At 60.5% G+C, this 56961-nt stretch carries 46 protein-coding genes, 1 tRNA gene and 13 pseudogenes (2 of these 60 cut by a window edge); 24 read left to right on the top strand and 36 right to left on the bottom strand.

Features of this window, described 5'->3' with window-relative positions; genetic code table 11:
• A protein-coding gene (rpoD, locus tag P6U16_RS18925; protein WP_277701780.1) for an RNA polymerase sigma factor RpoD crosses the window boundary here: on the top strand, positions 1–1042 show its 3' portion. Its footprint begins 1013 nt before the window's first position; only the last 1042 of its 2055 coding nucleotides appear in the window; its start codon lies off the left edge, out of view; its stop codon occupies positions 1040–1042.
• Positions 1043–1329: 287 nt separating this feature from the next.
• Positions 1330–2328 (top strand): DUF930 domain-containing protein, encoded by a 999-nt coding sequence (locus tag P6U16_RS18930; RefSeq protein WP_277701781.1) that lies wholly within the window; start codon positions 1330–1332, stop codon positions 2326–2328.
• A 56-nt stretch (positions 2329–2384) separates the two neighbouring features.
• On the opposite strand, the gene P6U16_RS18935 is transcribed toward P6U16_RS18930, so the two are convergent.
• Positions 2385–2621 carry a DUF4189 domain-containing protein gene (locus P6U16_RS18935; protein ID WP_277701782.1) on the bottom strand — a complete coding sequence of 79 codons (237 nt, stop codon included), beginning with the start codon at positions 2619–2621 and terminating at the stop codon, positions 2385–2387.
• 785 nt (positions 2622–3406) lie between these two features.
• Between P6U16_RS18935 and P6U16_RS18940 the strand changes: the two genes are divergently transcribed.
• The 5 genes and pseudogenes from P6U16_RS18940 (at position 3407) to P6U16_RS18960 (ending at position 5957) form a co-directional block, all read left to right on the top strand.
• Entirely contained in the window at positions 3407–3901 is a 495-nt protein-coding gene (locus tag P6U16_RS18940; protein WP_277701783.1) for a hypothetical protein, read from the top strand.
• A 100-nt stretch (positions 3902–4001) separates the two neighbouring features.
• Complete coding sequence (locus tag P6U16_RS18945) at positions 4002–4355, top strand: DUF1428 family protein (protein ID WP_277701784.1); 354 nt, start codon at positions 4002–4004, stop codon at positions 4353–4355.
• A 43-nt stretch (positions 4356–4398) separates the two neighbouring features.
• Complete coding sequence (locus P6U16_RS18950) at positions 4399–4821, top strand: secondary thiamine-phosphate synthase enzyme YjbQ (RefSeq protein WP_277701785.1); 423 nt, start codon at positions 4399–4401, stop codon at positions 4819–4821.
• A 178-nt stretch (positions 4822–4999) separates the two neighbouring features.
• Positions 5000–5403, top strand: a pseudogene (locus tag P6U16_RS18955) (ketosteroid isomerase-related protein).
• 164 nt (positions 5404–5567) lie between these two features.
• On the top strand, positions 5568–5957 hold the full coding sequence (locus P6U16_RS18960; protein WP_277701787.1) for a hypothetical protein: 390 nt from the start codon (positions 5568–5570) through the stop codon (positions 5955–5957).
• A gap of 178 nt (positions 5958–6135) precedes the next feature.
• On the opposite strand, the gene P6U16_RS18965 is transcribed toward P6U16_RS18960, so the two are convergent.
• Positions 6136–6879, bottom strand: coding sequence for an SIMPL domain-containing protein (locus tag P6U16_RS18965; RefSeq protein ID WP_277701788.1), 744 nt, complete (start codon positions 6877–6879; stop codon positions 6136–6138).
• A gap of 154 nt (positions 6880–7033) precedes the next feature.
• Here P6U16_RS18965 and P6U16_RS18970 point away from each other — a divergent pair.
• Together P6U16_RS18970 and P6U16_RS18975 are read left to right on the top strand one after the other, a co-directional pair.
• Positions 7034–7109 (top strand) — tRNA-Ile (locus P6U16_RS18970).
• 256 nt (positions 7110–7365) lie between these two features.
• Positions 7366–7583 (top strand): annotated as a pseudogene (locus P6U16_RS18975) (hypothetical protein).
• Between the two features lie 24 nt (positions 7584–7607).
• Here P6U16_RS18975 and P6U16_RS18980 read toward each other — a convergent pair.
• The 7 genes and pseudogenes from P6U16_RS18980 to P6U16_RS19010 all read right to left on the bottom strand — a co-directional run bounded on the left by P6U16_RS18980 (position 7608) and on the right by P6U16_RS19010 (position 13938).
• Complete coding sequence (locus P6U16_RS18980) at positions 7608–8513, bottom strand: NAD(P)-dependent oxidoreductase (RefSeq protein WP_277701789.1); 906 nt, start codon at positions 8511–8513, stop codon at positions 7608–7610.
• Between the two features lie 112 nt (positions 8514–8625).
• Positions 8626–9069: pseudogene (locus tag P6U16_RS18985) on the bottom strand (GMC oxidoreductase).
• Positions 8964–9962: a GMC family oxidoreductase N-terminal domain-containing protein gene (locus tag P6U16_RS18990; RefSeq protein ID WP_277701790.1), complete on the bottom strand. Its 999-nt coding sequence runs from the start codon at positions 9960–9962 to the stop codon at positions 8964–8966. The pseudogene P6U16_RS18985 and the gene P6U16_RS18990 overlap by 106 nt, the downstream one beginning before the upstream one ends.
• A pseudogene (locus tag P6U16_RS18995) lies at positions 9922–10188 on the bottom strand (NAD(P)-binding protein); the annotation flags it as partial. The gene P6U16_RS18990 and the pseudogene P6U16_RS18995, both read right to left, overlap by 41 nt.
• A 19-nt stretch (positions 10189–10207) precedes the next feature.
• Entirely contained in the window at positions 10208–11425 is a 1218-nt protein-coding gene (locus P6U16_RS19000; RefSeq protein ID WP_277701791.1) for a mandelate racemase/muconate lactonizing enzyme family protein, read from the bottom strand.
• Complete coding sequence (locus tag P6U16_RS19005; RefSeq protein WP_277701792.1) at positions 11422–12873, bottom strand: aldehyde dehydrogenase family protein; 1452 nt, start codon at positions 12871–12873, stop codon at positions 11422–11424. Before P6U16_RS19005 ends, P6U16_RS19000 begins: the two co-directional genes overlap by 4 nt.
• Positions 12874–13008: 135 nt before the next feature.
• Positions 13009–13938 (bottom strand): LysR substrate-binding domain-containing protein, encoded by a 930-nt coding sequence (locus P6U16_RS19010; protein ID WP_277701793.1) that lies wholly within the window; start codon positions 13936–13938, stop codon positions 13009–13011.
• Between the two features lie 396 nt (positions 13939–14334).
• On the opposite strand from P6U16_RS19010, the pseudogene P6U16_RS19015 reads away from it, so the two are divergent.
• Together P6U16_RS19015 and P6U16_RS19020 are read left to right on the top strand one after the other, a co-directional pair.
• Positions 14335–15692 (top strand): annotated as a pseudogene (locus P6U16_RS19015) (Tad domain-containing protein).
• Positions 15693–15950: 258 nt separating this feature from the next.
• Positions 15951–17849: a DEAD/DEAH box helicase gene (locus P6U16_RS19020; RefSeq protein WP_277701794.1), complete on the top strand. Its 1899-nt coding sequence runs from the start codon at positions 15951–15953 to the stop codon at positions 17847–17849.
• Between the two features lie 93 nt (positions 17850–17942).
• Here the strand turns inward: P6U16_RS19020 and P6U16_RS19025 are convergent, their stop codons facing one another.
• From P6U16_RS19025 to P6U16_RS19035, 3 genes and pseudogenes are all read right to left on the bottom strand, one after another.
• Positions 17943–19412 (bottom strand): M81 family metallopeptidase, encoded by a 1470-nt coding sequence (locus tag P6U16_RS19025; RefSeq protein WP_277701795.1) that lies wholly within the window; start codon positions 19410–19412, stop codon positions 17943–17945.
• Positions 19413–19414: 2 nt separating this feature from the next.
• Positions 19415–19906, bottom strand: a complete 492-nt coding sequence (locus tag P6U16_RS19030) for a hypothetical protein (RefSeq protein WP_277701796.1) — start codon at positions 19904–19906, stop codon at positions 19415–19417.
• A 340-nt stretch (positions 19907–20246) separates the two neighbouring features.
• Positions 20247–22033 (bottom strand): annotated as a pseudogene (locus P6U16_RS19035) (APC family permease).
• Positions 22034–22346: 313 nt separating this feature from the next.
• Between P6U16_RS19035 and P6U16_RS19040 the strand changes: the two are divergent.
• Entirely contained in the window at positions 22347–24686 is a 2340-nt protein-coding gene (locus tag P6U16_RS19040; protein ID WP_277703906.1) for an aminomethyltransferase family protein, read from the top strand.
• 78 nt (positions 24687–24764) lie between these two features.
• Here P6U16_RS19040 and P6U16_RS19045 read toward each other — a convergent pair whose 3' ends face one another.
• The 10 genes and pseudogenes from P6U16_RS19045 to P6U16_RS19090 form a co-directional block, all read right to left on the bottom strand.
• Positions 24765–24932 (bottom strand): hypothetical protein, encoded by a 168-nt coding sequence (locus P6U16_RS19045; RefSeq protein WP_275786321.1) that lies wholly within the window; start codon positions 24930–24932, stop codon positions 24765–24767.
• A gap of 98 nt (positions 24933–25030) precedes the next feature.
• A complete protein-coding gene (locus P6U16_RS19050; protein ID WP_277703907.1) occupies positions 25031–25513 on the bottom strand; it encodes a hypothetical protein in 483 nt (160 codons plus the stop codon).
• Complete coding sequence (locus P6U16_RS19055) at positions 25411–26064, bottom strand: hypothetical protein (protein WP_277701797.1); 654 nt, start codon at positions 26062–26064, stop codon at positions 25411–25413. Before P6U16_RS19055 ends, P6U16_RS19050 begins: the two co-directional genes overlap by 103 nt.
• Complete coding sequence (locus tag P6U16_RS19060; RefSeq protein WP_277701798.1) at positions 26049–26306, bottom strand: hypothetical protein; 258 nt, start codon at positions 26304–26306, stop codon at positions 26049–26051. The genes P6U16_RS19055 and P6U16_RS19060 overlap by 16 nt, the downstream gene beginning before the upstream one ends.
• A gap of 501 nt (positions 26307–26807) precedes the next feature.
• The gene (locus P6U16_RS19065) at positions 26808–28145 is read right to left on the bottom strand and encodes an NAD(P)/FAD-dependent oxidoreductase (RefSeq protein WP_277701799.1); all 1338 of its coding nucleotides are present in this window, start codon (positions 28143–28145) and stop codon (positions 26808–26810) included.
• Between the two features lie 198 nt (positions 28146–28343).
• A pseudogene (locus tag P6U16_RS19070) lies at positions 28344–29382 on the bottom strand (DUF3445 domain-containing protein).
• A 33-nt stretch (positions 29383–29415) separates the two neighbouring features.
• On the bottom strand, positions 29416–30381 hold the full coding sequence (locus P6U16_RS19075; protein WP_277701800.1) for a PDR/VanB family oxidoreductase: 966 nt from the start codon (positions 30379–30381) through the stop codon (positions 29416–29418).
• Positions 30378–30983 (bottom strand): dimethylamine monooxygenase subunit DmmA family protein, encoded by a 606-nt coding sequence (locus tag P6U16_RS19080; RefSeq protein ID WP_277701801.1) that lies wholly within the window; start codon positions 30981–30983, stop codon positions 30378–30380. The genes P6U16_RS19075 and P6U16_RS19080 overlap by 4 nt, the downstream gene beginning before the upstream one ends.
• 10 nt (positions 30984–30993) lie before the next feature.
• The gene (locus P6U16_RS19085; protein ID WP_277701802.1) at positions 30994–32127 is read right to left on the bottom strand and encodes an aminomethyltransferase family protein; all 1134 of its coding nucleotides are present in this window, start codon (positions 32125–32127) and stop codon (positions 30994–30996) included.
• Positions 32128–32361: 234 nt separating this feature from the next.
• Positions 32362–32598: a DUF982 domain-containing protein gene (locus P6U16_RS19090; protein ID WP_277701803.1), complete on the bottom strand. Its 237-nt coding sequence runs from the start codon at positions 32596–32598 to the stop codon at positions 32362–32364.
• 187 nt (positions 32599–32785) lie between these two features.
• Between P6U16_RS19090 and P6U16_RS19095 the strand changes: the two genes are divergently transcribed.
• On the top strand, positions 32786–33022 hold the full coding sequence (locus tag P6U16_RS19095; RefSeq protein WP_277701804.1) for a hypothetical protein: 237 nt from the start codon (positions 32786–32788) through the stop codon (positions 33020–33022).
• 8 nt (positions 33023–33030) lie between these two features.
• Here P6U16_RS19095 and P6U16_RS19100 read toward each other — a convergent pair.
• A pseudogene (locus tag P6U16_RS19100) lies at positions 33031–33740 on the bottom strand (GntR family transcriptional regulator).
• A 271-nt stretch (positions 33741–34011) separates the two neighbouring features.
• On the opposite strand from P6U16_RS19100, the gene P6U16_RS19105 reads away from it, so the two are divergent.
• The 5 genes from P6U16_RS19105 to P6U16_RS19125 all read left to right on the top strand — a co-directional run bounded on the left by P6U16_RS19105 (position 34012) and on the right by P6U16_RS19125 (position 39082).
• On the top strand, positions 34012–35100 hold the full coding sequence (locus tag P6U16_RS19105) for an ABC transporter ATP-binding protein (protein WP_277701805.1): 1089 nt from the start codon (positions 34012–34014) through the stop codon (positions 35098–35100).
• Between the two features lie 24 nt (positions 35101–35124).
• Entirely contained in the window at positions 35125–36423 is a 1299-nt protein-coding gene (locus P6U16_RS19110; protein WP_277701806.1) for a PotD/PotF family extracellular solute-binding protein, read from the top strand.
• A gap of 253 nt (positions 36424–36676) precedes the next feature.
• Entirely contained in the window at positions 36677–37525 is an 849-nt protein-coding gene (locus tag P6U16_RS19115; RefSeq protein WP_277703908.1) for an ABC transporter permease, read from the top strand.
• A 1-nt stretch (position 37526) separates the two neighbouring features.
• Entirely contained in the window at positions 37527–38348 is an 822-nt protein-coding gene (locus P6U16_RS19120) for an ABC transporter permease (RefSeq protein WP_277701807.1), read from the top strand.
• A 5-nt stretch (positions 38349–38353) separates the two neighbouring features.
• Positions 38354–39082: an aspartate/glutamate racemase family protein gene (locus P6U16_RS19125; RefSeq protein WP_277701808.1), complete on the top strand. Its 729-nt coding sequence runs from the start codon at positions 38354–38356 to the stop codon at positions 39080–39082.
• A gap of 80 nt (positions 39083–39162) precedes the next feature.
• Here the strand turns inward: P6U16_RS19125 and P6U16_RS19130 are convergent, their stop codons facing one another.
• Positions 39163–39684, bottom strand: a complete 522-nt coding sequence (locus P6U16_RS19130) for a GrpB family protein (RefSeq protein WP_277701809.1) — start codon at positions 39682–39684, stop codon at positions 39163–39165.
• Between P6U16_RS19130 and P6U16_RS19135 the strand changes: the two genes are divergently transcribed.
• Entirely contained in the window at positions 39574–39921 is a 348-nt protein-coding gene (locus tag P6U16_RS19135; RefSeq protein ID WP_277704028.1) for a hypothetical protein, read from the top strand. The two genes, P6U16_RS19130 and P6U16_RS19135, sit on opposite strands and share 111 nt — an antisense overlap.
• Positions 39922–39992: 71 nt before the next feature.
• Here P6U16_RS19135 and P6U16_RS19140 read toward each other — a convergent pair.
• Positions 39993–40993 (bottom strand): annotated as a pseudogene (locus P6U16_RS19140) (NADP-dependent oxidoreductase).
• Positions 40994–41171: 178 nt separating this feature from the next.
• Between P6U16_RS19140 and P6U16_RS19145 the strand changes: the two are divergent.
• A complete protein-coding gene (locus P6U16_RS19145) occupies positions 41172–41603 on the top strand; it encodes a helix-turn-helix domain-containing protein (protein WP_277701810.1) in 432 nt (143 codons plus the stop codon).
• A 209-nt stretch (positions 41604–41812) separates the two neighbouring features.
• On the opposite strand, the gene P6U16_RS19150 is transcribed toward P6U16_RS19145, so the two are convergent.
• Positions 41813–42595, bottom strand: coding sequence for a DUF1194 domain-containing protein (locus tag P6U16_RS19150; RefSeq protein ID WP_277701811.1), 783 nt, complete (start codon positions 42593–42595; stop codon positions 41813–41815).
• A gap of 157 nt (positions 42596–42752) precedes the next feature.
• Here P6U16_RS19150 and P6U16_RS19155 point away from each other — a divergent pair.
• Positions 42753–44039 (top strand): annotated as a pseudogene (locus tag P6U16_RS19155) (glucoamylase family protein).
• Between the two features lie 17 nt (positions 44040–44056).
• Here the strand turns inward: P6U16_RS19155 and P6U16_RS19160 are convergent.
• Entirely contained in the window at positions 44057–44905 is an 849-nt protein-coding gene (locus P6U16_RS19160) for a LysR family transcriptional regulator (RefSeq protein WP_277701812.1), read from the bottom strand.
• A 266-nt stretch (positions 44906–45171) separates the two neighbouring features.
• Between P6U16_RS19160 and P6U16_RS19165 the strand changes: the two genes are divergently transcribed.
• The 3 genes from P6U16_RS19165 (at position 45172) to P6U16_RS19175 (ending at position 51542) form a co-directional block, all read left to right on the top strand.
• Positions 45172–47619 (top strand): FAD-dependent oxidoreductase, encoded by a 2448-nt coding sequence (locus P6U16_RS19165; RefSeq protein WP_277701813.1) that lies wholly within the window; start codon positions 45172–45174, stop codon positions 47617–47619.
• Positions 47616–50063 (top strand): FAD-dependent oxidoreductase, encoded by a 2448-nt coding sequence (locus P6U16_RS19170; RefSeq protein WP_277701814.1) that lies wholly within the window; start codon positions 47616–47618, stop codon positions 50061–50063. Before P6U16_RS19165 ends, P6U16_RS19170 begins: the two co-directional genes overlap by 4 nt.
• Positions 50064–50306: 243 nt before the next feature.
• Positions 50307–51542, top strand: coding sequence for an aromatic ring-hydroxylating dioxygenase subunit alpha (locus tag P6U16_RS19175; protein WP_277701815.1), 1236 nt, complete (start codon positions 50307–50309; stop codon positions 51540–51542).
• 35 nt (positions 51543–51577) lie between these two features.
• Here the strand turns inward: P6U16_RS19175 and P6U16_RS19180 are convergent, their stop codons facing one another.
• The 9 genes and pseudogenes from P6U16_RS19180 to P6U16_RS19220 all read right to left on the bottom strand — a co-directional run.
• A complete protein-coding gene (locus tag P6U16_RS19180) occupies positions 51578–51976 on the bottom strand; it encodes a DoxX family protein (protein ID WP_277701816.1) in 399 nt (132 codons plus the stop codon).
• Positions 51977–51993: 17 nt separating this feature from the next.
• A complete protein-coding gene (locus P6U16_RS19185) occupies positions 51994–52470 on the bottom strand; it encodes an SRPBCC family protein (RefSeq protein ID WP_277701817.1) in 477 nt (158 codons plus the stop codon).
• 70 nt (positions 52471–52540) lie between these two features.
• The gene (locus P6U16_RS19190) at positions 52541–53809 is read right to left on the bottom strand and encodes an RNA polymerase sigma factor (protein ID WP_277701818.1); all 1269 of its coding nucleotides are present in this window, start codon (positions 53807–53809) and stop codon (positions 52541–52543) included.
• Positions 53810–53819: 10 nt separating this feature from the next.
• Positions 53820–54178: pseudogene (locus tag P6U16_RS19195) on the bottom strand (YciI family protein); the annotation flags it as partial.
• 83 nt (positions 54179–54261) lie between these two features.
• On the bottom strand, positions 54262–54780 hold the full coding sequence (locus P6U16_RS19200) for a hypothetical protein (RefSeq protein ID WP_277701819.1): 519 nt from the start codon (positions 54778–54780) through the stop codon (positions 54262–54264).
• Between the two features lie 215 nt (positions 54781–54995).
• On the bottom strand, positions 54996–55169 hold the full coding sequence (locus P6U16_RS19205) for a DUF1328 domain-containing protein (RefSeq protein ID WP_158473128.1): 174 nt from the start codon (positions 55167–55169) through the stop codon (positions 54996–54998).
• Between the two features lie 127 nt (positions 55170–55296).
• A pseudogene (locus P6U16_RS19210) lies at positions 55297–55650 on the bottom strand (aldehyde dehydrogenase family protein); the annotation flags it as partial.
• Positions 55566–56849 (bottom strand): aldehyde dehydrogenase family protein, encoded by a 1284-nt coding sequence (locus tag P6U16_RS19215; protein ID WP_349017664.1) that lies wholly within the window; start codon positions 56847–56849, stop codon positions 55566–55568. The pseudogene P6U16_RS19210 and the gene P6U16_RS19215, both read right to left, overlap by 85 nt.
• Positions 56749–56961: pseudogene (locus P6U16_RS19220) on the bottom strand (ABC transporter permease) (it continues 602 nt past the right edge of the window). Before P6U16_RS19220 ends, P6U16_RS19215 begins: the two are co-directional and overlap by 101 nt.

Raw genomic sequence — 56961 nt, forward strand, 5'->3', positions numbered from 1 at the left:
TAGCCTCGTGGAGCAGCTCTACGACATCAACAAGCGCCTCGTGCAGAATGAGGGCCGACTGCTGCGCCTGGCCGAATCCTACGGCGTCAAACGTGACTCGTTCCTGGAGCAGTATTCCGGCGCCGAACTCGATCCGAACTGGATGAAGTCGATCGGCAATCTGTCCGCCCGCGGCTGGAAGGAATTCGCCCGCAGCGAAAACACGATGATTCGCGATATCCGCGCCGAGATCCAGAACCTGGCGACCGAAACCGGCATCTCGATCTCCGAGTTTCGCCGCATCGTGCATATGGTCCAGAAGGGTGAGCGCGAAGCTCGCATCGCCAAGAAGGAAATGGTCGAAGCGAACCTGCGTCTCGTCATCTCTATCGCCAAGAAATACACCAATCGCGGTCTGCAGTTCCTCGACCTGATCCAGGAAGGCAACATCGGCCTGATGAAGGCGGTCGACAAGTTCGAATATCGCCGCGGCTACAAGTTCTCGACCTATGCGACCTGGTGGATCCGTCAGGCGATCACCCGCTCGATCGCCGACCAGGCCCGCACGATCCGCATCCCGGTGCACATGATCGAAACGATCAACAAGATCGTACGTACCTCGCGCCAGATGCTGCACGAGATCGGCCGCGAGCCGACGCCGGAAGAACTGGCTGAAAAGCTTGCCATGCCGCTCGAAAAGGTCCGCAAGGTCCTGAAGATCGCCAAGGAGCCGATCTCGCTCGAAACCCCGGTCGGTGACGAAGAGGATAGCCATCTCGGCGATTTCATCGAGGACAAGAACGCGCTCCTGCCGATCGACGCCGCCATCCAGGCGAACCTGCGCGAAACGACGACCCGCGTTCTCGCCTCGCTCACGCCGCGCGAAGAACGCGTGCTGCGCATGCGCTTCGGCATCGGCATGAACACCGATCACACGCTGGAAGAAGTCGGCCAGCAGTTCTCGGTTACGCGCGAACGCATCCGTCAGATCGAGGCCAAGGCGCTGCGCAAGCTCAAGCATCCGAGCCGCAGCCGCAAACTCCGGTCCTTCCTCGACAGCTGATCGAACTACATCGTTGCAAAAGAACGCCGGGCTCAATGCCCGGCGTTTCTGTTCAGGGGTGACCTCGGCTACGGCTTCTGGGGCAGGTACCCTCTTGATGTTGACGCGCGATCTCGCTCATCTTGCGGCGCTGCCGCCGCGGCCAGAGGATTTTCCATGAGCTCCAGCGGTACTCTGGCGTTCAAATAAACGGTATCGCCCTTGATATTCTGGTCGTGCGGGCCGAAGTGCAGATAGGATTTTAAACTCCGCCAACCCGCAACTTCAAGATGGCGGGCATAAAGGCAATGATGCAGCAGGATGCAAACCGTTACTGGCAGTGGCTGAGCTTGGGCACGATCGTCTCGGTTGCGCTCCATCTTGTCCTGGGTGCCGTCCTGTTGGTCCAACTGCCGATGCCGGATCTCACGCCGCCAGAAGAAGAAAGCATCAGCGTCGAAATCGTGCCGCCGCCACCCGAAGAGGTCGAGAAGCCTGTGCCGGAAGAGACGGCGAAGGAGGGAGAGGCGAAGAAAGAAGAGCCGCCGCCCGCAGAGGAACAGCAGCAGGCGCAGCCACCTGCCGCGCAACAGGAGCAGCCAGCGACCGAGCAGCAGACCGTGAAAGCCCCGATCCCGGTTTTGCGCCCGGTCTTCGAGTTTGGCGAGAAGGATACAGGCGCCAAGGATACGGATGACGGCAACGCCGCGCGTCAAGCTGCCAAGCCCCCGCCGGACGAGGCCACTCCATCCAAGGAGCAGGCAATCAAACCCGCAGAAACGGCCAAGCTCGATAACAAGCCGGACATCGAGACACCGACGGCCGTGTCCGAGACCGACACGGCCAATGCCGTCGATCCCTTGCCGAGCGTGACCGAGACAGAACTGGAAACCTCCGATGCTATCGAGCCGGAGCCCGACCCCGAAACGGAAACGGCGGCGGTTGACATCCCCGAGGCAAAAAAGCTGTTTTCGGAAAAGGCCAATGACGACCCGGTCGCGCGCGCGGCGATGGGAAACCTGTCCCGCGGCCAACGTGTCGCCCGCCTCTGCACCAGCGAGCTCTACGCCCAGCTGAAAAATGGCTCACCATCCTACAATCCGGACCTCGTGCCTTCCTACGAACTGGCCAAGGGAAACGAACTCACCGTGCCAAAGGCTGCTTTTCGCGTCAAAAATCGCTGGTACGATTTCGCGTTCCGCTGCGAGGTGGACGATGACGCCATGCGGGTCCAGTCCTTCGGCGTCGATGTCGGGAAAGAAGTTCCGAAAAGCCAGTGGCGGAGCCGAAAGTTTCCGAATTCCTGAACGTGACGGATGCCGGATGAGATCCCTGAAATCAGCGACCTCATCCGGGGACGTGATCAGCTGTCTTCGTCGCATTCCGTAATTTCGCAGGTTGATTCCGTCGTTGTGTGCTTGGCGCATTCGTTCAGCGCCTTGTCCGTGGCGCCGCTTTCGCTGTCATAGCTGTAGCTGTATCCATAACTTCCTTCTTCCGAAACGGCGATGCAGCCCCAGGCGAAGGCCGGGCTGGTGGACGGCAGCATCGCTCCGGCAAGAACGAGAAGGGAAAGGCAGGCTCTGAGTTTGATCGACATTGTATTCTCCAGGGTATGTTTCACGACGCATCGTTTCCCGTGCCACCGATACTCGTTTTAGAGATTTGGCAAACACACCTCAACGGACCAGGCTGACCCATTCTTGGTGAGATGGAGACGGTCTTGCAGGCGCTGGAGTGAGCGCGCCATGAGGGGAAGGTTCGCGGCTGGATCCTCTGGTCAAGCCCGAGGATGACGACCTGAAAGGGTGGAAAAAGGGCCTCTCACCCTGCAGAGCCAATTGTTTTCGCCAAATTATCATCCCCTCCGTCATCCTCGGGCCTGACCCGAGGATCCAAGACCAAGCCGTCAAAAGCCGCCCTCTCCCGGCGAGAGCCCCGGCCAATCGACCGTTTCCTCAAAAATATCATCCCCGCAAATCCCCGCCCTTGTCGCCTGGCCTACAATGGCCTCGTCCTGCCATCGGATACACCGGATGAGCGTTGCCGGCGAGGCGAGACCGGTGCCCTGGGGGACGGCGGAACGCCCGCTTGAGACCGGGGGCCGCCTGAAAGGCGGTTCTCCTCCGGACATATTCGATGTCGGGCTGGGGCATTGGAGGCTTTCGTCTTAACAGGACGAAAGCGCAGAAGAACCTGAGAAGCGCGGCAAAAGACACCGAAACGGGGCACGGCGCGTGTCACCTTACTACTTCTACCTGAGGCATGTGTCGTGCCCCGGCCGAACCAGCCGTGTTTTCTCGAAAACCGGCATTTGAAGAAATGTCACAACACGGGCGAATAGGCCGCGTGAACGCGAAATCATGTCCGTTAAGGGAGAACATCATGCCGGTTTGTGCACCCGAAAAATCGCCCCCTGATCCCGAGCTTTTCGAAGTGCTGTGCCGGGCAGCTACAACGCGTATGGAGGTGCCGTCCTTTTGCCGCCTGCGCCGTTGCAGGCGCGGTGCATTCTGTGAAGGAAAGCTAGAGCTGCGTACGGTTGTTCCGCCTTGGTTTCGCGGGCTTAAGGATGTCGATGTGCTCCTGCCGTTCTGCATGGCGCGTGCGGATGACGCCTGGTTCGGACAGTTCGTGCAGCAATGGATCCCGTGCCACGAGGATTATTTCTGTCTGGTCCGTCCGCCACGGGCCGCCCGTAGCCTGCTTTCTCTCGATGAACACTGGCCGGTCATCGACCCGGTCGATGACGAAGTTTGCACACCGGAGGAAGGCGATGCAACACGCAGCCACGCCGAGGCGGGTCTCGCCCAGGCCAGGGAGCTCATCGCGGCTATCAGCAGCAGCCTTGCGGCCCGAGACCGTGGCGTCATTCCCTGAATAAGACGCATTCTTCTGGATGATCCGACCCTTAGGGTTTGAACGGCCGTTTCGAGCCGGTCATATATGAGAGAACGACGAATGCTTAAGGGAGACTGAAATGACCTATGTCGATGGATTTGTCCTGGCCGTGCCGAAAGCCAATATCGAGGCCTACAAGCAGATGGCGCAAACCGCAGGGGCCGTCTGGAAGGAACATGGCGCGCTGTCCTATGTCGAGTGCATCGCCGACGACGTTCCCTATGGCGAACTGACCTCGTTTCCCCGTGCGGTTCTTGCGAAGGAGGACGAAGTCGTGGTCTTTTCCTGGATCACATATCCCTCCCGCACAGAGCGCGATGCCATCAACGCCAAGGTCATGGCTGACCCGCGGCTTGCGCTGGAGAAATGGGACATGCCGTTTGATGGCAAGCGGATGATCTATGGCGGCTTCGAAAGCTTCCTTGAACTCTGACGTCAATGGCCGGATCGATCGGCCGATCGCAACGGGAAATTTCATGCCGCAGACAATCCTGACCGTGGAGACCGACGGCCCCGGTCTCTACGAAATCACCGCGCAGGCCGCGTCCTTTCTGCGCAAGTCCGCCATGGGGCAGGGGCTTCTCACGGTCTTCGTGCGGCACACCTCCTGTTCTCTGCTGGTTCAGGAAAATGCCGATCCGGATGTCCGTCGTGACCTTGATACCTTTTTCAGCCGGCTCGTGCCGCCGTCCGACGACTCCTCGATGCGTTGGATCATCCATACCGCCGAGGGGCCGGACGACATGCCGGCACATATCAAGGCGGCGCTGACGGCCGTCTCCATCGGCATCCCCGTCACAGCCGGGCGGCTGGCGCTCGGGACATGGCAGGGGCTTTATCTCTTCGAACATCGGCAGCGCCCGCACCGGCGGGAGATTGTCCTGCATCTGTCTGCCTGATGTCACAGGGGCCTCTCCGTCTTTCGACTGGACAAGCAAACCGCGCCGGTGCAGGTTTGGACAGGCAATATGGATCGCGAAACGTCTATCTGGATTTTTGGAACAAGATCAGTCGTTTGGCGTTATTTGGCATCGGCGTTGACCGGTGTTTTGCAAACAGCCCTGGGGAGGCAAGTCCTTGACGGATGCCCAAACGATCGCCAGCCGTTTCATGCAGGCTCTAAACGAGCGCGACTTCGATACAATCGGCCAGTTTCTCGACGAGGACGTGGCGCTCGATTCGATGACCGGCCAGCGCACGATTGGTGCCGGCCCTCTGCGCACCGCAGTGATGAGCTATCTCAGGCATTTCGATGAAACCTTCGGCGATATCGTCCTGATGCACGATGCCTTCGGCCAGCGGGTGGCGGTGGATGTGACCGCCCGCGGCACCTATCGCGAAAGCATGGCCGGTTTCCCCAAGCCAGCAACCAGACCTATTCTATCCCCAGCGTCTTCGTCTTCGAATTCGAGGATGGTTCCGTGACACGGCTCAGTCACTATCGAAACTACCGGGTTTTCGAGCAGATGCTTTCCCGCTAGCGTAAAACAAACATACCGTCGTGCTGAACGGCCGATGAACGGATAATTCCGTTTCCGTTCAGCCGCGCTGTTCTAGTGTCAGATCAGTCGCTCGGGAAGGACCCGCAAGCTGATTGCCGGACGAGAACCCCGGCTGTTGAGCCAACTGATTTTGGAGAGAGACCATGAGACAGAATTTTGTGAAATTGGCGGCGATTGCCTTCATCGGGCTTTCCTGCATCGGCGCGACGGCTGCCCCTGCATCGGCAGAAACGCTGACCTTCGGCTTGAACTCCAGCGGTAACGTCGATGTCGAGATTGGCGACAATGAGCGTCGTGGCGACGAGCGTGATTGGGCTCGGGACCGCCGCCACCGTCCGGACCGGGATCGGAGCGAACGCCGTGGTCGCTGCGATCCGCGGCTTGCCCAGGAGAAAGCGCGTGATTTCGGCCTGCGCCGGGCTCAGGTCGTCGATGTCAGTCCGCGTCGCGTCGTCGTTGAAGGCCGCCGCCGCGGTGAGTATCGCACGGTGGTATTCGCCAACGTTCGCGGTTGCCCCATCATCGGTCGATAAGCCGATCGCCCGCTAGATCCCGCAATCCTTTCCGCCTTGTCTCCCCCGGCCGGCGGAAAGTCCCGAGCCCCTCGCAGTCTGAAGCTGCGGGGGCTTTTTGCGCTTCCAAAATGCGAAAGGCCGCCCCGCAGGATTGCGGGACGGCCTTGCAAGCCAATCTCCGGGTTCAGCTGCCGCGTTACGGCTTGATCGCGAAGGTGACGTTCACCGAGACGGTGTAGCTGTTTTCACCGGTTGCGATCGGCACAGCTTCCGCGCCGGCGTCCTTCGCCATGCTGCGCATCATCGGCAATGGTTCCGGACGGCCGGAGTTTTCGGAAATTTCGACGATGCGACCGATCGCAACGCCGGCAGCTTCCGCCAGCACTTTCGCCTTGGCGACGGCATCGACGACGGCTGCCTTGCGGGCTTCGGTGATGACCGGCTCCGGTTTGTCGTTGGTAAACTGGATGCTGCCGCCCTGGTTGACGCCGAGCGTGACGGAGCTGTCGATGATCTCGCCGAGCTTGGCCAGATCGCGCACCCGGATCGTCAGCGTATTGGCGACCTGATAGCCGGTCAGTTCCGGCTGCCGGGTGCCGCCATCGCTGTTGTCGGGATAGACATATTGAGGGTTGATGGCAAAGCCCGAGGTCTGCAGATCGCGCTCGGCAATGCCGGCGGTCTTGAGCGCAGCCAGCACGTCGGCCATCGCCCTGTTGTTGGCATCGAGCGCCTCGCGCGCCGTCTTGGCGTCCTTGACGACGCTGAACGAGAGGATCGCCATATCCGGCGCTGTAGCAGAATGTCCCTCGCCGGAAACGACGATCACCGCCTCGCGCGGACCGGTTTCGGCTGCAAGCGACGGCGTTGCCGCCAGACCCGCCAGCGTAGCGGCGAAAACAGCGCTTGTGAAACGACGAGGAAAACGTGTGGTGATCATGATGGGTTCTCTCCGGTTGCTTTTGTCCCTGCCGTCTTCTTGGCTTTTGATTGTGTAGGGATTGCGGCAATGTCTTGTGGGAAAAACCGTTTTCGTTTAGACGAAAGCTCCGCGGTCGACCATTGGACCGCGATCTGCCGGGCAAGCCCGGCGCGGGCCTGTAGCTCAATGGTTAGAGCCGGCGGCTCATAACCGCTTGGTTGGGGGTTCGAGTCCCTCCGGGCCCACCAAATTTCCTTTCGTTCAAGGCTGGTAGTCGATGAGCCGTCAGTCGGTTTTAGGGTACAACGAAGTGTGCAGCTGTAAAGTTTGATATGATTTCGGCTGGGCAAAAGCCACGATTGTCCTGAAATGGCACGCCTCACCCGTTGCTGTGGATCGAAACGGGACGGGCGCATCTGGTGATTAACCTCCGCCGGCGTTCGGCTTTGCAAAATCGGGGAGATCATCTCAATCTGGGGCATATCCAGTTTTACAGGAGGTTTCATGTCCCAGATCGCTACATCCCGTTTCGATGACGTCGATGCTCTGGCCGGTGCGCTCTTCTCCTGGTGCGCCGAACGCAGCATTCGCCTTCGCAGCCAGGAGGGCGTCAGCGCCGCCGGCGCGGTCATCGACCTTTTCTCTCCGGCCACCAGACGCAGGATGATCTCCTGGCCGCGTTGAACAGGCGTGATGGTGGCGATATCGCTTTTGCATCCTGAGCGGGGCCCCCGCGTTCCCTGCCGTCAGAGTTCGGCGGGGAAGCCGGGCGCGCGCAGGTCGGTTCCGACCGCGTCTTCCAAGAGCTTGACGACCTGGGATGACCAGGCACCGCCGCCATAGGTGGAGCGGGCGCGGATAAAGGTCTGCAGCGCATGCGAGGCGAGATCGAGCGGCACGCCGAATTCCTTGCCGAAGCCAAGGGCAAAGCCGAGGTCCTTCACCGCAAGGTCCATGGTGAAGTTGATATTGTAGCTGCCGTTGAGGATCACCTGGCCCTCCGTCTCGTGGACGAAGCTGTTGCCGGAACTGGCCTTGATGATGTTGAAGGCATCGGTGAGGTCGATGCCACCCTGCTTGGCCAGCATCAGCGCTTCCCCTGTCGCGATGAGGTGGATGAAGGCCAGCATGTTGGTGATCACCTTGATCACCGCCGCCTTGCCGAGCGGCCCTGCATGGAAGATCTCGCCGCCCATCGCCTGAAGCGCCGGCAGGTGCAAGTCGAACAGGTCGCGGTCGCCACCGGCGATTACGGTGATTTCTCCCGATGCCGCCTTGTGCACCCCGCCGGTCACCGGTGCTTCCATCATGCGGACGCCTTTCTGGGTGGCGATTGCCGCAAGACGCTCGATGTCGGCCTGGTCGAGCGTGCTCATCTCGATCCAGGTGCCGCCCGGCTTCAATCCTTCAAGGATGCCGTCTGGCCCGGCCAGCACTTTTTCTGAAATAGACGGCGAGGGCAGGCAGGTGATGACGGCATCGACGCTTGCGGCGAGCGCAGCCGGTGTATCGGCCCAGCCGGCGCCAGATTCAATGAGCGCTCTGGCCTTGCCGCGATCGACATCGTTGACGGTGAGGTCGAATCCGGCCTTCAGCAGGCTGCCTGCCAGATTGGCTCCGAGATGTCCCAGTCCGATAAAGCCGTATCGCATGCCGTTCTCCCGTTTTTGCCTGCCAGTGTGAATTGGACGGCAGGCACTTGTTTTCGTGAATACGTTCAGCCGGCATCCTCAAGGATCATGGCCGCACCTTTTTCGGCCACCATCATCGTCGGGGCGTTGATGTTGCCGGCGGTGACATTGGGGAAGATCGAGGCATCGACTATGCGCAGGCCCTCCAGCCCATGAACCCGCAGACGAGTATCGACCACAGACGTTGCTGCATCCGGGCCCATCATCGCGGTGCCGCAGAGATGGTAGATCGAACCGCTGTTTTCGCGGAAATAGTCGATCAGGGCCGCGTCACTGTCGATCGCGGGCGAGGGGAGATTTCGGCCTGCGTGACGGCTGCGAGCGCCGGCGCACCGGCGATGCGCCGCACCAGCCGGCTGCCCTGGATGACCTCGTCCAGATCGCGTTCGGTCGAAAGATAGTTCGGCCGGATCAAGGGGGCATCGGTCGGGTCGTTCGAGGCGATGGCGACATGGCCGCGGCTCGTCGGGCGGCAGGAATTGAAGGCAATGAGAAATCCCGGATAGGGCTCCGGCAAAAGCCCGGCCTTCGGGTTGTTGGGAATGCGATAGGAGAGGGGTTGAAATAGAGCTGGATGTTCGGTCGCTCTTCCTCTGGCCGACCGCGAAAGAAGCCGCCTGCTTGGTTGACGCTCATGGCGAACGGGCCCTTGCGGGTCAGGAGATATTGCAGGCCGAGCGCACCTTGCCCGAAGAGGCTCGCAAATGTGCCGTTCAGCGTCGGCCGGTTGGCGCGGTAATAGAAACTGGCGCAGAGGTGATCCTGCAGGTTTGCTCCGACGGCCGGCAGATGATGGTGGGTTTGAATGCCCAATGCCGACAGGGCCGCCCCGTCGCCAAGGCCGGAAAGCTGCAGGAGCTTTGGCGTGCCGACGGCACCCGTTGCGACGATGACCTCGCGGCGGGCGGAAAAGGTCTTGAGCGCACCGTTCTGGCGGGCTTCGACGCCGGTGACGCGACCGTCTTGCGCAAAGATCAGCCGCTCGGCATGGACGTTGCGCTCGATCAAGAGATTGGGCCGTTTGAGCGCAGGGCGCAGATATTCGGCGCTGGAATGGGAGCGCTGGCCCCTGCGGGTGTTGATGTCGTAGACGCCGGCGCCTTCGATCGCGGCGCCGTTGAAATCCGGATTGAGCGGCAGCTGCAGTTCGCGGCAGGCATCGAGAAAGGCATCTGTCACCGGATGCGTCATGCCGCGCATCGGCGTTACGTGGATCGGCCCGTCGCCGCCATGCCAGTCGGAAGCGCCTTTCGCGTGGGTTTCGAGCTTGCGGAAAAAGGCAGAACGTCGTCGGCGCCCCAGTCGGGGTTGCCGGCTTTTTCCAGTCGTCGAAATCGTCGCGGGCGCCGCGGACGAAGACCATGGCGTTGATCGAGCCGGAGCCGCCCTGCACCTTGCCGCGCGGCACATAGATCCGACGGTTGAGCAATTCCTTTTCCGGCTCGGTCGAATACATCCAGTTGACCGCGGGATTGTAATAGCTCTTGGCATAACCGACCGGGATCTTGAACCAGAAGCCGTCATCGCTGCCGCCCGCCTCGAGCAAAAGCACGCTGTAGCGGCCGCTTTCGCTGAGGCGGCTGGCCAGAATGCAGCCGGCCGAGCCCGCGCCGATGATGACGAAATCGTGGATCATGTTCGGTTCCTGTCAGCCATCAGCCTCTGGCCGGCGCGAGCGCTTTGACGTCGGCGTGTTCGGAGGCCATCTGCAGGTGCAGGCGATCGCCGGTATAGGGCGAATTGGCCGCGATCACGTCCATGTCGAGTTCAATGCCGAGACCGGGCTCGCGGGACGGGATGAGGTAGCCGTCATCGAATTGCAGTTTGTTTTTCAGCACCTGCCCGTGAAAGCCGCCGAAATCCATGATCGCTTCATGGATCAGGAAGTTGGGCGAGGCGGCGGACAGTTGGATGCTGGCGGCAGCACCCACCGGGCCGTTGTAGAGATGCGGCGCGATCTGGGCATAGAAGGCTTCCGCCATGCCGGCGATCTTCTTGGCTTCCAGAATGCCGCCGACGCGGGCGACGTTCATCTGCAGGATCGATGCCGCACCCGTTTCCAGCACGCGCTGGAACTCGTATTTGGTCGTCAAACGCTCGCCTGTGGAAACAGGAATGGATGTGGCGCGGGCCACCTGCGCCATCGCCGCTTCCTGTCCTGGAGGGACCGGTTCTTCGAACCAGAGCGGATCATATTTTTCGAGGCGTTTGGCAAGGCGGATTGCGGATGCCGGCACCATCTGGCCATGGGTGCCGAACAGGATATCGGCGCTGTCGCCGACGGCTTCGCGGATCTTTTTGCAGAAGGTTTCGCAGCGGGCCATGACACCGAGCGAGAGGTGATGGCCGGAATAATTGGTGTAGGGGCCGGCGGGATCGAATTTGAGCGCGGTAAAGCCCATCTCAACCATGCGGATGGCTTCTTCGGCGGCGAGGTCCGGATCGGCGTAGTCATAGTCGCCGGCGGCATTCTTCGGGTAGAGATAGGTATAGGCGCGCAGCTTGTCGTGAACGGGGCCGCCGATCAGGTCGGCCACCGGCCTGCCGGCCGCCTTGCCGATAATGTCCCAACAGGCGATTTCGAGGCCGGAGACGATGCCGATCATCGTCGGGTCGGGGCGTTGCGTGAAGCCGCTCGAATAGGCGGCCCGCCAGAAGCGTTCGACCTGGTGCGGGTCATGGTCGAGCAGGTAGCGCTGGAACACGTCATCGATCAGCGGCGTGAGCGCCGTCGGGTGGAAGGACGTCGCGTAGATTTCGCCGGCGCCCTTGATGCCGCAGGCCGTTTCGAGCTCCACGAAGATCCAGTACATGCCGCCGACATGCGGTGGCGGAACGGCAACGACATAGGTCTTGAGCGATACGATCTTCATGGTGGTCTCCGATGGTTCTGGAGGTCAATGTTTGAAAATGACGAGGCGCGTTTGCGTAAATTCCAGCATGCCGTGTTTGCCGTCGTCGCCGCCGAGGCCGGATTTTTCCAGCCGGCATGGTAACCCTGATAGGGGTCGGCCGGGAAACGGTTGATGTAGAGTTCGCCGGCCTCGATCTCGCTCGCCGCCCTCATGGCCTTGCGGTAATTTTCGGTGAACAGCACGGAGGCGAGGCCGAACTGGTGGTCGCTGGCGAGCGCAAGCGCCTCGTCAAACGTGTCGTAGGGGATGACGGCCAGCACCGGTCCGAACACCTCTTCGCGGACGATTTCCATATCGTGGCGGCAGGCGGATAAAAGCGTCGGCGGGTAGAAATAGCCGTCACCATCGGGGATGGTTCCGCCGGCTTGGACGATGGCGCCTTCCGCCACGGCGCGTTCGACCATGGCATGGATGCGCTCGCGTGCGGCAAGGTTTGCGAGCGGGCCCATGCTGTCGGGGTTTGCCGAGCGATCGGCGAAGCTGCGCGCGGAAAATCCCGCGCGCAGCTTTTCCAAGACGGCGTCATGCGTGGAGCGATGGACATAGAGCCGTTCGACCGAGGTGCAGACCTGTCCGCAATGGGCGGTCTTGGCATTGAGCACCATGCGGGCAACGACATCAAGATCGGCATCCGGCTCGACGATGACAGGCGTCTTGCCGCCGAGTTCGAGTGAAGGCTTGGCGATGTTGGTCTTGCAATAGTCGAGCACGATCTGGCCGGCGGCGACGCTGCCGGTCAGCGTGATCATGCCGACGGCGGGTGCCGTGCACATGACGCGCGCGGTGTCGTGCGTCATGGTCATGATACTGATGAGGCCTTCCGGCAGGCCGGCCTCCAATACCGCTTCGGCGAAAGCAAAGGCGGAGGTCGGCGTCGTGTTGCTCGGGCGCACGACAACGGCATTGCCTGTTATCAGGGCCGGTGCGATCTTCCGCACCAGCGTGTAGATCGGGAAATTGAAGGGGATGAGGCAGGCGACGACGCCGATCGGCTCGCGTTTGAGCATCAGCGTCTCGTCCGGCGTATCGCTCTCGATCACTTCGCCTTCGATGCGACGCGCCCATTCGGCGTGATAGCGCATCAGCTCGACGCCGTAGATGGCTTCCGACGTCGCGTCCGACAGGCTTTTGCCGGATTCGCGGGCAAGCGCCGCGCCGATCTCGCCAGCACGGCGTTCGATAGCATCAGCCAGCCTGCGTAGGGCATTGCCGCGCTCGATTGCCGGCAGCTTTCGCCACGATTTCTGCGCCTTGGTCGCAAGATCGACGGCCATCAGGACATCGGCGTCGTCTGCTGCCGGAACTGCTGCAAAAACCTTGCCGGTGGCCGGATTGTACACATCGATCGTGGAAAGAGCCGGCTTCTCGGTAAAGCGGCCGCCGATGAAGTTGCGATAGTCGGTCATGTGCAGTCGCCTCCTCAACCGATGAAGTTCGCCCTTGCTCGGTCGGCGGTCTTCACCTGATGGCGATTAGGGACGCGATGGGTCGTGCTTCGCAAGCGACTTATTGTCGGGCCAAGCATTCCAAAAGGGAATGTTTCACTGGGCGGCGTCAGTGATCGCCTGTTGCCCGGTCGCGTCCGCGACTTCGGCGAGGAGCCAGCGGCGGAAGGCTTGCACATTGGCGCTTTCCGGCTGGTCGGCGCGGGTCACCAGCCAGTAGGATTCATGGCCCTCGACCTCGACGTCGAGCACCTGCACGAGTTGTCCGCTCTCCAATTGGCGACCAACCATGAAACGATCGACGACGGCAACGCCCAGACCATCGCAGGCAGCCTCTATGGCCAGATCGAGCAGGTCGAACTCCAGGCCGCCGCGCGTATCCGTTTCGCTTAAGTTTGCAGCGTCCAGCCAATGTTGCCAAGTGAGGTAGCGACGATCACCGGAGGACAGCACATGCAAGAAGGTGAATTGCGAGAGATCGACCGGCTCTTCGGGCTGGGTCCTGTCCAGCAATCCGGCGGCGCAGACGGCGATATGTCGTTCCGTCATCAGGAGGCGCGATTTCAGCATGGGCCATTCGCCGTTACCGAAGCGAATGGCGCAATCGAGCAGCCCGCGCTCCGATAGGCTGTCTTCAAGGTCGGTGCTGATGCTGATCTCTATCGCGGGCAGGGCAGCGCGCAGGCTCGCCAATCGCGGCATCAGCCAGCGCTTGGCAAAAGTCGGCGGGACGTTGATGCGCAACCGGTTTCGGTTTGCCTTCTCCATGATGCCGCGCACGGTGAGCTCGACCGTATGGAAGGCCTGCTGCAGCGTCGCCAGCAATTCCGCGCCTGAAGGCGTCAGTTCCAGATGATGGTGGTGGCGGATGAGCAGCGGTTCGCCGAGCTGCTCCTCCAGATTGCGCACCTGGCGGGATACCGCGCTCTGGGTCAGGTTCAGCCGGTCGGCCGCGCGCGTGAAGCTGCGGGTCTGGCCAACAACCTCGAACACCTTCATCGCCGAAAGTGCCGGCAGTTTGCGCATGTCCCGTCCTCTTGGCAGATGATGTGCCCCCATGCACTATCGTCTGCTGGCAAGGCTGCGGGCAAGCCCCTCTCCATCGCTTTTCCACTGCGTGACCTTCATCGGAGTAGGGTCGCGCAAGGTGTTCGCGAGTGTGCCGAGGCGACGGGTCATACACGGAAAGCAGCCAAGAAATGGCGGAGTTTCTCGATGGAATCGTCTAAATTCCTCAAATCAGATTTTTCGAATTGAGAACCATAGCTTGAAGATTGCGAATGCCGCTGCCCCGTTTCGGGGATTCGCACCTTGTTAACCCTCGTAATTTACCGGCGGTTATTGCGTCGCGGCTAATGTGTCCCTCAAGAAAAACCTGCTGTCCGCAGCAAGGTTCCCATGGATTCGGGGATGATCAGGCTTATGCTGAAGAAACTTCTGAAAGACAAATCCGGCAATTTCGGCATTCTCGCTGCCGTGGCTATCGTTCCAATCCTTGGCATGGCGGGCATGGCTATTGATTTCACCCGTGCCATGCAGTTGCGCTCCGAGTTGCAGAACGCCGCGGATGCGGCTGTCGTCGGTGCGCTGTCGGAAAAGTCGGCGGGCATGCTCGAAGCGATCAACATGTCCGGCAACGGCGTCGTCAAATTGAGCGAAGAGGAAGGACTGAGCCTTTTCAACGCTCAAATTTCCAAGAGTACGGACGATCCCGATGAGCAGGCTCAGAAGAAAGGTTCCGAGCCCGATATCAACGAGAAGAACGTGACGATCTCCGTGACGAAAACCGGAAAGAACCTGAGGGCGGAACTGACCTATGAAATGTCGATCAAGACCAGCCTTCTCCAGGCAATAGGCAAGAAGAGTATCAAGGTTTCGGGCAAGGCCGTCGCCGTCTACCAAACCCAGTCCTTCATGGACTTCTATATGCTGCTCGACAACACACCCTCAATGGGTGTGGGCGCTACGCCAGCGGATGTTGAAAAATTGATTGACGCAACAAAGAACGTTGCGGATTCCGGCTCGCGCAACTGTGCCTTCGCCTGCCATATCGTTTCTGACAAAGGTGTCGAGGACAAGACCAGCAACTACTTTGTCGCCCGCAATGTTGGCGCGACGATCCGCATCGACGTCGTCGCACAGGCAGTCGCTGCCCTGACCGAGGAAGCGGAAAAGACGCAGAGCTATTCCAACCAGTTCCGGATGGCCGCTTACACGTTCGGCAAAACCGCGATGGATGTGAAGCTTTTGGAGGTCGCAAAATTGACCGACAATCTCAAGAAAATCAAGAAGGCGACGGACAAGATCGAGCTGATGAGCATTCCATACCAGGGCTACAACAATGACCAGCAGACAAGCTTCGACAATGTGCTGACAAAAATCGGCGAGGAAATTACCGCGCCGGGCAACGGCAACAGTTCGGCCACCCCGGAAAAGATCGTCTTCTTCGTCTCCGACGGCGTGGGCGACAGCTACAAGCCGACGGGTTGCACAAAAAACTGAATGGCAGCCGCTGCCAGGAGCCGATCGATCTGAAATACTGCACCGCGCTCAAGGATCGCGGTATCAAGATCGCAGCGCTCTACACAACTTATCTGCCTTTGCCGAACAACGGCTGGTACAATAGCTGGATCAAGCCCTTCCAGTCGGAGATCAGTGCGCGCATGCAGTCTTGCGCATCGCCGGGTTTGTTCTTCGAGGTCAGCCCGACCGAGGGTATCGAGGCGGCGATGAAGACGCTTTTCAACAAGGTCGTCAGAAGCCCGCGTCTGGCAAGCTGATCGCTTCCGAATATTGATTCACGACCATCGTCCGGACGCAAATTGCGGCCCGGGCGATTTGTTTTGACCACCTACACCGTGCACATCGCCGGTAAATAACGCGCGCGTTAACCGCCATGCGGGCAGCCCCTGTACAATTGCACTGAGGGGCAGTATGTACCGCCTCAATGTATTGGCCCGCAACGTGTGGGCCGCGGCTTCCTGCGCCACCTTGACTCCCATAGGGCGCACGAAACCAGAATTCCGAGAGACAGACACATGACAGATTTCGAAGGCATCGTTCCGGCGATTGCCCAGGCGTTGACCAAACGCGGTTATTCCGAGCTGACCCCGGTGCAGAAAGCCGTAATCGCTCCCGAGCTTGATGGTGCCGACGCGCTGGTTTCGGCGCAGACCGGATCGGGCAAGACCGTGGCATTCGGCCTGGCACTTGCCCCGACGCTGCTGGATGGTGCCGAACGCTTCGGGGCTGCCGGTGCGCCGCTGGCGCTCTGCGTTGCCCCGACGCGCGAACTGGCACTTCAGGTGACGCGTGAGCTGGAATGGCTTTACGAGTTGACCGGTGCGGTCGTCGTCTCCTGCGTCGGCGGCATGGACATGCGCAACGAGCGGCGCGCGCTTGATCGCGGCGCCCATATCGTTGTCGGGACGCCCGGTCGCCTCTGCGATCATGTGCGCCGCAATGCGCTCGATATGTCGCAGCTGCGCGCAGTCGTGCTGGACGAAGCCGACGAGATGCTGGACCTGGGATTCCGCGAGGACCTGGAATTCCTGCTGGACGCCGCCCCGTCCGAACGCCGCACGCTGATGTTTTCGGCGACCGTGCCGAAGTCGATCGCCGCCCTTGCCAAGAGCTACCAGCGCAACGCCGTCCGTGTCTCGACTTCGGCCGAGCAGAAGCAGCATGTCGATATTGAATATCGGGCGCTGACCGTCGCGCCTGCTGACCGCGAAAACGCCATCATCAACGTCCTGCGCTTCTATGAGGCCAAGAACGCGCTGGTATTCTGCTCGACGCGCGCCGCCGTCAACCACCTGACGGCCCGGTTCAACAATCGCGGCTTCTCCGTTGTCGCCATGTCCGGCGAGCTCAGCCAGAACGAGCGCACCCATGCGCTGCAGGCCATGCGTGATGGCCGCGCCCGCGTCTGCATCGCAACTGACGTCGCTGCCCGCGGCATCGATCTGCCAGGCCTCGAACTCGTCATCCATGCCGATCTGCCGACCAATCCGGAAACGCTGCTGCATCGCAGCGGGCGCACCGGGCGTGCCGGCCAGAAGGGCGTCAGCGCGCTCATCGTTCCGAACAGCGCCCGGCGCAAGGCCGAACGCCTGCTGCTGAATGCCAAGATCACCGCGACCTGGGCAAAGCCGCCGTCTGCCGACGAAGTAACGCGCCGCGACGACGAGCGGATCCTGGCAGACCCTGCCTTTACCGAGCCGTTGCGCGAAGAGGAACAGGATTTCGTGCGCGAACTGCTGCAACGTCACGGCCCCGAGCAGGTCGCTGCCGCCTTTTTGCGCCTTTATCGCGTCGGCCGCTCTGCGCCTGAAGACCTGATGGACACGCCGGCGTTCACGCCATCCGACAATCGTTTCCCGCCGCGCGACGATGCCCGTGGCCCGCGGGAAGAATTCGGCGACAGCGTCTGGTTCTCGCTTTCGGCCGGCCGCAAGCAGAGCGCCGAGCCGCGCTGGCTGATCCCGATGCTGTGCCGCATCGGCAAGATCAGCAAGCAGGAGATCGGCGCGATCAAGATGCAGCAGGACGAAACCTACGTCCAGATCGCCGCCGACTGGGCCGAACGTTTCGTTTCGGCGATCGGTCCGAAGCGGGCGCTGGAAAAGGGCATCACCGTCACCCAGCTCGATGGCACCCCGGACCTCGGCGGCGGGGCGCGCAAGCCCTATGCCGGCAAGAGCGCCAATGCCGGCCCGAAGCCGGACTGGAAGGCTGACGGCAAGCCGAAGCGCAAGTTCGATGCAAAGCCGGCAACCGGCGGCTTTGGCGGCGAAAAGACCGAGACCAAGCCCTGGGCCAAGAAGGCAGGAAAACCCGCATTCGACAAGCCGGCGTTTGACAAGCCGAAGTTCGACAAGGCTGGTCCTGACGCCGGCAAGCCGAAGCGCAAGACTTTCCGCGACAAGACGAACTGATCGCCGCCGCGACGCATTCTGTCTTCGTTCAGGACGTTGTCATTCCAAACAAGGCGGTCGGGTTTTCCGGCCGTTTTTTTATGCAGGATTGCATCAGGAAATGCCCTGCCCATGCGGATCGGCAACCCTTGGCCAGATATTCTCAGGCGCGCGGCGATAGTCGGTTTTCGCCGGATCATTCGGATAGGGCGTGCCGGCGGCGCAGTAGAGAATGTCCGACGCAATCTTCGAAAACGCAGCGTGAAAATGGTTGGTGGATTTGATCACCAGGATTTTTCGCGACGCCGGGTCGATACCCATCACCGAGAACAGGCTGGGATCAAAGCCCTGGGCGCGGGTCGAATTCAATATAATGTCGATGCCGCTGAGCCGGATATGAGCCGAATCGCCGAATGGCACGAGGCTTTCACCGAACCGCATCTGCGCATCGCGGACGAGCCGGATGATTTCGACCCGACCATCGACGGGATTGCCCGTTCCGGGTGCGGATTTTGCCCCGAAGCGCAGCGGGATCGTGGCACCTTCGCCGGCTGCCATGCAAATCTGCACGGCGACCGGGTCCCAGATCGTGCCGACGGCTGCATCGGTAACGCCTCGGTCCAGCAACTCCCGTAAAAGTATGGTCGCATCGCCGGCGGTGCCGCCACCGGGATTGTCCCAGACATCGGCTATGACGACCGGGCCGGTTTCGCTGGCGAGAGCCTTTGTGACTGCCGATTTCTCATCCATTTGCGGCGCCATGAATGTGCCCCGCTTGGCAAAGAGTTCGAGGCCGAGGTCACGCGCGAGGCGATCGCCCTTGTCCGGCTGGTTGTTGGTGACTGCGAGGACTTTCGTTCCCATTTCCGGGACGTCGCCGGCCATGAAGCCATGAATGACCGAGAGCGACAGGATGTCCGGATCGGTTGCCTCGATCTCGAACATTTGGTCCACGAAGCTGCGCATCGGCTCGCGCGACGTCGGGAAGACGTCGATCATCCGGCAGTCGAATACCGACATTGAGGGCCGGACCCTGCCTTCCAGCGTCTCGATGGCGATGCGCCAGAGATCCTCGGCACGATCGACGAAGTCTGAGTGGGGAAATTCCTTGAAGGCGACGAGAAAGTCGGTGGATTTGACCCGCTTTTCCGTCAGGTGGCTGTGTGGGTCGAGCGAGGCACAAACGAGCACGTCCGGCCCCACCATATCCCTGATCCGGGCGAGCAGGTCGCCCTCGGGATCCTCGTAGCCATCTGCGACCATGGCGCCATGCAGGCCCAGCACCACGCCGTTGACGGGTAGCGCTGCGGTGAGCTGGTCGAGAATTTCGTCGCGCAGCGTCTCGTAGGTCTTGCGGTTGATCAACCCCGCCGGGTCCGCCCAGGCGGCGGTGCCTTCGATCAGATCCCAGCCGCGTTCGCGCGCCACCCTGCGGCCGACGGTTAGAGGAGCCGAGCAGAGGGTCGGGGTGGCGGGATGCTGGCCGGGTGTGGCATAGAGCGAGGCCTCGAAGGCCCTGATATCGATGCAGATCGGCGAGAACGTATTGGTTTCCGTTGCTAAAACGGCGGTGAAAAGGCGCATGTTCAAGGGGTGCCCATCGGATTGGGTAGATAGCCGGTAAAGCCTGATATCTTCCAGGCGCCGCGGTGGTAGCGGCAGGTATAGAGCGTCTGCCACTGCATGATATCGCGTGTGCCGTCCGGCCGCAGGATGCTGCCGTCGAATTTCTTGCGCACCAATGCGGTTTCACCTGCTATCTCGATCTCGCGCAGCGTTGTCGTGCGGAAGATCGCAGTGCGGGCATCCTCGCCGAAGGTCTGGCTGGCAAAATCCTGAGCCTGCCGCAGCCACTCCTTGCGATAGGCGGCAAGATTGGGGAAGGCAAGCGTCCAGCGATCCGGATTGTCGGCCTTGTTGCCGTGGATGCCGATGAAGCCTTCCTCGATAAAGTCATCGGCAACAAGGCTCCAGTCGGCCGCCAGGAAAGCGTCGATATCGCGCGGCACGAGCATCTCCCAGATGGCGTGGCGCGCCGCATCCGGGGCCGGGAAGGGGTTTGTAAAATGGTCAGTCATTTCAATCATCGTCATCCTGTCTTGATCGCTGCGCAAAACTCTTCGCAGTTCCGATGATTGTCAATCATGCGGAGACGTGGCCTGGGGCTGCGTGATTGAAATCTGGCTTTGACGAAAGGTCGAGTCGTTCAGCCGGACGCCTTGCCGAGGCGGGTGATGTTTCGGACGAGTGTCAGGTTTAGAGCTTGCCTTGACCGGTGGCGCTACTCGCTTTCGATGATGTGCATCGGCGTCGGCCGGGGATTGCGGTGGCACTCGAGCGCGTTTGAGATATGCTCACTTGAAAATGCAGAAGGCCGGGCGCTGCAAAGCGCCCGGCCTTCCTTGTTTCTGCTTTTTGTCAAGCTGGAAGCTGGAACACCACATTGGCGATCAGCACCACTGCGAGACCGCCGGCAAGCGCAACATAGGGCAGGATGCCGGCCTTCTTGACGCCGAGGTCCTGGCCGGTAAGGCCGAGGTCTTCCATGGCGCCGGCCGGGAACTTGCCGCCGTCACGGACATAATGGCGATAGGCAAAGACGGGCAGGATGAGGGCGGCAAAGATGAAGCCGACCCAGAGTGCGTTGGAATAGCCCCAGACCTTGGCGCCGGCACCAAGGAACAGCGCGTTGACGAAAGCGAGAACGGTGTTGACACCGATCAGCCAGGTCGGTGCCTTCCAGGGCCGCGCGATGTGGCTGGAATCCATGCGGTGGATCCAGCCGGCATTGAGGTTGAGGAAGTTGAAGATGATGTAGCCGACATTGGAGACGGCCAAAACGAAGAAGTAGCCGGCGACGTCGGAGGCGATGGCAAGCAGGATCAGGTTGAAGCCGAAATCCGTCCACATGGCGCGGGTCGGTGCGCCGTGTTCGTTGGTGTGATCCAGATATTTCGGCAGCCAGCCGTCTTTCGCACCCTGATAGAGCGTGCGCGAGGAACCGGCCATCGCCGTCATGATGGCGAGGAACAGGGCCATGATCATCAGGATGACGAGGATCTGCGTGACGATGCGGCCGCCATGGATGAGGTTGGCGAGCGCTTCGGCAACGCCCGTGCCATCGACGATGCCAGGTGCCAGCATGCCGGCATGGCCGAGCACGCCCTGGAAAGTAAAGGGGATGAGGAAGAAGAACAGGCAGCACAGAAGGCCGGAATAGAAGATCGCCCGGAACGTGTCGGCTTTCGGGTTCTTCAGTTCGCGGGTGTAGCAGACCGCCGTTTCAAAGCCGTAGGTTGACCAGGCGGCGATGTAGAGACCGCCGAGGAACAGTGTCCATCCGCCATTGCTCCAGGTGCCGTCGACGCCGGAATAGGCGGCCGTCGGCGGCAGCAGGCCGGTGATGTTGCCGCCATCGATCTGCCCGGAAAAATCGGATAGAGGCCGATCAGCAGCAGCGGCAGGAGAACGATGATCGCCAGCCATTTCTGGACGTTCGCCGTGCCGAGAATGCCGCGATGCTGGATGGCGAAGATGACCAGCATCAGGATCGCGCCGATGAAGAAGGTCGCGTTCAGATTGGCATTGGCAAGATAAGGAATTTCGAAGGACGTCAGCGACCAGCTTCGGATGGCCGGCGTCACGGCAGAAATGCCGTCGGTCGAGAGAAGGGCTGCGATGGCCTCGGCCTGTGTCTTGCCGGCATTGGCGGCGATCCATTCGGCAACGCGCGGGCTTTCGGCCGTCAGCGAGGCGGCGTTGGCGCTGATCCATTCCATGACGGCAGGTGAGTCTGCACCGGGGATCGGGAAGAGCGCGTTCAGAATGTAGCCGGCGGCGATGGCGCAGCCGAGCGAGAGCACCGGCGACCAGGCGAACCAGTTGCACCAGACCGAGAGCGGCGCGATGAACTTGGAATAGCGGACCCAGGCAGTGGCGCCGTAGATCGAGGCGCCGCCGGACTTGTTGCCGAACATGCCGGCGATTTCCGCATAGGTGAAGGACTGCAGGAAGCCCATGGTCATCGAGATCATCCAGACGACAAAGGCGAGCTTGCCCGTCGTGCCTGCAATGCCCCCGATGGAAAACAGCACGAGCGGCGGAACGCCGGCGGCAAGCCAGAAGGCGCCTTTCCAGTCCAGCGCGCGGATCAGCCCGCCGCTTTGCGCGGCAGTCGATCCTTCGGTTTCAACGATAGATGCCATAAGCAGTCTCCTCGACCAGTTTGTCGTGTCGCGCGTTGCGCGTGTTCCCGTGTTTTTTGATAATCGCTGAGGCCCTGATTTCGGTCGGCGCTGCTCTGACAGCGTCCGCCCGGTTCCCGTCGTTGATTTTGAGGCCGCAGCTTATCCTCATAGTGAATTTTTTCTTCTCAGTCAAGTCTGACTTTACTTTTGCCGCAGTCCCATAGGATAGTTTCGTTGGATTGACCGGGTGGGTTCCAGCCTTGCATAAAGGTTGAGAGGCTCGGATCAGAAGGAGGACAGCATGGACAGGTCGGCAGGCTTTTCCGGCATCATGGCACCGCCACGACCGAGCACCATATTGCGGCCGGGCATTCCTGCGCTTGCGCCGGGGGTCGAGCGCTACCGGGTGCGGGGACGCGGCACGACGGTAATCAAAGTCGCGGCTGGCGACCGGGTTTCCTTTGCCGATGTCGAGGGCGGGCAGCGTTGTGAAGTCAGCTTTGTCGATGACAGAGGCAAGTTCAATGCGGCCGGTCTAGGGGCTGCATTCTCCGGACCCGCGGAGGGTTTGAAGGATATCCTGTCGCTCGACAATGACAGCGCGCGCCGGACGCTCGGCGCCTTGAAGCGTCGGGGTGTCGACCTTTCCGAGGCAAACGCGCTGGTGTTCTTTGGCGAGCAGACGCCCGCGGGTACGACGGAGACATTGACGATTGCGCTCGACGGGTTGCTGATCGTTGCGGCACCCGGTGCTGCCATGGACGCGGAAAAGCAGGACACGGCCACCGCAATCGAGCTTCGCGTGACACGTGCTCGGGTTCTCCGCAGTTATGAGGAGCGTCTGCCCGAACCGATGGCGGACCCGGTGCAGGACCTGCGCATTCCGGCGGCCAGGGCATCGGCCTATTTCGTCCGGGCAGGGGAATTTATCCAGATCATCGACGTTGCGGGCCGACAATGCACGGATTTTCAGGCCTTTGCCGCACGCAAGGTCGACAAGGGGCTGGATCTGGCTCTGGATGCGACGGTGACGCGCACGCTTTTGGGCCGCAGCTACCCGACGCCGGGGCTGCCGTCGAAGGCGTTTGACCGCGATTTCGAGCCTTTGGTGGAGATCGTGCAGGATACGGTCGGGCGACATGATGCTTTCGCCACCGCCTGCAACTCACGCTATTACGACGACATGGGCTATCCGGGTCATGTCAATTGCACGGACAATTTCAACCATGCCTTGGCGCCCTACGGCATTGCGCCGCGCAAAGGCTGGGAAGCGATAAACTATTTCTACAACACCAATATCGACCATCACAACCAGCTCTATCTCGACGAGCCGTGGTCTAGACCTGGCGACTATGTGCTGATGCGGGCGATGACCGATCTCGTCTGCGTCTCATCCTCCTGTCCCGACGATATCGATGCCGCCAATGGCTGGGATCCGACCGACATCCACGTCCGCACCTATTCCGCCGCGGAAAAATTCACCCGAGCAGTGGCCACACGCATGACCCCCGACGCAGAACCGGAACTGACCCAGGAAACCGCCTTCCATCCGCGCCTTTCGGCGATGACCCGGAATTTCAGTGAGTATCGCGGTTATTGGCTGCCGAATCGTTTCAACAATGACGGGCCGACCGAGGAATACTGGGCCTGCCGCGAAAAGGCTGTCGTCATGGATCTGTCGCCGCTGCGAAAGTTCGAGGTGACGGGGCCGGATGCGGAAGCCTTATTGCAATATTGCCTGACACGCGACATCCGCAAGCTCTCGCCGGGGCAGGTGGTCTATACGGCCATGTGCTATGAAAACGGTGGCATGATCGACGACGGCACGGTTTTCCGGCTGGCGCAGAACAATTTCCGTTGGATTGGCGGCGACGATTTTTCCGGCATCTGGCTGCGTCAGCAGGCCGAAAAGATGGGCTTCAAGGCCTGGGTGCGCTCATCGACGGACCAGATGCACAATCTGGCTGTCCAGGGCCCCGCGAGCCGCGAGATCATCAAGGAGATCATCTGGACATCTCCAGCGCAGCCGTCGATCGGCGAACTCGACTGGTTCCGCTTTGCCGTTGGCCGAATCGGCCATTTCGAAGGGGCGCCGGTGGTCGTCTCAAGGACGGGCTATACCGGCGAATTGGGATACGAAATCTTCTGTCATCCGAAGGACGGGGTGGCCGTGTTCGACGCTGTCTGGGAAGCCGGGCAGAAGCATGGAATAAAGCCGATGGGGCTCGAAGCGCTCGATATGGTGCGCATCGAAGCGGGGCTGATCTTTGCGCATTATGAATTCACCGATCAGACCGATCCCTTCGAAGCCGGCATCGGCTTCACCGTGCCGCTGAAATCGAAAACCGAGGATTTCATCGGCCGCGAGGCGCTGATCAAGCGCAAGGAGAACCCGCGCTACAAGCTCGTCGGCCTCGATATCGACAGCAACGACGCGGTCGGCCACGGCGATACGGTGCATGTCGGTCGCGCCCAGGTCGGCGTCGTGACCAGTTCGACACGCTCGCCCTTGCTGAAGAAGACGATTGCTCTGGCACGCATGGACGTGCTGCATTCTGAGATTGGTACGGATGTGGAGATCGGCAAGCTCGATGGCCAGCAAAAGCGCTTTCCGGCGCGGATCGTGCCGTTTGCGCATTACGATCCGCAGAAGCTCAAGCCGCGCTCTTGAGACGGTAACTCGATAAAAAGCGCATGCAATCACGGAAGCAAAGGCCGGGATGTCACCATCCCGGCCTTTGTCGTTAGGCTATTCCAGTTGGCTGCGTTCGTAGGCTTCGGTTTCGTGCTTCGATCCGTAGGCGATGGCGCCGATGGTGAAGGCGATGGCGGCGATCAGGAAGAAGGTGGTGGAAAAGCTGCCAAAGCCGGTGAAATAGGCTTCAGCGCCTTCCCAGGAAGCGATTGGAGAACCCATGAAAATCCTTTCAGGTCTTGCCCCCTGCGGTCAGCGCATCGAGGCGATGAGGGATAATTTTAAGGGTGCCGCAGTTTCCTGTGCGGCACCCGCTTGTCTTATTCGCCGGGGAAGGGGACTTCGGTAATGCCCCGCGGCGGCGTGCCGAAATGGCCTTCCGGATAGGCGCGAACCGGGACCTTGGCCTTGTCCATGCCCATTATCTCGATCTTCTCGGGAATGCGCAGTTTGCCGATGGACTTGAGCAGCATCGATACGAGGAAGCCCGGAACGAAGCCGACGAGCGCCATGGTGACGGCACCGATCAACTGTGCGAGGAAGTTGGTATCCGGCGCACCTGCGACAGTCTGCGGATAGCCGGAGGCGAAGATGCCGAAGGCCAGAATACCCCACAAGCCGCCAATGCCATGAACCGAGACGGCGCCGACGGCATCATCAATTCCCATTTTCTGCAGGAAGCGATCTGCCAGCGGCGTGATCAGGCCACCACCGACGCCGAGCAGGAAGGCGAGAGGCGGGTAGTAGACATCAAGGCCGGGGCTGCCGCAAAGATACCGGCAAGAGCGCCGGACATCATCCAGAACGGATCGCGCGTCATCAGCCATGCGCCGATGATGCCGCCTGCAAAGCCCATGAGAACGTTGAAGGATACGGCAGACAAGGTCGTCGGATTGCCGAAGATGCTCGTCCACTGGCCATCGCCGATGTAGATCATGCAACCGCCGAGGAAGCCGAAGAAGCCGACGATGATCAGCATCAGGCCGAAGATGGCGAAGGGCAGGTTGTGGGGGCTGAGATCATTGATCTTGCCGCCGGGGCCGAATTTGCCAAGGCGCGGTCCCAGATTGATCAGAACACCGAGCGCGAAGAAGCCGGCGACCATGTGCACGCAGCCGGCAGCACCGAAATCGTGCCAGCCGAATTTCGTCAGCAGCCAGCCACCGCCGTGCCAGGACCAGGACGCCGCCAGAATCCATGCGAAGCAACCGAGGACGATGGCGAGGATGATGAAGGCCGAGAGGCGGATACGCTCGATGACGGCGCCGGACAGGATGGACGCTGTCGTTGCCGCGAAAAGCGCAAAGGCGCCCCAGAAGATGCCCGACGCGCTGTCCGTCAGATTGGGCCCCATGGAGGCTGACCAGGGAGACCGGCAGCGCCGGTTTCCAGATTGGGCGTGATGCCGGCGGGGAACGCCAGATAAATCCACCAGCCGACGAAATAGAAGACAGGGATGATGAAGGCGACGGCGAGGATGTTCTTGATGCCCGAGGCGAGCACGTTCTTGGCCCTGGACGCACCCATTTCATAGGCGAGAAAGCCGGCGTGAATCGCAAACATCAGTGCGATGCACCACCAGTAGAATATCTCCATGTCGATTTTTTCATCCAGCCCGCGCTGGCTTCGAGCGTTGCCACCTTGGCGGCAAGCTCGGTTATCTGCTGTTCCATATCGTCCCCTTTCTTGAGCCGTTGTCTGCCGCTGCAAATGTCTGGCAGCAGGGAAGAAATCGGAAAAATGGACGCAACGATCCATCCCGGAACCCAGGTGATGGCATGGTTTTAAGTATCGTTTTCGTCCGCCCCGGTTTTTATTCCTTGCAGTTCAGAAAATTCGAAATTCGGGAGGCTGATGTGGAGTTTATATTCATCAGTAATAGTTTCAAGGCTTTATGTTGTTGAAATTAAACTAATTTATGACTATATTTTTTGCATTATATTCTAAAAAATAAGCAAACTGAATATTTTTTCATCGGATTGGGATGGTCTATTCGTGCAGGCCTGAAACGCAAACAACGCGGCGAGAAATCGCCGCGTTGTCGAAAAGCCCGATGGTTTTGAAGTCGCCGCCGTTTCGCGGCAAGCAAGGCCAGTTTCAGTTCTTCAGGTAGACCTCAAGCGTGTCGTCCATCGCCTCCAGCCAGGGCGTGTGGTGCTTCGGGGCCATGTTGCCGGTCATCAGCGAACGGTAGGCGTTATCGCGGAAGCCCATGATGTTTTCGGCCTTGTGGTGTTCCCATTCCATGAATGTCTTGTTGGTGCCTTCGATGTCGAACTTCGGATAGTCGGTGTCCTCAAGGAGTTCGATGACGTAGTCGCCCTGGAACCAGATCATCTGTTCGGCATCCTCAAGCGTTTCCTCGCGGGTGCGCCAGGTTTCGAAATGGGTCTTCATTTCCGCCTTCGATGGCAGGGTGATGCGGCCCATGATGACGTCGCGGGCGTACCAGGCCTGCGCGTCGAACATGTTGAACGTGTAGAACTGGTCCTGCATGCCGATATACATCAGCTGCGGATTGTCCTCGTAAACGACGCCCTTGTAGAGGCTGTCGGACCACAGGCGGTTGGCGGTCTTCAGGCGCAGGTCGTCGGGCAGGAACGGGAAGTGGTGCAGATAGCCGGTGCACAGGATCAGTGCATCGACCTCCTTGGTCGAGCCGTCGGCGAAATAGGCCGTCTTGTTGACGAGCTTCTGCAGCAGAGGCCGTTCCTCGAAGCGCTCCGGCCATTTGAAACCCATCGGCTTGGAACGGTAGCTGGTGGTGACCGACTTGGCGCCATACTTCCAGCATTGCGAGCCGATGTCCTCGGCCGAATAGCTGCGGCCGACGATCAGCACGTCCTTGTCCTTGAATTCCAGCGCATCGCGGAAATCATGGGCGTGCAACACGCGGCCGCCAAAGGTCTTGACGCCTTCGAAATAGGGGACGTGGGGCGTCGAGAAATGGCCGGAGGCGACGACGACATAGTCGAATATCTCGTCATACATGACGTCGTTGACGCGGTCGTGAGCGGTCACGGTAAAGGTTTTGGATTCCTCATCGAAGCGCACCATGCGGACGGGCGTGGAAAAGCGCACCCAGTCGCGGACATTGGCTTTTTCGACGCGGCCCTTGATGTAGTCCCAGAGAACCGCACGGGGCGGATAGGAGCCGATCGGCTTGCCGAAATGTTCCTCGAAGGAATAGTCGGCGAATTCCAGGCATTCCTTCGGGCCGTTCGACCAGAGATAGCGGTACATGCTGCCATGGACCGGCTCGCCATATTCATCGAGGCCGGTGCGCCAGGTGTAGTTCCACAGTCCACCCCAGTCGGCCTGCTTTTCGAAGCACACAACCTCGGGGATTTCCGCGCCCTTCTGGGCTGCCGATTGGAAGGCTCTCAGTTGGGCAAGGCCCGAAGGCCCCGCGCCGATCACGGCTACTCTGGTCATGTTGGTTCGTTCCCTTTGTTATGTCGTTTTAAGCTTTGTAAAAGACCCCTCCCCAACCCTCCCCACAAGGGGAGGGGGCTACCGCTTTCCACGCATCCCATGCACTCAAACGAGAGAAGGTTTGTCGAGATCAAGAGGTAGCTCCGGGTTAACTCCCTCCCCCTTGTGGGGAGGGTTGGGGAGGGGTCTTAAATCTCCTCAATCCGGAAAGATGCCTGCACTCGTCGGTGCCCCGTCGTCGTACTTCGACAGCCAGTCGATCATGATCGGCCGGTTGCGCGTCAGGCCCTTGTAATCGATGATCTCCGGCGGCAGGCTTTTCAGCACGCGCGGCAGGCGGCGCGCCCATTTGGGCACGGTCACCAGTTCGTCGAGGCTGATGAGATAGCAGCGGATCACGAAGAGGATGGCGTTGGAGCGTGGCAGGCGCCAGAGGCTTTGCAGTTCGACGCGCAGGTGCATCTTCTGCCCGACATTCTCCGGCGTCACGGTCAGGCGGTCCGGACCCCATTTGTGGTAGTTTTCGGGGAGGTATCGAGCCTTGGATTGACGGTCATCGTCCAGTTCAGCCGGCGGGTGGGCTTGCCCTGTTGCAGATTGAGCAGGAATTTGAGCGCCCTGTCGAACACGCCGATCTGGTGGGCAAGCGGCACCGGGCCGTGCCATTCCATGAAATTCATGCCGATGTCGAAATCGAGCGACCAGTCCGCCTGGGTGGTGACCATGCCGGCATCCATCCAGAGATTGTTGTCGCGCTGGTCGACGATGCAGAAATCGCCCTGGGCCTGGCGGGTGATGTATTCCATCGGCGGGTATGGCAGGGTGGCGGGATCGCCGAAGGTGAAGGTGTCGTCGATGCCCATCGGCCGGTTGACCCAGCGCCAGCGGTCTCCGTTCTTTGTGAGCGTGAAATGCTCGGGATAATCCTGCGCCTGATGTTCCATCAGCAGTTCCAGCACATCCCATTGCGCCGCCATCATGTGTGGCAGCGCCTGGCAGCGCAGCGGGTCCTCTTTCAGCACCATCGCCCGGTCCTGCATCTCGGCGACATAGTGTTCGTCGACGTCGATCAGGTTCTCGAAGACGCTGTCTTTGCGCCCGCGGACATGCGGCTCCATGTTGACCGAGTACATGTATTCGTCGCGATCGAAGGGGAAGGGAAACGTCGGATATTGTAGAGGCTGTTGCGGAAGGTGAAGTCGTCGCGGAACGTTTCGCTCCTGAACGTGATGGTCATCTGTCCGATCCCCCGTCTGTCTTTACAAGACTGCTAGAGTTGAAGAACGAGTTGCTGGCCCTTGAACCGCGAGACGCAGATCATGACCTTCTTGCCGGATGCCTTTTCCTCGTCCGACAGGTAGATGTCGTTGTGCTCGAGCACACCATCGCAGGACGAAACCTCGGTCTCGCACTGGCCGCAGGCACCGCCGCGGCACATGTAGGGCGCATCGCAGCCATGGGCTTCGGCTGCTTCCAGTATGCTCTGGTGCTCGCCGACCGTCATCTGGATGCCCGATTTTTCGAGCAAGACCTGGAATGGCAGGCCTGCCGGTGGGGCGAGGAAGCGCTCCGAATGCAGGTTTTCCTTGGGCCAGCCGGCTTTCAGCGCCGTCATCAGCACGCCGTCGATCATGCCTGCTGGGCCGCAGACATAGAGATGGGTGCCGAGCGGCTGGTTGTCGGCGATCTCTGCGACCGGAATGAAGGTCTTTTCCTCGTCGATGTAGATTTTCACCCGGCGCGGGCCGTAGCGCTCGAGCAGTTGCTGCCAATAGGCGCCGTGGGTGCGCGACCGGATGGCGTAGTGTAGTTCAAACGCGATGTTGTCGCGGCTGAACTGTTCCATCATGGCAATGAACGGCGTGATGCCGATGCCGCCGGCAATGAGGATGTGTTTCTTGCCGCGATGGTCGGGTGCAAACAGATTGACCGGCTGGCTGACCATCAGCTGATCGCCGGGCTTGACCTGCTCATGCAGGAAGACTGAGCCGCCACGGGAATTGGGGACCCGGAGCACGCTGATTTCATAGGCGCTGCCGTCATCAGGGCTGGACATCAGCGAATAGGGGTTGCGGCGCAAAAGGCCATTGTCGTTCATGGAAACGACGACATGGGCGCCGCCGGAGAAGAACGGCATGGGATGGCCGTCCAGGCGCTCGAAGCGGAAGCGTTTGACAAGGTCAGTCACCTGGGTGACCCCGGTGACGCGGACTGGCATGTCGGTGTTGAGGCTCATGGGAACATCTCCTCCGGCTGAGGGGCGGTGCCCGGTTCCTCGGCATCGATGTTAACGCCCTGGAAGGCGCCGAGGCGACGCGAATAATGATCGCGCACGAGCAACGGAAGGCCACAATGGCTGCAGGCAAAGGGGCTGGTGGTCACGTTATCGGTGATGCCCTTGCAGTGTACGCATTGCACGCGCCGCGCCGTCGAGCCGCGATGCTCGGTGTGGATCGAATTGAAATCCATACCGAAATCGAGCGCCACCTGCATGATCTGGCCGATGAAGCCTTCGGTGCCGGCGATATAGAGCCGCGTTCCCATCCGGGCCTGCTCGAGACAGGCGCGCAGACGAAACAGCATGGGCTGCAGCGTCGGCGCTTGCCAGAAGACGTCAGGTGAAAGCGCCGCCAGCGTTACGTCATAGGCTTTCGGTGCTGCGCCCGCCGGCAGATAGAGGATTTCGGATTTTGCGAGGAAATCCGTGCCCTTGCCCGTGACCTGATCGGTCAGGGCCGTTGCCCCTTCGCCCTCGAGGACGAAGAGGTGGCGTTTTGCGTGGGGATCGATGTCGAGCCCCTTATATTCCGGCCTGCTTTTGATCCCTTTGACGAGCATGCTGATATCCTCAGCCCACCGCCGTCCGTTTGGTCTTCTTCGGATCGTCGAAGGTGATGGTATGGGCGATCGCCGGCGCGTTGACGGTCTTGCCCTTCACTTCGAGCTTGGTGCCCTGAACCGCATAGGGAACCTCGACGCGCATGATGGCCATCGAGCGGTTCGTCAGCTTCGAATAGGACGGACAGGTGATGACGCCGACCTTTTTGCCGTCGGCCCAGACCTCGTCGCCAAGATCGGTCGGGCCGTCGGCCTCGACTAGAAGGCCGAAGATCTTGAAGCGTTCCTTGCCTTTCAGACGGGCATGTTCCTCGGCACCGCGGAAGCCGGTCTTGCCGGGGCTGACGGTGAAATCGAGGCCGAGTTCCCACAGGCTATCGCCGGGCTGCTCGTTGGCAAAGGGATACATCTGAGAATTGTCATAGGGGTAGAACAAGAGGTAGCTTTCGACCCGCAACATATCGAGAACGCTGAAGCAGACGGGGATGATGCCCATCTCCTTGCCTTCGGAAACGATGCGGTCCCAGACCATACCGGCATCCTGGCCGCGCACGAAGATTTCGTAGCCGCGCTCGCCGGTATAGCCGGTGCGCGAGATCATCACGGGGGCGCCGAACAGGGTCGTCTGCATGTGATGGAAGTATTTCAGATCGCGGATTCCAGGCACATATTTTTCGAGGTAATCGACGGCCAGCGGCCCCTGCAGGGACAGGTCGTGCAGGTCGTCGTCGAAGAGCACGGCGCAATTGCGGCCCTGTGCCTGCTTGACGATTTCCTCGAAACCGGAGCCTGAGCCGTGCACCAGCATCCAGGAATTCGGGCCGGTGCGATAGACGATGCAGTCGTCGGTAAAATGGCCGCGATCGTTGAGCATGCAGGCATAGACGGACTTGCCCGGATAAACCTTGGTCATGTCGCGTGTCGTGATATATTCCAGCACGGCAATGGCATGTGGACCGACAAGGTGGACCTTTTTCAGGCCCGAGACATCCATGATGCCGGCCTTGGTGCGCACGGCGATGTGTTCCTCGTAAATGTCCTTGTCATAGGTCCAGGCGGTTCCCATGCCGCTCCAGTCTTCGAGGTTGGAGCCGAGGGCCCGGTGCCGGTCCGCGAGGGCCGAAAAACGCCAGCTGAGTGCCATGATCTGTTCCCTTAGTATTTCACTCTGTGGAAATAATTATTCCTGAGTATATTCGCGTTTTCCAGAACGGCAACCCCATGCCGCGGATTTTCACCTAGGCAATTCGGCTAGGAAACTTGTACACGAAAACGCCCGCCGGAGTATTCGGCGGGCGTTGAGCAGGGAAAATTCGGGAAATCGAACGGCGGCTCAAGTCTGGCTACTGAGCATCGCTTCAGCGGTCGGCACACAGGTTCAGACGAGGATTCCGGCTTGGCGCGCAGCATCGGCAAAGGCAGCCTGGGCCTTTTTCGGGCTGGTGATGCCATCAAGGGCGTCGAGGCAATGTTGCAAGGCGCGGCGGTAGGCGCGGTCTCTTGTCGCTGGCCAGTTTTGCAGGAACTCGACGGCGTCCCATGCGGTTGCTATGATGAATTCCTGGCTGCTGCGGATGATAACGCGGATGGGGTTTGGGAAACTTTTGTAACTCACGAAATTCTCGTCCTTGCATTGCGATCATATCTTGCGATCAGGCGAGCAAAGAACGCGGCGATACGGCTTAGGTTCCGCCGATTTTTCTAAGTTTGTATCTGATTATTAAGGGAAATATTGTTTTTCCGGTGGGCTGCCACCTGAGGTAGCGGAGAGCAATTGGCAAGCTGGAGAGAGGGCGAACGTCATGAAGCAGAACAAGCTGTTTGCGTGGTTCCTGATCGTCGTCGGCGGATTGTATCTGGTGACGGGGATCGTCAGCAATGATATGGGCGGGCTGACATCGCTGGGGTACAACCCGGATATGCCGATGACGATACAGGATGCGCCGATCCGCTTTCTGCTTGGCGTCGGGCTCTATGCCTGTGCGGTCTATGCCGGGATCCAGATGCTGCGGACACCACCACCGAATACGCCCGGCTGATCCGAAACTTACAGGTTGAGGGCTTCCTTGAGGTCGGCACTCTTCTTGATACGGAGGTCGAGGTCGGCTTCGATATGATCGATATGGTGCAGCATTAGCCTACAGGCGGAGGCGAGGTCGCCGGCTTCCAGCGCATCGACGATGTCGCGATGGTCGCTGTGGCCGCAGCTGGAAACGCTGGACTGCCCGTAAAGCGCGATGACCAGCGAAGACCGGGCGACCAGTTCGTCCATGAAGCGCAGCATGATGGCATTCTTCGCCATGGCCGAAAGCGCGAGGTGAAAATCGCCCGATGCCTTGATTTCCGCGCGGCGCGCCGGTTGGCCGCGCTCGGCTGTCAGGCGTTCTTCCTGCTCCAGCAATGCGCGCAGGTCCAAAAATCCTTCGGGGTTAAATGCTTGATCGCTTCAGTAAGGATGCCGGGCTCAATCAGGCGGCGGGTCGCAAAAATCTGGCGGGCTTCCTCGGGCGAGGGATGGGCGACGAAAGCGCCGCGGTTTTTCTCGACATTGACAAGTCCCTCGTAGGCCAGCGCCTGCAGCGCCCCGCGCACCAGGGTCCGGCTGACGTTGAACAGTTCTCCGACATCGGTTTCTGTCAGTTTGGTGCCCGGCGCCAGCCGGCGCTCGACGATGGCATCACGGATCGCAGCGCGGATGCGTTCCGCGCTGGTATCGGCACCCTCGTCCGCGATGATGGTTTTTCCGGCAGTCGTCATTGCACGTATTCCACTGTTTCCCGCAGTCTTAGCGCAGTTATCGAACCAAGTTAACCGGTATTTTGTCGGCATTTTTACGAGTAAATCGTATACAATTCATGCTCTCATTGAGAACAAAAGGCCCAAATTATGGGCACCACAAAAAATGCCCTGCAGACGAACTTATCCCGTGGCGGTAACACAAACCTATATATTTCAGTAATTTAATACATTTTTGGAAACTGGCACGGTTGATGCTTGGTCTGTTCCCAATAAGTGGGGAACACGCCTTATGTCCAAAGCGTCCGAAATCGACATCGTTTCCGTTTCGAAGATCTACGGGAATACCACTGCCGTTCATGCCATCAGCCTGAAGATTCCGGCTGGCAGCTATTGCTGCCTGCTTGGGCCGTCCGGTTGCGGGAAATCCTCGACGCTGCGGATGATTGCGGGGCACGAAAGCATCTCGCGCGGCGATGTCAGGCTCGGCAATACGGTGGTTACGGATTTTCCACCGGCCAAGCGCGGTACGGCGATGATGTTCCAGTCCTACGCGCTGTTTCCGCATCTCGACCTGATCGACAATGTCGCCTTCAGCCTGAAGATGAAGGGTGTGGAGAAGGAGGAGCGCCGGGCAAAGGCGCTTGAAATGCTCAAGCTGATGCAGATGGAAGGTTATGCCAACCGCCGGCCCGCCCAGCTTTCCGGTGGCCAGCAGCAGCGCGTGGCGCTCGCCCGCGCGCTGATCACCGATCCGGAAGCGCTCTTGCTCGACGAGCCGCTGTCGGCGCTCGATCCTTTCCTCAAGATCCGCATGCGGGCGGAACTGAAGAAGCTTCAGAAGACGCTCGGCATCACCTTCGTGCACGTCACCCACAGCCAGGAAGAGGCGATGGCGCTCGCCGATCTCGTCGTCGTCATGAATGACGGCCGGATCGAGCAGGCCGCCCCGCCGCGCGAAGTGTTCGAGCGTCCGGCCACCGCCTTCGTGGCGCGCTTCATGGGCGACCACAATGTGCTGAGCGGCCGCGCCGTTTCCAGCGAGGACGGCAAGGTCGTCATGGAAGTGCCCGAAGGCCTGAAGTTCGCCGTGCACGGCGATCCGCAGGACGTCGGCGCTCCTGTTGATATCGGCATCCGTACCGACCGCGTCCGTATCGAGCCGGCCTCCTCTGCGGGGCTGGGCTTCAACGGCGTGGTCTCCAACATCGAATATCGCGGCGCCTCGGTGAAGATCACCGTGCTTGGCGCCGGCAGCGACGATTTCACCGTAATCGTCGGCGACAGCAGTTTCTACGCTAAACCCGTCGCCGTGGGCGATGCGGTGTCTCTGAGTTGGGCCGAGGAGGATGTCATCCTGCTCGGCCGCGTTACCGCCTGATCAACACATAAAAAGGGAACGGACATGACTGAAGAAACCAAGGCAACCAAGACGAAAGCGGGGCTTTCGCGCCGCACGCTGCTGAAGACTGGTGCCGCCGCAACCGGTGCTGTCATCGGCTCCGGCCTGATCACCGGCTTTCCGACGATCTGGGCGCAGAACCCGATCACGCTGCGCCAGTTCGGCACCGGCGTTTCGAACATCAATGCGATCGCCGAGAAGTGCAAGGCCGATCTCGGCATCACGCTCGAAATGACGGCAACTGATTCAGACGCCGCTGCCCAGCGCGCCGTGACCCAGCCGGATAGCTATGACGTTGCCGATATCGAATACTGGATCCTCAAGAAAGTGTTCCCGGCCGGCGTCATCCAGCCGATGGATATCAAAAAGCTGAAATATTACGACAAGATCGTGCCGCTGTTCAAAACCGGCAAGCTGACGCCGGACAGCGTGATCGCGCAGGGTACCGCGCCGCACACGGTCGGCTTCGTCGAAGCTCCCGGCGAAAAGACCTTCGCCAAGGGCGAGACCCAGTATTTCACCATGGTTCCGACCATCTACAACGCCGATACGCTCGGTATCCGCCCGGACCTCGTCGGCCGCGAGATTTCATCCTGGGCCGATATCATGGATCCGGCTTTCAAGGGCAAGACCTCGATCCTCAACATTCCGTCGATCGGCATCATGGACGCAGCGATGATCTGCGAAGCCATGGGCATTATCAAATATGCCGACAAGGGCAACATGACCACGGCAGAGATCGACACGACGATCGACTTCCTGATCAAGGCCAAGCAGGACGGCCAGTTCCGCGCCTTCTGGAAGTCGTTCGACGAAAGCGTCAACCTGATGGCTTCGGGCGAAGTAGTCATCCAGTCGATGTGGTCGCCGGCCGTCGCTGCCGTGCGCTCGAAGGGTATCGCCTGCAAATACCAGCCGCTCAAGGAAGGCTATCGCTCGTGGGGCGGCGGTCTGGGTCTTGCCTCACACCTCACCGGCGCGCAACTCGATGCCGCCTATGAGTACATCAACTGGTACACCTCCGGCTGGGTTGGCGGCTACCTCAACCGCCAGGGTTACTACTCCGCCGCCATGGACACCGCCAAGGAATTCATGTCCGCCGACGAATGGGGCTACTGGATCGAAGGCAAGCCGGCCGCGGGCGACATCATGTCCCCCGAAGGCAAGGTCATGGAGAAGGCCGGTGCCGTGCGCGATGGCGGCTCGTTTACGGAACGCATGGGCAAGGTTGCCTGCTGGAACTCCGTCATGGACGAGGACCGCTACATGGTCCGCCGCTGGAACGAGTTCATCGCGGCCTGATGATCTTTACCCTCCCCTTGAGGGGGAGGGTCGGCACGCAGTGCCGGGGTGGGGTGATTTCCAGAGCTTACCAAAGGGTCACCCCCACCCGCAGCTTCGCTGCGACCTCCCCCTAAAGGGGAGGTGTTGTGCAGCAATTATCCTTTCCCTCTTTTCATCAATCAGGGAAAGGAATCTCACATCAGGAGGCTCATCAGTGTCGACAGTCCCATCCCCAGAAACGATCGAACCGCCGCGCACGGGCGGATTCCGCATGCCGGAGGCGGCGATTGCCTGGCTTCAGGCGGCACCGCTGGCGCTGATTCTCGGTTTCTTCTTCCTGTTGCCGATCCTGACCATTCTGATCGTCAGTTTCTGGGACTATGATTTCGCCGGACTCTATCCGGATTTCATGACGCTGAATTATGTCGAGACGCTCGGATCATGGGTCACCTGGAAGACCTATCTGAACACGCTGAAATATACGGCGATGGTCTGGGGGCTGACGCTCGTGATCGGCTTCTGGGTCGCCTATTTCCTCGCCTTCCATGTGCGCACGACAACCATGCAGATGGTCTTGTTTCTCGTCTGCACTGTGCCGTTCCTGACATCCAACATCATCCGGATGATTTCCTGGATCCCGGTTCTTGGGCGCAACGGTCTGGTGAATTCGACGCTCGTCGACATGGGCGTCATTCCGGCGCCGATCGAATGGCTGCTCTATTCCGATTTTGCGGTGGTGCTGGCCATGGTGCATCTCAACACGCTGTTCATGGTGACGCCGATCTTCAATACGCTGATGCGCATCGATAAATCGCTGATCGAAGCGGCCCGCGATGCCGGTGCCACAAGCTGGCAGATCCTTTGGAACGTCATCATCCCGCTTGCCAAGCCCGGCATGGCGATCGGTTCGATCTTCGTGGTGACGCTGGTGATGGCGGATTTCTCGACCGTGCAGGTCATGTCCGGCGGTCAGAGCGCGTCCGTTGCGCTGATGATGAAGAACCAGATGTCGCTGCTGCAATATCCGGCCGCCGCCGCCAATGCCGTGGTGCTTCTGATCATCGTGCTTCTGATGGTCGCTGCCATCCTGCGCGTCGTCGATATCCGCAAGGAGCTTTGAGATGAACCACGAAAAGCGCACCTTCGAATTCTATGTGCTGGCGGCCTTCTTCACGATCTTCGTCCTGTTCCTCTACGGTCCGCTTTCCGCCGTCTTCATCCTGTCGTTCCAGGGACCGAATGGCGGCCTGACATTTCCGCTCAACGGCTTTTCCGTGCACTGGTTCTTCAACCTGTTCGAACAGCAGGCGGTGGGCGACTTCGGCGCCTCGTTCAAACGCTCCTTCTCGCTTGGCGTCATGGTGATGATCGTCAACGTCGTCGTCTCGCTTCTCGCGGGTCTCGCCTTCCGCCACAAGTTCCGGGGATCGACGACGCTGTTCTATCTGACGGTCGCCAGCCTCGTCGTGCCCTCGATCATCATCTCGCTCGGCATCGGCGTTGTCTTCCAGCAGTTCGGTCTGCGGCCCGCCTGGTACTCCTCGGCCTTCGGCGCGCACTTGACCTGGACGTTGCCCTTCGGCGTGCTGATTATGTTCGCCGTCTTCAACCGGTTTTCGCCGGCCTATGAAGAAGCCGCGCGTGATTTGGGCGCGACGTCCTGGCAGACCTTTCGCCACGTGCTTCTGCCGATGATTGCGCCCAGCCTGATCGGCGTCGGCCTGTTCGGCTTCACTCTATCCTATGACGAGTTTGCCCGCACGCTGATGACGTCGGGCACCTACAACACGCTGCCTCTCGAAATCTACGGCATGACCACCAACGTCACGACGCCGGTGCTTTACGCGCTCGGCACGGTGACGACGCTGTTTTCCTTCTCGATCATTCTGCTCGCCCTGGCCGGTATCTGGATCATGCGCCGCAGACAGGCCAAGGTGCTCTGACCCTCATGCGCATTCTCGTCATCAATCCGAACACCACCCGATCCATGACGGACAAGGCGGCGGAAGCCGCGCGCATTGTTGCGGGCGTGGGCACTGAGATCATCGCTGCCACGTCGCAGATTGGCCCGGCCTCGATCGAGGGGCATTATGACGGAGCGCTTGCCGTGCCGGGCTTGCTGGCCGAAATCCGGGCGGGTGAACAAGCCGGCGCACAGGCGGCGGTGATTGCCTGTTTCGATGATACGGGGCTCGATGCCGCCCGCGCGCTTGCCGGTATTCCTGTTCTGGGGCTGTGTGAATCGGCTCTCGTGACTGCCGGTTTTCTCGCCCAGCGCTTCACGGTCGTCACCACGCTGGAGCGGTCGCGCGTGCTGCTGGAAAACCTGTCGCGGCATTATGGTTTTGGCGGCCGTGTGAAGGTGAGGGCGGCCGATATTCCAGTTCTTGAACTCGAAGACGAGGCGTCCGGCGCCTTGGGCAAGCTGCGGCGGCAGATCGAACTGGCGCTCGACGAGGACGGCGCCGAGGCGATCGTGCTAGGCTGCGCCGGCATGGCCGATCTCGCCTTTGCGCTGCAGGAGGAATACGGCGTGCCGGTCATCGACGGCGTGTCTGCAGCGGTGAAGCAGGCGGAGGCGCTGATCGCGCAGAGGCTGACGACAAGCAAGCGCGGGTCGTATGCGGCGCCGCTGGCGAAGGTCTATAGCGGAGCCATGGCCGGGTTCGCGCCGTAGGTGCGGTCAATCTGCCACGCAAGGGGAGATCAACCCGGAATTGGCATCAAGTCCGACCTGCAAACGCGGTGGCAGTTCCATCAAGTCCGTGCATTTTCCATGTCGATCGCCTTTGCCACGATCCTCGCGACAAATTCGGATTTTCCACCGGTGTAAAATTTCCAGTCGCCATTTGCCTCTGCCGCCAATTTGCATTTGAGGCCCGCGTATTCTGCGGCCGCGTCCGGATGTTCGCGCAGCCAGTCACGAAATAGAATTCGCTTCTTATGGTGGGCGTTGTCCGGGCCGCACAGGTAGAGACGCACCCCATACGACCCATGGCCCGATGTGAAGGTCCACATTCCGTCTCCGTAGGGATCGCCATGGAACGTAAACCCGGCAAGGGTCTTCACAAGCTCGATAGCCTCGCCAATCAGCACATCGCTTTGAAGGACGGTGTCGATGTCTATTTTTGGCTTGGCGGATAGACCCGCAACCGACGTGCTTCCGATATGATGGATAGCGTTCATCCGGTCTCCGAGGAGAGTGGCTATCTGCTCTCGATGCTGTTCGAAGAGCAGGGGCCATGCGGGGTCGTAGTCAACAACTTTGATCGCGCTCATGTGCCACCCGCGTGTCCCATCCGGAACGTCGAGCCTGCCCGATTCATCGACTTTGCGAAAGGTTCTGTAGTGCGGGCGTTATTCCCCACTGGAAGAGTCGATCCGGAGCCAGGAGTTCAGCTTTCCGGCGACGAGGAAGAGGCTTTTGTCAGCACCATGCTATTCCAAGTATGGATGTCGACGGAACTGGGCCAGAAGACGATCGTCGAATTCGAGAAGATTAAAGCGGGATATTGAGCAGCACTCTTTCCAGGTCGTGATTGCTGGAGCAGGAATTGGCAGAGGCTGCGCGTCATTGTCTCCGGATATCACTTCATCGAAACGACCACCTTCCCCTTCGCGCGACCCGTTTCGACATAGTCCAGCGCCTCGTTGGTCTTCGTGAAGGGGAAGACCCGATCTATCACCGGGCGTATGACACCGGCCTCGATCAGGAAGTGACCTTTCCGAGCTGCCCGCCATTCGCCGTCATGAAGAGAAACGAATAGTCCACCCCCAGACGTTTCGATTTTCTCCTGATGCCGTAGCTCAGCAGACGCATGACCTGTTGCAGCAGCCAACCAGAGCCACTTTTCCTCGCAAAGTCAGGATCGGGCGGACCGGAAATCGAGATCAGCTTGCCTCCGGGCTTCAGCACGGCAAGAGACTTCTCCTGCGTGTCCTTGCCGAGGCTGTTCAGCACGACATCGTAGCCCTGCAGCACTTTCTCGAAGTCATCCTTCTTGTAATCGACCACGACTTCTGCGCCGAGACCTTTCACAAGAGCGACATTGGCCGTGCTCGTGGTCGTCGCCACATATGCCCCGAGATGCTTGGCAAGCTGGATCGCGATCACGCCCACGCCGCCCGATCCGGCATGGATCAGGACCTTCTGCCCCTTCTGCACGTTGGCCCGCTCGACAAGCGCCTGCCAAGCCGTCAGGGCGACAAGCGGAATGGATGCAGCCTCCTCCATGGTCAGATTGTTCGGCTTCATTGCCACATCGGCCTCGTCCATGGCGATATATTCCGCAAAAGTCCCGATGCGATCCTGCCCCGGACGCGCATAGACCTCATCACCCGACTTGAACTGCCGCACATTTGCCCCGACCCGGACCACGACGCCCGCCACATCATTGCCGAGCACCAGGGGAAGGCGATAAGGCAGGATCAGCTTGAACTCTCCATCCCTGATCTTGCTGTCCAGGGGGTTCACTCCCGCGGCATGGATCTCGACCATGACGTCGTTGTCCTTCAAGGCAGGCATAGGACTTTCGCCGAGCCGCAGAGCGCCGCCTTTCGCATAGCGATCGATCAGGAATGATTTCATCAGATCAACTTTCGTTTCTGTGGTGAATCAGCAGTGCCGTCAGGCAAAACCTCCGTCACCAGGGCAACGCCGCATTCTGTCTTGCTCATCGGCTTTCGCATTCATTTTGTTGTGGAACATCGATGAACGATCAGTTACTATCATTTTAATAGCAAGTCACTACTAAAAAGATATCGACGTGAAGAATCTTTCGAACCAACCATGCCTGATCGCCCGCAGCCTTGCCATTGTAGGGGACGTATGGAGCATGCTGATCATGCGCGATGCCCATGCGGGGCTGACCCGCTTCGATGAATTCCGCAAGAGCCTGGGTATCGCGCCGACGATGCTGACGACGCGGCTTTCAGGCCTGACCGAAGAGGGGTTGCTGGAGAAACACCGCTATTCCGATCGTCCGCCGCGCGACGAATATGTGCTGACGGAAGCCGGCCGCGACTTTCTGCCGGTTCTGTTTGCGATCGGCGCGTGGGGACGCAAGCATCGCGGCGGCGGCAAAGTGACCCGGTTTTTCGACGCCGAGACCGGAACGGAGATCGATCCCGTCACCATCGACCGCGCGACCGGCGCTCCGGTTGGAATACGTCCCATTCGCATCGCCGCGGCTGAATAGGGCGCGCCGAATGACCGCGCCTCGCTTGAATCGCACTCGCTGTGGACCCCACGAGGTTGTCCCAGCTGAGGCCAAGGCGGCTGATGAGGGGGATGCTTCAGAAGGAGTGTGCGGCTGATTTCAGATACGATAGCGGTCCGCGGTTGTGGTTCCGGTCACTGGCGACGTTTCCGACGACTTGATCTGTGGGGCTATCAGTCCAACGCCGATCAGTTCCGATCGAGGTAGAGCGGCCGCAGTTTCTCGCCGATCATGCAGTCCGTCGGCGGTGCGATCTGGATCGGTACGACGCGCGGAGCAGTTTCAAGACCGCTGATCTCCATCACCAGCTTCTGGCGGATCGCGGTCGCAAAATCAGTGGGCTGGTGCACGGGCAGAACGAAGGAGCCCTGCCCACCGATGACGCAATCCCCATAATAGCGGTCGAGCGAGCCACGCGCACCGGACGGCCGGATGATGATTGCCAGCCCATTGACGACGATGCCTTTCGCAACGGCTGCATCGCGGGCAGGGGTGACAGGCGGACCCATATTGTTTGGCCCGTCGCCCGATACATCGATGACACGGCGCATGCCGGTGAAAGCATTGGCCTCGATCAGCTTCGCACCATAGGAAATGGCGTTTGAGATCGAGGTCCCCCGGCGCGTGAAGACGGGGCGTGCTTCCAGCTGGTCGGCAAACGCTGCCGCATCTGCGTCGGTCTCGATGATCTGCCATTCGACAAGCGATGTTTCGTTGACGCTGCCGGCCCATTCGAAATAGCTGATCGCGATGCGGCCGATCAATCCCGCGGAAACAGCGTTGGCGAAGTCGGGATGGCGGATGGCCTCGATATAGCCAGCGCGCTGGATGCGCGCTTCCTCGATATCCATTGAGCCGGACATATCGACGGCCAGCACCAGTTCGACATCGACCTCCGACGCCGCAGTCGAGGCCGCGGCGACGGGTGATACGGCTGTCAGGCTGAGAAGCAAGGAAAGAGTTGGGAGCATCACTTCATCCAATCCCCGTATTCCGTCGTATCGAAGCAAAACTGTAACACAGGAATTTTGCCACGCGATCGTTTCGCGGCCTCAGCCGTTCAACAAACGGTGAAAGCCAAGGCGCAAATGATGCGCGCATTGCCCGCAGTATGGAGTAAGGTCTGTAATGCTTCAGAAATACGAAACCGATGTTGCGCTCATCGATCGTCTTCAGCAGTCAGCGTTCAGCTACTTTCTCGATTTTACCGATCCCACCACAGGCCTTGTGGCGGATACCTCCATGCCTGACGCACCTTCAAGCATTGCGGCGACGGGCTTTGGCCTGTCCGCCTATCCTGTCGGTGTCGAGCGCGGCTGGATCGCGCGCGAGGATGCGGCGGCCAGAACGCTGACGACACTGCGTTTCCTTGCCGAAAGTCCGCAGAGCAGGGACAAGGACGCGACGGGCTACAGAGGCCTCTATTATCATTTCCTCGACATGAAGAGCGGGCGGCGGACCTGGCGGAGCGAACTGTCGCTGATCGACAGCGCTCTGCTGCTCGCTGGCGTCATCACGGCCGAGGCCTATTTCTCGCGGGACAATGCGGTGGAAGTCGAAATCCAGTCCGTGGCGGCGATGCTCTACGCCCGTGCCAACTGGGAGTGGGCGCTCGATCGGGCCGATACGCTGTCGCTGGGCTGGAAGCCACGCAGCGGCTTTCTGCCCTTTCGCTGGGAGGGCTATAGCGAAGCGATCATTCTCTACGTGCTGGCGCTTGCCTCTCCGGCACATCCGATCCCCGAGCGCAGCTATGCGGCCTTCGCCGAAAAATTTGACTGGATGACGTTCAGGGACCAACCCTATCTCTATGCGGGGCCACTGTTCATCCATCTGTTTTCGCATGCCTGGATCGATTTTCGCGATATCAAGGACAAGGCGGTCTCAGAAAAAATAGCGATTATTTCAAGAATACCCGCCGCGCGATTGCCGTGCAGCGCGACCATGCCGAAAAAATCCGGGTGCGTTCGTCGGATATGGACGGGATGTGTGGGGATTTACGGCCTGCGACAGCCCGCAGCGTCCGCGCGTGCTGGTCGATGGCCGAAAGCAGGCCTTTGACGGCTATGCGGCGCGCGGCGCACCCTTCGGTCCCGATGATGGCACGGTCGCGCCCTGGGCGCCGCTGGCCTGCCTGCCGTTTGAACCCCAGGCAGCGGTCGCTGGCTGCCGGCACCTGCTGGCTGCTTATCCCGATCTCCTGATCGACGGACGATTTCCGGGAGCTTCAACCCCAGCATTCCCGGCAAAGGACCGGAAGGCTGGGTGAGCGGTCGCTGCGTCGGCCTCGATCAGGGACTGCTTGTGATGATGATCGAAAATCACCGCAGCGGGCTGATCTGGGACCTGATGCGCGACAGCCCGGTCATTCGCCGCGGATTGAGGCGCGCAGGCTTTTCCGGGAGCTGGCTTTAGGATTTATGGTGGGCGGCTCAGCCGGACATCAGCTGGGACATTGTCTCGATGATCCTGCGGTGCTGATGGGCATGGCGGGTGCGGATGCTGGTGGCGGCATAGACTGTCTGGGCGATCGGCACGGCATCAACGACCAGCCGGGCTTGGCCCGCGGCGACGAGACCTGCAGCGGTTGCCGCCGTGACATAGGCGGCGCCGCCCAGGGTTTTCAGCAATTGCGTGATGGCGATGTTCTGCCCCGCCGCCAGCGGAGCGGCCGAAAGTTGCGGCAGGGCAAGGCGATGGGCCCGGTCAAACGCTGGGGAGTAGACGGCCTGGATATAGGTTTCGGGCTGGACTTCGGCGACCGTGCGGCCATTGGTGCTCACCAGCGTGTAGGTTAGCTCGCCGATCCGCTCGTAGTGCAGGTCCGGCAGGTAATGCGGCGTGTAGAGAATGGCGAGATCGAGCTGGCCGGCCGCCAGATCGCGGTTCATCTGGCTGGAATAATCTGCCTCCATATAGATCGACGTATTCGGCAGTTCCGCGCGGACCGCCGCCAACCAGCGGCCGGCCAGCGTCTCTGCCAGATCATGCTGGATGCCGAGCCGCATGGAGCGCTCATAGGCCCCCGCATTCTCAACCGCCCGCGTCGCCTCATGCCATTGATGCTGCAGCGCCTTGGCATGATCGAGGAAGCGCAGGCCCGACGCCGTCGGCACTGTCCCGCCCTTGTTACGGGTAAAGAGCTTGCGGTTGAACTGCGCCTCCAGCGCCTTAACGCGGTGGGAGACGGTGGATTGCGTGATGTTCAGCCGCTCCGCCGTCCGGTTGAAGCTGCGGGTTTCCATCAGGTCGAGGAAGGTTTCGATGAGGTCGATCTGCATGGGTGTGTCCGGTGTGTGTGGTGAAGACCCCTCCCCAACCCTCTCCACAAGGGGGAGGGGTTACCCGAGATGCCGCACGCCCTTTGTCACCAAGCGCAGGAGGCAAGGCGCGTTCGGCAGGCTCCCTCCCCTTGTGGGGAGGGTTGGGGAGGGTTTTTAATCTCCGCTCAATCTAATCGAATTCTTCGATCAATAAAGCGAAATTCAACCGCTTGATGCGGACCCGCTCCGTCGTCAAAACTTGCTCCCAAAACAAGGGAACAGACATGTCGAATTTGCCGTCTCATGCGCGCGTCGTGATTATCGGAGGAGGCGTGGTCGGAGCTTCGGCGCTCTACCATCTGGCCAAGGCCGGATGGACGGACTGCGTGCTCTTGGAAAAGAACGAGCTGACGGCCGGATCGACATGGCATGCGGCCGGCAATGTGCCGACGTTTTCCTCGTCCTGGTCGATCATGAACATGCAGCGCTATTCGGCCTCACTTTACCGCGAGCTGGGCGATCTCGTCGATTATCCGATGAACTATCACGTTACGGGATCGGTGCGGCTCGGTCATTCGAAGGAGCGGTTGCAGGAGTTCAAGCGCGTCGTCGGCATGGGCCGCTACCAGGGTATGGATCTCGACATTCTGTCGCCCGATCAGATCCAGTCGAAATATCCGTTCCTTGAAACCCATGACCTGACCGGTGCGCTTTACGACCCCTATGACGGAGACATCGATCCGGCGCAGCTGACGCAGGCGCTGGCCAAGGGCGCGCGCGACATGGGCGCGAAGATTTTCCGCTTCTGTCCCGCCACCGGCGCGCGCCGGGAGGGCGACGAGTGGGTGATCTCGACGCCGCAGGGCGAGATACGCTGCGAAAAGGTGGTGAATGCCGCCGGCTACTATGCCCGCGAAGTCGGCAAGTGGTTCGGCCGCGACGTGCCGATGATGGTGATGAGCCATCAGTACATGCTGTTCGAGGAAATTCCGGAGCTGGCAGCGTGGTCGAGGGAGGCCGGGCACAAGCTGCCGCTGTTGCGCGATGTCGACAGCTCCTACTATCTTCGGCAGGAAAAGACGGGGATGAATCTCGGTCCTTACGAGAAGAACTGCAAGGCGCATTGGATCACGCCAGATGATCCGATGCCGGAGGATTTCTCTTTCCAGCTTTTCCCCGATGATCTGGAGCGGCTGGAATGGTATCTGAACGACGCCGTCGAGCGCGTGCCGATCCTTGGCACGGCTGGCCTGTCGCGGATGATCAACGGCCCTATCCCCTATGCGCCGGACGGAAACCCGCTGATCGGGCCGATGCCGGGCGTGCCCAACGCCTTCGAGGCCTGCGTCTTCACATTCGGTATCTGCCAAGCGGGCGGGGCCGGCAAGGTGCTGGCCGAGTGGGTGACGGAGGGGCAAACGGAGTGGGACATGTGGTCCTGCGATCCGCGCCGCTTCACGAGCTTCACGGATCAGGACTATTGCATCGCCAAGGGCATGGAAATCTATGGCCATGAATATGCCATGCACTTTCCCAAACATGCCTGGCCCGCCGGGCGCAACAAGAAGCTGTCGCCGATCCATGACCGGATTGCCGCTCTCGGCGCGCAGTTCAAGCCCTATAACGGCTGGGAGCGCGCCAACTGGTATGCCAAGCCGGGTGACGATCTTTCCGAGGAGTCGACGCAAACCTGGAACCGGGCAGGCCCGTGGCAAAAGCGTATCGAGGAAGAATGCCTTGCCGTGCGCGATGCCGCCGGCATCCTCGATTTGCCGGGCTTCTCACGTTACCGCCTGAAGGGCGAGGGCGCGCGTGACTGGCTGCTTGGGCTGACCACCGGCAAGGTGCCGAAGCCTGGGCGTATCGGCCTTGCCTATTTCGCCGACGAGAAAGGCCGCATCGTCACCGAAATGTCGGTCATGGCGTTGGAGGAGGATTTCTTCTTCCTGATCACGGCGGCAACGGCGCAATGGCATGATTTCGAATGCCTGAAAAAACATCTGCCTGATAATGCGGCGTTCACGCTGGACGACGTCACGGAAAACTTCACCTGCCAGATCCTGTGCGGTCCGAAGTCGCGCGATATTCTGGCCGAAGTCTCCGATGCCGATCTTGCCAAGGGCTGGCTGACGCATCAGTCGGTGCAGATCGCCGGGCTGTGGTGCCAGCTGGTGCGCGTGTCCTTTGCCGGTGAACTCGGCTGGGAAATTCATACCAAGATCGATGATACCGCTGCAATCTTCGATGCCGTCTGGGCTGCCGGGCAAAAGCATGGGCTCAAGCCTTTTGGCATGGAAGCGCTGGATTCGCTTCGGATCGAGAAGGGATACCGTGCCTGGAAGGGTGATCTTTCGACCGACTACACGATCCTGCAGGGAGGGCTCGAGCGTTTCGTCGATTGGGGCAAGCCCGATTTCAAGGGCAAGGCGGCGCTGGAGCGCGAGAAGCAGCACGGCGTGACCAAGCGCTTCGTCACACTGGTAGTTGATGCCGGAGATTGCGACGCGCCCTACATGTCGACGCTCTGGCATGCTGGCCAGGTGGTCGGCGAAACGACCTCGGGCAACTGGGGTTACCGCATCGGCAAATCGGTGGCGCTCGGCATGCTGCGTGCCGATCTGGCGGAGCCCGGAACCGAAGTCGAGGTCGAAATCTATGGCGACCGCTTCAAGGCTGTGGTCCAGGCTGATGAGCCTCTGTTTGATCCCAAGAATGAAAGACTGCGCGCATGAGCAAGCCTATCCCCAAAAAGGCCCGCGCGGTCATCATCGGCGGTGGCGTCTCCGGCTGTTCGGTCGCCTATCATCTGGCGAAGCTCGGCTGGACAGACGTCGTTCTGCTGGAGCGCAAGCAACTGACATCCGGCACGACATGGCATGCGGCCGGGCTGATCGGCCAGCTGCGTGCCAGCCAGAACATGACGCGGCTCGCCAAATACTCGGCGGATCTCTACACCAAGCTTGAGGCCGAAACGGGTATCGGCACGGGCATGCGCCAGTGCGGTTCGATCACGGTGGCACTCACCGAGGAGCGCAGGGAAGAGATTTACCGGCAGGCCTCGCTTGCCCGCGCCTTTGATGTCGATGTGCGGGAAATCTCGCCTGATGAGGTCAAGGCGATGTATCCGCATCTGAACGTGTCGGATGTCGTGGGCGCCGTGCACCTGCCGCTCGACGGCCAGTGTGATCCGGCCAATATCGCCATGGCGCTGGCCAAGGGCGCGCGGCAGAACGGTGCGACCATTCTCGAAGGCGTCAAGGTCACGGCCGTTCACAGGAAGGACGGCCGGGTGTCTGGCGTTAGCTGTATGCAGAATGGCGAGACCTTCACGATCGAGACCGAGAATGTCGTCAATGCGGCCGGTATGTGGGGCAGAGAGCTCGGCCTCATGTCCGGCGTGACGGTGCCGCTGCATGCCTGCGAACATTTCTATATCGTCACCGAGCCGGTCGCCGGCTTGCCGCGACTGCCGGTGCTGCGCGTGCCGGACGAATGCACCTATTACAAGGAAGACGCCGGCAAGATGTTGGTCGGCGCCTTCGAGCTGAAAGCCAAGCCCTGGGGCATGGACGGCATCCGCGAGGACTTCTGTTTCGATCAGTTGCCGGAGGATTTCGACCATTTCGCACCGATCCTCGAAAAGGCGGTCGGCCGCATGCCGATGCTGGAAACGGCGGGCATCCATACCTTCTTCAACGGCCCGGAAAGTTTCACGCCGGATGATCGCTATTATCTCGGCGAAGCGCCGGAGCTGAAGGGTTACTGGGTTGCCGCCGGTTACAATTCCATCGGTATCGTCTCCTCCGGCGGGGCCGGCATGGCGCTGGCGCAGTGGATGAACGACGGCGAGCCGCCCTTCGACCTCTGGGAAGTCGATATCCGCCGGGCGCAGCCGTTCCAGAAGAACCGCAGGTACCTCAAGGAGCGCGTGACGGAAACGCTGGGGCTGCTCTATGCCGATCACTTTCCCTATCGCCAGATGGCGACCGCGCGCGGCGTGCGGCGTTCGCCCCTTCACGAGCAGCTGAAGGCGCGCGGTGCGGTGTTCGGCGAAGTGGCGGGCTGGGAGCGGGCCAACTGGTTTGCGAGGGAAGGCCAGGAACGCGAATACCAATACAGCTGGAAGCGGCAGAACTGGTTCGACAACCAGCGCGACGAACATCTGGCGGTGCGCAACGGCGTCGGCCTGTTCGACATGACGTCGTTCGGCAAGATCCGCATCGAGGGCCTTGATGCGCTGTCCTTCCTGCAAAAGCTCTGCGCCAACCAGATGGATGTCGCATCCGGCCGCATCGTCTACACGCAGATGCTGAACGCGCGCGGCGGGATCGAGAGCGACCTGACGGTGACGCGGCTTTCCGAGACGGCGTTCCTGGCTGTCGTTCCCGGCGCGACGCTGCAGCGGGATCTCGCTTGGCTGCGCAAGCATATCGCCGATGAATTCGTCGTCGTTACCGATGTGACTGCAGCGGAATCGGTGCTCTGCGTCATGGGGCCGAAGGCGCGGGAGCTGATGAACAGGGTCAGCCCGAACGATTTTTCCAATGCGGCGCATCCGTTCGGCACGGCGCGCGAGATCGAGATCGGCATGGGCCTCGCCCGCGCCCACCGCGTCACCTATGTCGGCGAACTCGGTTGGGAGCTTTATGTCTCGACCGACCAGACCGCGCATGTGTTCGAGACGCTGGAAGAAGCGGGGGCCGATGTCGGGCTGAAGCTCTGCGGTATCCATACGCTCGACAGTTGCCGCATCGAAAAGGCCTTCCGTCATTTCGGCCATGACATTACCGATGAAGATCATGTGCTGGAAGCGGGCCTCGGTTTTGCGGTGAAACCGGGAAAAGGCCGTTTCATCGGCCGCGATGCCGTGCTGAAGAAGCAGGATGCCGGCCTGTCGCGGCGGCTGGTGCAGTTCCGGCTGACTGATCCCGAGCCGCTGCTGTTCCACAACGAGGCGGTTGTTCGCGACGGCAAGATCGTCGGCACGATCACGTCAGGCAATTACGGCCACCATCTCGGTGGCGCGATCGGCCTCGGCTATGTGCCGTGCAAGGGTGAGAGCGAGGCGGATGTGCTGGGCTCGCGTTACGAGATCGAGATTGCGGGTGTGCGGGTGAAGGCGGAAGCGTCGCTGGCGCCGATGTATGATCCTAAGGCTGAGCGGGTGCGGACATGAGACGGGACACGTCAGCGTTTGCCGGGATCACCCCCTCTGTCACTCCGTGACATCTCCCCCACAAGGGGGAGATTGGCCGCAACCGCTGCGGCCCTTTCCACTTATCATCGCTCCACATCCGTTCAATCGGCTGTTGTTGGACAGAAAATTATCCGCGATCGCCCGATCTCCCTCCTTGTGGGGGAGATGTCACGGAGTGACAGAGGGGGTGCGCCACGCGCTCTTCAGCCTGGAGGAATTCCCATGCTCGCACCTGACACCAAGACCACGGCGGCACCATCGCCCGACCGCATCGACCAGCTCGTCGCCGCCCACAAGCCCGGCCACGGCCTGACGCGTCCGTTCTACATCGACCTGGACATCTACGAGCGGGATCTCGATCGCGTCTTTCGCCGCCACTGGCATTGCGTCGCGCATGAGAGCGTGATCCCCAATCCGAACGATTTCGAAGTGTTTCGCATGGCCTCCGAGCAGGTGATCCTGACGCGGCATGCGGACGGGACTGTTCATGCGATCCTGAACGTCTGTCGCCATCGCGGCGCGGAGGTCTGCACGAAGGACAAGGGCAATGCCCGGGTGTTCGTCTGTCCGTACCACGCCTGGACCTATGGCAATGACGGCGCATTGAAGGCTGCTCGGATGATGCCGAAGGAGTTCAAGCGGGAAGATCATGGGTTGAAGAAACTGCATGTCCGCGTCGCCGAGGGGCTGGTGTTCATTTCCTTCGCCGAAAACCCGCTGGATTTCTCCGAGGTCGAAAACCTCCTGCATGCCACCTGCGGTCAATATGGCTGGGGGCAGGCGAAGGTGGCCTACCGGCAGAGCTACCCGGTCGATGCCAACTGGAAGCTGGCCGTCGAGAACTATGTCGAGTGTTATCATTGCGGCCCGGCCCATCCGGAATATTCGCAGACCCATGCGCTCGAACAGCCGCTGCATATGATCGAGGCACTGAATGCGGCGATGGAGGAGCGGACCTGCGCGCTCGGCATTGAGGTCGGTTCCGGCGATCACTGGCAGACCTCTGAAAACGGCAAGGAAACCATCCATGCCTTCCGTTATGCGCTCTATGACGGCGTCAAGACCGGCAGCCAGGATGGCTCTCCGCTCGCCCCATTGATGGGCCGTTTTACCGAGTTCGATGGCGGCGTCACCTCCGTGCATCTCGGCGGCACGTCGTTTCTCGTCTGCTATCCCGATCATGGCATGATCTACCGCTTCATTCCCAAGGGACCGGAAGCCTGCGAGATGGAGTTGATCTGGCTCGTCAACGGCGAGGCGCAGGAAGGCGTCGACTACGACCTCGAAAAGCTGAAATGGCTCTGGACGGTGACGACCGACGAAGACAAGTCGATCATCGAGCACACCTCGCGGGGCGTGCGCTCGCATTATTTCGTGCCCGGCCCGATCGCGCCGATGGAGCAGAACGAGTTGCGTTACATCAACTGGTATCTGGACGAGATCAGCCGTCCAAGTTGATCGGGGAACCGCCGCGAGGATCGCGGCGGTGCTGCTCAGCGGATGAACGGCATTACGGCGCGCAGCCGCGGATCGCGGAGCCACAACCCGGCCCAGAGCAGCAGACCGAGATAGAGACCGAAGAGCAGGTGCGTGAAGATCGGGCTGCCGACGCGCAGATGGGTCGCAATCGCGCCGCCGAGATAGCCCGTGAGCAGAACCGCGCCCAGAAGCGATGTCTTCGGGACGGCATAGAGCGCCACGCAGATCAGGGTCAGTATGCCGAGGCCGCGGGCAAGAGCGTCCGAGGCCGGATAGCCGAGCTGGACCATGGTTTGCGTGACCTCGGCGATCGGCACCAGCTTGATGACGCTGTCGAGGATCAGAAACAGAATCACCAAACCGCTCAGACTGTATCCGGCGATGGTCATGCCTTTCGGGTTTTGTATCGGCATGGGTTCATCCTCCCGTTTCAAAGTGTTTTCGCCAGTGCTTCGAGCTGGGTGGCGCATTGGCCCCAGCCTTCGTGGAAACCCATCTTCTCGTGGTTTTCGCAGTTTTCGACGGTCCAGTGGCGGGCAATCGCGGTGTAGCGCGTCTTTCCATCCTCGTCGGCAAAGGTGATGATGCCGGTGAAGAACGGGTTTTCCGACGGCTGCCAGTCATGGGTATAGGCGTCGGTGAAGACGATTTTCTCGTTTTCGACGACTTCGAGATAGACGCCACGATTGGGGAATTCGTTGCCATCAGGATCGGCCATCACGATGACGCTTGAACCGCCGGTGCGGACATCGACCTCGGCGTGCGCGATGGTCCACGGAGCGGGAACAAACCACTGCTTCAAAAGCGCTGCATCCGTCCAGCACTTGAACAGCTTATCGCGCGGTGCGTCGAGAAGGCGGGTGAGCACGAGTTCACGGTTTCCGGTGGTCGTGGTTGCTTCGGTCATGGTGATGATCCTTCCTCAGTTGGGGACTGAACCAAGGACGAATGAGCATGTCGCGTCCCGACAGTTCGGTTCAGATTTCTTCGACAATTGTTGTTGCGCTGTCCTTCATCAGGCGATCGAGGTGGGCACGGATATGGCTGGCTTCCGCGACGGTCTTTGCAAGCGCAATGGCGTGATTGAAGGCAATGCGCGCCTCGTCCGGTCGCTCAAGTTTGAGCAGGTAGCTGCCGCGGACGCCGTGGAAATGGAAATAACCGGACAATCGACCGGCGAGCGGCTCGATCAGATCGAGGGCTGCCGCCGGTCCCCTGGTTTTCGAAACGGCAACGGAACGATTGAGGGTCACGACCGGCGATGGCTGCAGCCGCTCGAGCGAAGTATAGAGCAGGTCGATCTGTTGCCAGTCGGTATCCTCGGCCTGTGGAGCACGGGCATGCAGGGCGGCAATCGCCGCCTGGATCTGGTAGGGGCCGGGGCTGCGATGACGCATGGCCTTGTCGATCAGCGACAGGCCCTCATCGATCATCGGGCGAAGCCAGAGACCACGATCCTGATCCTCAAGCAGGACGATGTTGCCCTGTGCGTCGAAACGTGCCGGTGTGCGCGCGTGCTGAATCAGCATCAGCGCCGTCAGCCCCATGATATCGGGGTCTGACGGAAAGAGGCGCAAGAGCAGTCTTCCAAGGCGGATTGCTTCATCGCAAAGCGGTCGGGCCGCGCGGCCGTTGCCTTCCTCGGCGGAGTATCCCTCGTTGAAGACAAGGTAGATCATGGCGGACACGGCCCTCAGTCGGGCGGCGCGTTCACTGGCGTCTGGTATTTCGAAAGGCACACCCGCAGAAGCGATGCGTGCCTTTGCCCGTGTAATGCGCTGTTCCATGGCGCTTTCGCCAACCAGGAAGGCGCGGGCGATCTGCGGAACGGAGAGGCCCGAGACGATGCGCAACGCCAGCGCGATCTGCTGCGTTGCAGGCAATTGCGGATGGCAGCAGACGAAGAGGAGACGCAGGATATCGTCGCGGTAGTGCTGGCCATCAAGGCGTTCTGCCATGTCAGTTTCGGCGTCGCCGGTATCCGACAGTGTCTCTTCGGGTGGCAGCGGCACCTGCTTTGCCGCGCGCCTTATCGTGTCGAGGCCGCTGTTTCGACCGACGAAGATCAGCCAGGCAGCCGGGTCGCGGGGTGGACCATTGTCGGGCCAGGTTTTCAGGGCCCGAAGGCAGGCCTCCTGGAAAGCCTCCTCGGCGGTGTCGAGATTGCGAAAATAGCGCAGGAGCGCGCCCATCGCCTGGGGACGCGCAGCGCTCAGCGCCCTGTCGATCCAGGCGATGTCGGTCATCTCTTGGGTTCCCCGGTTTGTAGATAGCAAGCGGCCGGATTTCATAGGCGCCGCCTTCCGGATTGGCGATGGCAAGGTCGCGGGCGGCGGACAGGGCCTCTTCCAGATCGGCGCAGTCGACGATGAAGAAACCGAGCAACTGCTCCTTGGTTTCGGCAAAAGGCCCATCGACGATCAACGGCTCCTCACGACCCTTGCGCAGTGTGGTTGCCGATGTCGTGGGCAGCAGCCGCGCCACCGGTCCGAGACGTCCGGCCTCGGACAGGCGGGTCTCGACGGCGGCGAGCCGCTCCATGGTCGCGCGGTCTTTTCTTCCGACCAGGCCGAGGTGACGGTCTCGTCATTGTAGCAGAGGATGGCATACAGCATGGGACGCTCCGGTTCGTCTGACAAAGGACGAAGAAGTAGCGCCGAACCCGACAGTTCGCATCAAATATTTCTGCGACAGGGCCTTAACGGGTGGTGCGGATCTTCTCGATCCGGTAGCCCCAGCGAACAGCCGTCGGCGGCGAGAGCGATGATACGCGAAAAGTCAGCGTCTTGCGGATCGTCTCGGATTGCCCGGGGCCGAGGCGCGCAAAAACCAGGGCTTCGTCCTGCCCGATCTGCATGCAGACGTCGTTCGGGCAATCCTGCATGGTGACTACGAGGGTGAAATAATCGAGCCCCAGATTGCTGTTGTTCCGGATCGTCGCGCTCAGGTGGTGCGTGGTTGCGGGCGAGCCCTGCGCAACGACGAGATCAGTGATCGCGATGTTCTCAGGGAGAATGGCGGATATGGCGACTGTGTTCTGCGGCTCCTTGATCGGAGCCTTTCCTGCGTCATCCGTCCACCACACGATGAATGCCGATATCAGGCCGGCAGCAACGGCCACCGATACGACCGGTTCGGAAAAACGCCGGAAGCGGGAAAAACGCGCGGCGAGATAAACGACAAGCAAGCCGGCAAGCGCAGGTATGATCCAGATCATTCAGTCCTCCGAAGGCACATATAGCGTGCCTTCGGTCGAGTTCAAAGTGCCGGCGCTCCTGTTGGCTTTATCGGCAGGTCAGCGGGAGCAAAGGAGGTCACGGGTCGTTCCTTGGCCAGGACGGACCTATCCTTATCGGCGAGGTTCAACCCCATAAATTGAAAAAGCCCGCCGCGCATTGCGTGACAGGCTTTCGACTGGATGTCTGACCGCTGTCAGAGTACGAGGCTGCCGGCCGTGAAGGCGAGGACCACGAAAATCAGGAAGACGACAATCGCGATGGCAAAGAGGATTTTCGAAACGGTCGCCGTGGCCGCGGAGACGCCGGAAAATCCTAAAAAGCCGGTAACCAGCGAAATTAGAAGAAAGATAATGGCCCACTTCAGCATTGCACATTCCTCGACAATAACATGTCCCGATAAACGCCCCAGCAGGCTGTTTGTTCCATGAGGAATTTCTGAATAAAGCAGGCAGGCGGCCGCGGCGCCATATTCGGGCGCCGCGGCCTGGCAAAGGTCATCCGTGGTTGATCATCACATGGCGAACGGCCGTGTAATCCTCCAGCGCATAAATCGACATGTCCTTGCCGTAGCCGGACTGCTTGACCCCGCCATGCGGCATCTCGTTGGTCAGCATGAAATGCGTGTTGATCCAGGTGCAGCCATATTGCAGGCGCGAGGCAGCCTTCATCGCCTTGCCGATGTCCTTGGTCCAGACGGAGGAGGCAAGGCCGTAGTCGCTGTCATTGGCCCATTTGACGGCCTGTTCGTTTTCGGTGAAACGCGTCACGGAGACAACGGGGCCGAACACCTCGCGACGGACGATCTCGTCTTCCTGGGTGGCGCCGGCAACCACTGTCGGCTGGAAAAGAAGCCGTCCTTGCTGCCGAGTGCACCGCCGGTGGTGATCTCGATATGCTTCTGCTCCGTGGCGCGCTCGACGAAACTGGCAACCCGGTCGCGCTGGCGCTTGGAGATCAGCGGGCCGATCTCGTTTTCGGTGTCGTCAGCCAAGTTGTACCTGATGGTCGAAACGGCTGATGTAAGGTCTGCCACGAGCTTTTCGTAAATTCCGTCCTGCGCATAGATGCGGCAGGCGGCGGTGCAGTCCTGGCCGGCATTGTAGTAGCCGAAGGTGCGGATGCCGGCGACCACGGCCTCGAGGTCGGCATCGTCATAGACGATGACCGGGGCCTTGCCGCCGAGTTCGAGATGGGTGCGCTTGACGGTCTTGGCGGCGGCCTGCAGCACTTTCTTGCCGGTGGCGATATCGCCTGTTATCGACACCATGCCGATCTTGGGATGGTTGATCAGCGTGTTGCCTACGGTCTCGCCACGGCCGAGAACGACGTTGACGACGCCTTCCGGCAGGATGCCGGACAGCAGGCGTGCCATCTTCAGCGCCGTCAGCGGCGTCTGCTCCGAGGGCTTGAAGACGACGGTGTTGCCACCGGCAATCGCCGGGGCCAGCTTCCAGGCCATCATCATCAGCGGATAGTTCCAGGGCGCAATCGAGCCGACGATGCCGACCGGATCGCGGCGGATCATCGAGGTATGGCCCGGCAGGTATTCGCCGGAAACGGGTGCGTGCATCGAGCGGATCGCACCGGCAAAGAAGCGCCAGCAATCGACGATCGCCGGCAGTTCGTCATTGCGCACGGCATTGATCGGCTTGCCGCAATTCAGTGCCTCGAGGGCGGCAAAACCATCCGCATCCTTCTCGATCGCATCGGCAATCTTCAGGAGGTATCCCGAGCGTTCGGCCGGCGTTGTCATCGACCAGGTGGAGAAGGCCCGTTCCGCTGCGTCCACGGCAGCATCGACCTGCGCATGGGAAGCTTCGGCGAGGTCAAGAATCTTGCCGCCGGTTTTCGGATTGAGGATCAGCTCTTCGGTTTCCGTGCCGGCCTCGAAGCGCGAGCCGATCAGCAGTTGCGTGTCCATGTGCGTTCTCCCTTTTATAGTCGCATCATTTGCCGGCGCCGGCGATCTGGTCGCCATCGCGGGTGAGGTAATAGGCTGCCAGAATGGGCAGGAAGGTGACCAGCACGACGACCATGGCGACGACATTGGTCACCGGTCGCTGGCGCGGCCGGATCAATTCCTCCAGCATCCAGATCGGCAGCGTCGCTTGCTGGCCGCCGGTAAAGGTGGTGACGATCACCTCGTCGAAGGACAGGGC

Origin of the sequence: Rhizobium sp. 32-5/1 (genome assembly GCF_029537235.1) — a bacterium.
Taxonomy (GTDB): domain Bacteria; phylum Pseudomonadota; class Alphaproteobacteria; order Rhizobiales; family Rhizobiaceae; genus Pararhizobium.

Coding starts and splice junctions, on each gene's coding strand:
- P6U16_RS19120 (WP_277701807.1), top strand. CDS start 37,527: ATGAACCACGAAAAGCGCACCTTCGAATTCTATGTGCTGGCGGCCTTC.
- P6U16_RS19045 (WP_275786321.1), bottom strand. CDS start 24,932: ATGGGTTCTCCAATCGCTTCCTGGGAAGGCGCTGAAGCCTATTTCACC.
- P6U16_RS19010 (WP_277701793.1), bottom strand. CDS start 13,938: ATGCGCAAACTGCCGGCACTTTCGGCGATGAAGGTGTTCGAGGTTGTT.
- P6U16_RS19105 (WP_277701805.1), top strand. CDS start 34,012: ATGTCCAAAGCGTCCGAAATCGACATCGTTTCCGTTTCGAAGATCTAC.
- P6U16_RS19190 (WP_277701818.1), bottom strand. CDS start 53,809: ATGACCGACATCGCCTGGATCGACAGGGCGCTGAGCGCTGCGCGTCCC.
- P6U16_RS19160 (WP_277701812.1), bottom strand. CDS start 44,905: ATGCAGATCGACCTCATCGAAACCTTCCTCGACCTGATGGAAACCCGC.
- P6U16_RS19095 (WP_277701804.1), top strand. CDS start 32,786: ATGAAGCAGAACAAGCTGTTTGCGTGGTTCCTGATCGTCGTCGGCGGA.
- P6U16_RS19115 (WP_277703908.1), top strand. CDS start 36,677: ATGCCGGAGGCGGCGATTGCCTGGCTTCAGGCGGCACCGCTGGCGCTG.
- P6U16_RS19130 (WP_277701809.1), bottom strand. CDS start 39,684: ATGAGCGCGATCAAAGTTGTTGACTACGACCCCGCATGGCCCCTGCTC.
- P6U16_RS19075 (WP_277701800.1), bottom strand. CDS start 30,381: ATGAGCCTCAACACCGACATGCCAGTCCGCGTCACCGGGGTCACCCAG.
- P6U16_RS19020 (WP_277701794.1), top strand. CDS start 15,951: ATGACAGATTTCGAAGGCATCGTTCCGGCGATTGCCCAGGCGTTGACC.
- P6U16_RS19055 (WP_277701797.1), bottom strand. CDS start 26,064: ATGGGGCCCAATCTGACGGACAGCGCGTCGGGCATCTTCTGGGGCGCC.
- P6U16_RS19185 (WP_277701817.1), bottom strand. CDS start 52,470: ATGACCGAAGCAACCACGACCACCGGAAACCGTGAACTCGTGCTCACC.
- P6U16_RS19150 (WP_277701811.1), bottom strand. CDS start 42,595: ATGCTCCCAACTCTTTCCTTGCTTCTCAGCCTGACAGCCGTATCACCC.
- P6U16_RS18960 (WP_277701787.1), top strand. CDS start 5,568: ATGAGACAGAATTTTGTGAAATTGGCGGCGATTGCCTTCATCGGGCTT.
- P6U16_RS19175 (WP_277701815.1), top strand. CDS start 50,307: ATGCTCGCACCTGACACCAAGACCACGGCGGCACCATCGCCCGACCGC.
- P6U16_RS19005 (WP_277701792.1), bottom strand. CDS start 12,873: ATGACCGACTATCGCAACTTCATCGGCGGCCGCTTTACCGAGAAGCCG.
- P6U16_RS19060 (WP_277701798.1), bottom strand. CDS start 26,306: ATGGAGATATTCTACTGGTGGTGCATCGCACTGATGTTTGCGATTCAC.
- P6U16_RS18950 (WP_277701785.1), top strand. CDS start 4,399: ATGCCGCAGACAATCCTGACCGTGGAGACCGACGGCCCCGGTCTCTAC.
- P6U16_RS18965 (WP_277701788.1), bottom strand. CDS start 6,879: ATGATCACCACACGTTTTCCTCGTCGTTTCACAAGCGCTGTTTTCGCC.
- P6U16_RS19215 (WP_349017664.1), bottom strand. CDS start 56,849: ATGTCGTCGCCATGGTCGTCGTGCTGGTCACCTTCCTGCCCATTCTGG.
- P6U16_RS19065 (WP_277701799.1), bottom strand. CDS start 28,145: ATGACCAGAGTAGCCGTGATCGGCGCGGGGCCTTCGGGCCTTGCCCAA.
- P6U16_RS19200 (WP_277701819.1), bottom strand. CDS start 54,780: ATGATCTGGATCATACCTGCGCTTGCCGGCTTGCTTGTCGTTTATCTC.
- P6U16_RS19000 (WP_277701791.1), bottom strand. CDS start 11,425: ATGAAGATCGTATCGCTCAAGACCTATGTCGTTGCCGTTCCGCCACCG.
- P6U16_RS18990 (WP_277701790.1), bottom strand. CDS start 9,962: ATGTGCCGCGCGGCAAGGTGCAGGGCGGCTCCGGCTCGATCAACGCCA.
- P6U16_RS19040 (WP_277703906.1), top strand. CDS start 22,347: ATGGCACCGCCACGACCGAGCACCATATTGCGGCCGGGCATTCCTGCG.
- P6U16_RS18935 (WP_277701782.1), bottom strand. CDS start 2,621: ATGTCGATCAAACTCAGAGCCTGCCTTTCCCTTCTCGTTCTTGCCGGA.
- P6U16_RS18945 (WP_277701784.1), top strand. CDS start 4,002: ATGACCTATGTCGATGGATTTGTCCTGGCCGTGCCGAAAGCCAATATC.
- P6U16_RS19135 (WP_277704028.1), top strand. CDS start 39,574: ATGATGGATAGCGTTCATCCGGTCTCCGAGGAGAGTGGCTATCTGCTC.
- P6U16_RS19080 (WP_277701801.1), bottom strand. CDS start 30,983: ATGCTCGTCAAAGGGATCAAAAGCAGGCCGGAATATAAGGGGCTCGAC.
- P6U16_RS19110 (WP_277701806.1), top strand. CDS start 35,125: ATGACTGAAGAAACCAAGGCAACCAAGACGAAAGCGGGGCTTTCGCGC.
- P6U16_RS19205 (WP_158473128.1), bottom strand. CDS start 55,169: ATGCTGAAGTGGGCCATTATCTTTCTTCTAATTTCGCTGGTTACCGGC.
- P6U16_RS19030 (WP_277701796.1), bottom strand. CDS start 19,906: ATGACTGACCATTTTACAAACCCCTTCCCGGCCCCGGATGCGGCGCGC.
- P6U16_RS19170 (WP_277701814.1), top strand. CDS start 47,616: ATGAGCAAGCCTATCCCCAAAAAGGCCCGCGCGGTCATCATCGGCGGT.
- P6U16_RS18940 (WP_277701783.1), top strand. CDS start 3,407: ATGCCGGTTTGTGCACCCGAAAAATCGCCCCCTGATCCCGAGCTTTTC.
- P6U16_RS18930 (WP_277701781.1), top strand. CDS start 1,330: ATGATGCAGCAGGATGCAAACCGTTACTGGCAGTGGCTGAGCTTGGGC.
- P6U16_RS19025 (WP_277701795.1), bottom strand. CDS start 19,412: ATGCGCCTTTTCACCGCCGTTTTAGCAACGGAAACCAATACGTTCTCG.
- P6U16_RS18980 (WP_277701789.1), bottom strand. CDS start 8,513: ATGCGATACGGCTTTATCGGACTGGGACATCTCGGAGCCAATCTGGCA.
- P6U16_RS19085 (WP_277701802.1), bottom strand. CDS start 32,127: ATGGCACTCAGCTGGCGTTTTTCGGCCCTCGCGGACCGGCACCGGGCC.
- P6U16_RS19125 (WP_277701808.1), top strand. CDS start 38,354: ATGCGCATTCTCGTCATCAATCCGAACACCACCCGATCCATGACGGAC.
- P6U16_RS19180 (WP_277701816.1), bottom strand. CDS start 51,976: ATGCCGATACAAAACCCGAAAGGCATGACCATCGCCGGATACAGTCTG.
- P6U16_RS19165 (WP_277701813.1), top strand. CDS start 45,172: ATGTCGAATTTGCCGTCTCATGCGCGCGTCGTGATTATCGGAGGAGGC.